The organism is Pseudomonas sp. RGM 3321 (genome assembly GCF_022836805.1).
In the GTDB taxonomy this organism is placed as follows: Bacteria; Pseudomonadota; Gammaproteobacteria; order Pseudomonadales; family Pseudomonadaceae; genus Aquipseudomonas.
The window spans coordinates 57111-114781 of the sequence record NZ_JALHBH010000116.1 but is presented as its reverse complement, the minus strand read 5'-3'; the positions used below and the strand labels follow the sequence as shown (position 1 = coordinate 114781).

The 57671-nt window shown below is 59.1% G+C and carries 50 protein-coding genes and 1 pseudogene (2 of these 51 cut by a window edge); 28 read left to right on the top strand and 23 right to left on the bottom strand.

The window, feature by feature from the left end; genetic code table 11:
- From RGM3321_RS19545 to RGM3321_RS19530, 4 genes are all read right to left on the bottom strand, one after another.
- Positions 1-434: the 5' portion of an aldose 1-epimerase family protein gene (locus RGM3321_RS19545; protein ID WP_244394468.1), read on the bottom strand. It extends 784 nt beyond the left edge of the window; 434 of the gene's 1218 nt are visible here — the first part of the coding sequence; it begins with the start codon at positions 432-434; the stop codon falls past the left edge of the window.
- 310 nt (positions 435-744) lie between these two features.
- Positions 745-1089, bottom strand: a complete 345-nt coding sequence (locus RGM3321_RS19540; protein ID WP_244394467.1) for a hypothetical protein — start codon at positions 1087-1089, stop codon at positions 745-747.
- A gap of 83 nt (positions 1090-1172) precedes the next feature.
- Positions 1173-2090 carry a hypothetical protein gene (locus RGM3321_RS19535; protein ID WP_244394466.1) on the bottom strand — a complete coding sequence of 306 codons (918 nt, stop codon included), beginning with the start codon at positions 2088-2090 and terminating at the stop codon, positions 1173-1175.
- A gap of 65 nt (positions 2091-2155) precedes the next feature.
- Positions 2156-3316: a TDT family transporter gene (locus tag RGM3321_RS19530; RefSeq protein ID WP_244394465.1), complete on the bottom strand. Its 1161-nt coding sequence runs from the start codon at positions 3314-3316 to the stop codon at positions 2156-2158.
- 129 nt (positions 3317-3445) lie between these two features.
- Here RGM3321_RS19530 and RGM3321_RS19525 point away from each other — a divergent pair, with 129 nt between their 5' ends.
- Positions 3446-4399 carry a LysR family transcriptional regulator gene (locus RGM3321_RS19525; RefSeq protein WP_244394464.1) on the top strand — a complete coding sequence of 318 codons (954 nt, stop codon included), beginning with the start codon at positions 3446-3448 and terminating at the stop codon, positions 4397-4399.
- Here the strand turns inward: RGM3321_RS19525 and RGM3321_RS19520 are convergent.
- The 11 genes from RGM3321_RS19520 to RGM3321_RS19470 all read right to left on the bottom strand — a co-directional run bounded on the left by RGM3321_RS19520 (position 4333) and on the right by RGM3321_RS19470 (position 18617).
- Positions 4333-5748 carry a lipid II flippase MurJ gene (locus tag RGM3321_RS19520; RefSeq protein ID WP_244394463.1) on the bottom strand — a complete coding sequence of 472 codons (1416 nt, stop codon included), beginning with the start codon at positions 5746-5748 and terminating at the stop codon, positions 4333-4335. The two genes, RGM3321_RS19525 and RGM3321_RS19520, sit on opposite strands and share 67 nt — an antisense overlap.
- Positions 5749-5763: 15 nt before the next feature.
- Positions 5764-6585 (bottom strand): acyltransferase, encoded by an 822-nt coding sequence (locus RGM3321_RS19515; protein WP_244394462.1) that lies wholly within the window; start codon positions 6583-6585, stop codon positions 5764-5766.
- Entirely contained in the window at positions 6582-7997 is a 1416-nt protein-coding gene (locus RGM3321_RS19510) for an O-antigen ligase family protein (protein WP_244394461.1), read from the bottom strand. The genes RGM3321_RS19515 and RGM3321_RS19510 overlap by 4 nt, the downstream gene beginning before the upstream one ends.
- Complete coding sequence (locus RGM3321_RS19505; protein WP_244394460.1) at positions 7997-9097, bottom strand: glycosyltransferase family 1 protein; 1101 nt, start codon at positions 9095-9097, stop codon at positions 7997-7999. The genes RGM3321_RS19510 and RGM3321_RS19505 overlap by 1 nt, the downstream gene beginning before the upstream one ends.
- On the bottom strand, positions 9088-10305 hold the full coding sequence (locus RGM3321_RS19500) for a glycosyltransferase family 4 protein (protein WP_244394459.1): 1218 nt from the start codon (positions 10303-10305) through the stop codon (positions 9088-9090). The genes RGM3321_RS19505 and RGM3321_RS19500 overlap by 10 nt, the downstream gene beginning before the upstream one ends.
- Before the next feature lie 2 nt (positions 10306-10307).
- Positions 10308-11624 (bottom strand): cellulase family glycosylhydrolase, encoded by a 1317-nt coding sequence (locus RGM3321_RS19495; protein ID WP_244394458.1) that lies wholly within the window; start codon positions 11622-11624, stop codon positions 10308-10310.
- Between the two features lies 1 nt (position 11625).
- The gene (locus RGM3321_RS19490; protein WP_244394457.1) at positions 11626-12804 is read right to left on the bottom strand and encodes a glycosyltransferase; all 1179 of its coding nucleotides are present in this window, start codon (positions 12802-12804) and stop codon (positions 11626-11628) included.
- Positions 12804-14795 (bottom strand): lipopolysaccharide biosynthesis protein, encoded by a 1992-nt coding sequence (locus RGM3321_RS19485; RefSeq protein WP_244394456.1) that lies wholly within the window; start codon positions 14793-14795, stop codon positions 12804-12806. The genes RGM3321_RS19490 and RGM3321_RS19485 overlap by 1 nt, the downstream gene beginning before the upstream one ends.
- Positions 14796-14812: 17 nt before the next feature.
- The gene (locus RGM3321_RS19480) at positions 14813-15592 is read right to left on the bottom strand and encodes a polysaccharide biosynthesis/export family protein (RefSeq protein WP_004656922.1); all 780 of its coding nucleotides are present in this window, start codon (positions 15590-15592) and stop codon (positions 14813-14815) included.
- Positions 15593-15723: 131 nt separating this feature from the next.
- A complete protein-coding gene (locus RGM3321_RS19475) occupies positions 15724-17181 on the bottom strand; it encodes a mannose-1-phosphate guanylyltransferase/mannose-6-phosphate isomerase (protein WP_244394455.1) in 1458 nt (485 codons plus the stop codon).
- The gene (locus tag RGM3321_RS19470; protein WP_244394454.1) at positions 17181-18617 is read right to left on the bottom strand and encodes an undecaprenyl-phosphate glucose phosphotransferase; all 1437 of its coding nucleotides are present in this window, start codon (positions 18615-18617) and stop codon (positions 17181-17183) included. The genes RGM3321_RS19475 and RGM3321_RS19470 overlap by 1 nt, the downstream gene beginning before the upstream one ends.
- A 539-nt stretch (positions 18618-19156) precedes the next feature.
- Between RGM3321_RS19470 and yegS the strand changes: the two genes are divergently transcribed.
- Complete coding sequence (gene yegS / locus RGM3321_RS19465) at positions 19157-20074, top strand: lipid kinase YegS (RefSeq protein ID WP_244394453.1); 918 nt, start codon at positions 19157-19159, stop codon at positions 20072-20074.
- Here yegS and RGM3321_RS19460 read toward each other — a convergent pair.
- Together RGM3321_RS19460 and RGM3321_RS19455 are read right to left on the bottom strand one after the other, a co-directional pair.
- Positions 20058-20720, bottom strand: coding sequence for a response regulator transcription factor (locus RGM3321_RS19460; RefSeq protein ID WP_244394452.1), 663 nt, complete (start codon positions 20718-20720; stop codon positions 20058-20060). The genes yegS and RGM3321_RS19460 overlap by 17 nt on opposite strands.
- A 155-nt stretch (positions 20721-20875) precedes the next feature.
- On the bottom strand, positions 20876-21307 hold the full coding sequence (locus RGM3321_RS19455) for a hypothetical protein (protein WP_244394451.1): 432 nt from the start codon (positions 21305-21307) through the stop codon (positions 20876-20878).
- 450 nt (positions 21308-21757) lie between these two features.
- On the opposite strand from RGM3321_RS19455, the gene RGM3321_RS19450 reads away from it, so the two are divergent.
- Together RGM3321_RS19450 and RGM3321_RS19445 are read left to right on the top strand one after the other, a co-directional pair.
- Positions 21758-22684, top strand: a complete 927-nt coding sequence (locus RGM3321_RS19450; protein WP_002554114.1) for a chemotaxis protein CheV — start codon at positions 21758-21760, stop codon at positions 22682-22684.
- 102 nt (positions 22685-22786) lie between these two features.
- Positions 22787-23596, top strand: a complete 810-nt coding sequence (locus tag RGM3321_RS19445) for an MOSC domain-containing protein (RefSeq protein WP_244394450.1) — start codon at positions 22787-22789, stop codon at positions 23594-23596.
- Positions 23597-23644: 48 nt separating this feature from the next.
- Here RGM3321_RS19445 and RGM3321_RS19440 read toward each other — a convergent pair whose 3' ends face one another.
- Positions 23645-25573 (bottom strand): transglycosylase SLT domain-containing protein, encoded by a 1929-nt coding sequence (locus RGM3321_RS19440; RefSeq protein WP_044323047.1) that lies wholly within the window; start codon positions 25571-25573, stop codon positions 23645-23647.
- Between the two features lie 204 nt (positions 25574-25777).
- Between RGM3321_RS19440 and RGM3321_RS19435 the strand changes: the two genes are divergently transcribed.
- On the top strand, positions 25778-27688 hold the full coding sequence (locus RGM3321_RS19435; RefSeq protein ID WP_244394449.1) for an ATP-binding cassette domain-containing protein: 1911 nt from the start codon (positions 25778-25780) through the stop codon (positions 27686-27688).
- A 68-nt stretch (positions 27689-27756) separates the two neighbouring features.
- Here RGM3321_RS19435 and RGM3321_RS19430 read toward each other — a convergent pair whose 3' ends face one another.
- On the bottom strand, positions 27757-28197 hold the full coding sequence (locus tag RGM3321_RS19430; RefSeq protein ID WP_002554110.1) for a universal stress protein: 441 nt from the start codon (positions 28195-28197) through the stop codon (positions 27757-27759).
- Positions 28198-28327: 130 nt separating this feature from the next.
- Here RGM3321_RS19430 and RGM3321_RS19425 point away from each other — a divergent pair, with 130 nt between their 5' ends.
- The 7 genes from RGM3321_RS19425 to RGM3321_RS19395 all read left to right on the top strand — a co-directional run bounded on the left by RGM3321_RS19425 (position 28328) and on the right by RGM3321_RS19395 (position 36769).
- Positions 28328-28765, top strand: a complete 438-nt coding sequence (locus tag RGM3321_RS19425; protein WP_244394448.1) for a hypothetical protein — start codon at positions 28328-28330, stop codon at positions 28763-28765.
- 651 nt (positions 28766-29416) lie between these two features.
- Complete coding sequence (fadB, locus tag RGM3321_RS19420) at positions 29417-31582, top strand: fatty acid oxidation complex subunit alpha FadB (protein WP_244394447.1); 2166 nt, start codon at positions 29417-29419, stop codon at positions 31580-31582.
- A gap of 4 nt (positions 31583-31586) precedes the next feature.
- A complete protein-coding gene (gene fadA / locus RGM3321_RS19415) occupies positions 31587-32762 on the top strand; it encodes an acetyl-CoA C-acyltransferase FadA (protein ID WP_004656895.1) in 1176 nt (391 codons plus the stop codon).
- Between the two features lie 104 nt (positions 32763-32866).
- Complete coding sequence (locus tag RGM3321_RS19410; RefSeq protein WP_219169453.1) at positions 32867-33103, top strand: DUF1653 domain-containing protein; 237 nt, start codon at positions 32867-32869, stop codon at positions 33101-33103.
- A gap of 114 nt (positions 33104-33217) precedes the next feature.
- The gene (topA, locus tag RGM3321_RS19405) at positions 33218-35830 is read left to right on the top strand and encodes a type I DNA topoisomerase (protein WP_244394446.1); all 2613 of its coding nucleotides are present in this window, start codon (positions 33218-33220) and stop codon (positions 35828-35830) included.
- Positions 35831-35952: 122 nt separating this feature from the next.
- Positions 35953-36474, top strand: a complete 522-nt coding sequence (locus tag RGM3321_RS19400) for a DUF6586 family protein (protein WP_244394445.1) — start codon at positions 35953-35955, stop codon at positions 36472-36474.
- 61 nt (positions 36475-36535) lie between these two features.
- Positions 36536-36769: a hypothetical protein gene (locus tag RGM3321_RS19395; RefSeq protein WP_002554102.1), complete on the top strand. Its 234-nt coding sequence runs from the start codon at positions 36536-36538 to the stop codon at positions 36767-36769.
- Between the two features lie 16 nt (positions 36770-36785).
- Here RGM3321_RS19395 and sulA read toward each other — a convergent pair whose 3' ends face one another.
- Both sulA and lexA read right to left on the bottom strand, forming a co-directional pair.
- Positions 36786-37256 carry an SOS-induced cell division inhibitor SulA gene (gene sulA / locus RGM3321_RS19390; protein ID WP_244394444.1) on the bottom strand — a complete coding sequence of 157 codons (471 nt, stop codon included), beginning with the start codon at positions 37254-37256 and terminating at the stop codon, positions 36786-36788.
- 9 nt (positions 37257-37265) lie between these two features.
- Positions 37266-37874, bottom strand: coding sequence for a transcriptional repressor LexA (gene lexA, locus RGM3321_RS19385; protein ID WP_002554100.1), 609 nt, complete (start codon positions 37872-37874; stop codon positions 37266-37268).
- A gap of 258 nt (positions 37875-38132) precedes the next feature.
- On the opposite strand from lexA, the gene psrA reads away from it, so the two are divergent.
- The 3 genes from psrA to RGM3321_RS19370 all read left to right on the top strand — a co-directional run bounded on the left by psrA (position 38133) and on the right by RGM3321_RS19370 (position 40713).
- On the top strand, positions 38133-38849 hold the full coding sequence (gene psrA / locus RGM3321_RS19380) for a transcriptional regulator PsrA (protein ID WP_044317789.1): 717 nt from the start codon (positions 38133-38135) through the stop codon (positions 38847-38849).
- 115 nt (positions 38850-38964) lie between these two features.
- Complete coding sequence (nagZ, locus tag RGM3321_RS19375; RefSeq protein ID WP_244394570.1) at positions 38965-39963, top strand: beta-N-acetylhexosaminidase; 999 nt, start codon at positions 38965-38967, stop codon at positions 39961-39963.
- 9 nt (positions 39964-39972) lie between these two features.
- Positions 39973-40713, top strand: coding sequence for an S-methyl-5'-thioinosine phosphorylase (locus tag RGM3321_RS19370; RefSeq protein ID WP_244394443.1), 741 nt, complete (start codon positions 39973-39975; stop codon positions 40711-40713).
- Position 40714: 1 nt separating this feature from the next.
- On the opposite strand, the gene RGM3321_RS19365 is transcribed toward RGM3321_RS19370, so the two are convergent.
- Positions 40715-41254 (bottom strand): cytochrome b, encoded by a 540-nt coding sequence (locus tag RGM3321_RS19365; protein WP_244394442.1) that lies wholly within the window; start codon positions 41252-41254, stop codon positions 40715-40717.
- 215 nt (positions 41255-41469) lie between these two features.
- On the opposite strand from RGM3321_RS19365, the gene RGM3321_RS19360 reads away from it, so the two are divergent.
- The 3 genes from RGM3321_RS19360 to RGM3321_RS19350 are packed head-to-tail and all read left to right on the top strand — an operon-like array spanning position 41470 to position 44497.
- Positions 41470-42255: an endonuclease/exonuclease/phosphatase family protein gene (locus RGM3321_RS19360; protein WP_244394441.1), complete on the top strand. Its 786-nt coding sequence runs from the start codon at positions 41470-41472 to the stop codon at positions 42253-42255.
- Complete coding sequence (gene clsB, locus RGM3321_RS19355; protein WP_244394440.1) at positions 42252-43502, top strand: cardiolipin synthase ClsB; 1251 nt, start codon at positions 42252-42254, stop codon at positions 43500-43502. The genes RGM3321_RS19360 and clsB overlap by 4 nt, the downstream gene beginning before the upstream one ends.
- A complete protein-coding gene (locus RGM3321_RS19350; protein WP_244394439.1) occupies positions 43499-44497 on the top strand; it encodes a lysylphosphatidylglycerol synthase domain-containing protein in 999 nt (332 codons plus the stop codon). The genes clsB and RGM3321_RS19350 overlap by 4 nt, the downstream gene beginning before the upstream one ends.
- Before the next feature lie 19 nt (positions 44498-44516).
- On the opposite strand, the gene RGM3321_RS19345 is transcribed toward RGM3321_RS19350, so the two are convergent.
- Positions 44517-45425, bottom strand: coding sequence for a MurR/RpiR family transcriptional regulator (locus tag RGM3321_RS19345; protein ID WP_244394438.1), 909 nt, complete (start codon positions 45423-45425; stop codon positions 44517-44519).
- 293 nt (positions 45426-45718) lie between these two features.
- Here RGM3321_RS19345 and iolC point away from each other — a divergent pair, with 293 nt between their 5' ends.
- The 10 genes and pseudogenes from iolC to RGM3321_RS19295 all read left to right on the top strand — a co-directional run.
- Positions 45719-47656 carry a 5-dehydro-2-deoxygluconokinase gene (gene iolC / locus RGM3321_RS19340; protein ID WP_244394437.1) on the top strand — a complete coding sequence of 646 codons (1938 nt, stop codon included), beginning with the start codon at positions 45719-45721 and terminating at the stop codon, positions 47654-47656.
- A gap of 46 nt (positions 47657-47702) precedes the next feature.
- Complete coding sequence (gene iolE, locus RGM3321_RS19335; RefSeq protein WP_244394436.1) at positions 47703-48608, top strand: myo-inosose-2 dehydratase; 906 nt, start codon at positions 47703-47705, stop codon at positions 48606-48608.
- A 13-nt stretch (positions 48609-48621) separates the two neighbouring features.
- Positions 48622-49431, top strand: coding sequence for a 5-deoxy-glucuronate isomerase (gene iolB / locus RGM3321_RS19330; RefSeq protein ID WP_244394435.1), 810 nt, complete (start codon positions 48622-48624; stop codon positions 49429-49431).
- 28 nt (positions 49432-49459) lie between these two features.
- Positions 49460-50962 carry a CoA-acylating methylmalonate-semialdehyde dehydrogenase gene (locus tag RGM3321_RS19325; protein ID WP_244394434.1) on the top strand — a complete coding sequence of 501 codons (1503 nt, stop codon included), beginning with the start codon at positions 49460-49462 and terminating at the stop codon, positions 50960-50962.
- Positions 50963-50997: 35 nt separating this feature from the next.
- A complete protein-coding gene (locus tag RGM3321_RS19320; protein ID WP_244394433.1) occupies positions 50998-51828 on the top strand; it encodes a TIM barrel protein in 831 nt (276 codons plus the stop codon).
- A gap of 58 nt (positions 51829-51886) precedes the next feature.
- Positions 51887-53824 (top strand): 3D-(3,5/4)-trihydroxycyclohexane-1,2-dione acylhydrolase (decyclizing), encoded by a 1938-nt coding sequence (gene iolD / locus RGM3321_RS19315; RefSeq protein WP_244394432.1) that lies wholly within the window; start codon positions 51887-51889, stop codon positions 53822-53824.
- Between the two features lie 67 nt (positions 53825-53891).
- The gene (locus RGM3321_RS19310) at positions 53892-54902 is read left to right on the top strand and encodes a Gfo/Idh/MocA family oxidoreductase (RefSeq protein WP_244394431.1); all 1011 of its coding nucleotides are present in this window, start codon (positions 53892-53894) and stop codon (positions 54900-54902) included.
- Positions 54903-54953: 51 nt separating this feature from the next.
- A pseudogene (locus tag RGM3321_RS19305) lies at positions 54954-55491 on the top strand (TIM barrel protein).
- Between the two features lie 66 nt (positions 55492-55557).
- Positions 55558-56577: a Gfo/Idh/MocA family oxidoreductase gene (locus tag RGM3321_RS19300; RefSeq protein ID WP_244394430.1), complete on the top strand. Its 1020-nt coding sequence runs from the start codon at positions 55558-55560 to the stop codon at positions 56575-56577.
- A gap of 490 nt (positions 56578-57067) precedes the next feature.
- Positions 57068-57671: the 5' portion of a sugar ABC transporter substrate-binding protein gene (locus RGM3321_RS19295; RefSeq protein ID WP_244394429.1), read on the top strand. 326 nt of this gene lie beyond the right edge of the window; 604 of the gene's 930 nt are visible here — the first part of the coding sequence; its start codon is at positions 57068-57070; its stop codon lies off the right edge, out of view.

Here is a 57671-nt window from a genome sequence, read left to right as displayed (position 1 = left end):
TCCATGCCCGGGTGGCCCACCCACTCGTAGCCACAGCGGGTCACCAGTTCGTTGAAGCCCTCCAGCCAGCCCAGCCCGCCACGGCCATTGAGTTCGATGAAGGCCGGATTGACCACATCCTTGACCGGCGAATCCCAACCCATGCGTACATCACCCACCGATGCCTGTAGCACGTTCATGCCGCGGGTAGGCACCACCGAAAGCTTCATTGTGCCGTTATCGATATCGATGATGCTCACGCCTTCCTGACGACCGCCGTGCAGGGTTCGCATCGTGACAGTGAACGGCTTGTCGGTCTTGACGCCCAGTTGCTGACTGGTGATCTGCTGATTCTGCGCAGCCTTGTCGGTGTCGAGCAGCACGTAATCCCAGGCAAACACACTGGAAGCGGCTGTGAGGGCACCGAGGCCGACGAGCAGGGGAAGGGATTTCATGGTGGTGGTCCTTCTGTAATTATTGGAATTATGGTGCTGCCTATCGTTTGAGCAGCTATTTAACGCCTAGTTAATCGATTCAGCAATGGGCCGATTCCAGGCAAAGCGCTTTTCAATCACCATGGCACTGAAGACGCGGAGTGCGACGTTATCGAAGTAACTCGCCGAGGGACGAAAAGGTGACCTGAGCCGAGCTCTAACCCACCTGACAAAGAAAAACCGCCGTATAACGCATAGCGTCACGAACTGCATTCCCACGCTAAACGAGAGGTGCCTCGGCCAAACATAATCCGGCACGCTAAAGCACCGGTCATTGAAAGTCTGGTAACTGACCCCGAACCTGATCGAGCCCAGGCTGCTCGGCTGCCGCCTCACCCAACAACCGCTCGATCTGCGCATGCTCCCAGCCACTGAGCAAACTGACCGGGTCGGTGCGCAGCCAGCTTTCGAACGAGCCTTCCCGACCTTGCGGGCAGCAACACGCACGACAGCGAGTCGGACTGCCTTCAGTTATTTCCAGCGTCAGCAGCCAGCCGTCGATGTCGACCTGTTGCAGCCCGGAGCCGGAGGGTGTACCGACAAGCTTCAGCGACCGTGTACCCATCGCAGCATCCCGCAGTTGCTGATACACCTCACGAGTCGTCAGAGCTTTCACAGGCGTCACCCAATTCCATTTTGCTGAGTAAAGCACGATTCCTGAATCGTGCAGGATGAGATAACTGTCAGCTCAACGGTCTTTCAAGATGTCGACGCCGCGCCGAACAGGCTTTCGATCTCGGGCCGGGTCTGATTGATGGCGCCTATCTGACGGATCAGCTCCGCCTGTCTGCTGCCACGTATGCCTGCGGTGGTCATGACTGCATCGCGCACGTAGGTATAGACACCGCTGACGCCAAATGGCGTGATGTAACGCACGTGCTCGCTGATGCCTTGAGTGATGGCCTTGAAGTGCTCGCTGGCGTAATAGGTTCGACGGGCCCAGGCCGATTCGAACACCAGTTCCACCATGATGATGTTCAGGCGTGACGCCTCGACCTTGTGATCAACATCGGGAGCAGGCGGTGCCGGCTGGGCATTGTCGTAGGGCTGCGCGAGGTGCAGGCGCAGTTTGAGTACGGCATCGGCCGCGGCCATTTCACTGACGAGCTTTTCAATGGCCTTGCGGGCGGCGGGCAGGTTATCGCTGGCGAGATGGAAATGCAGGTGCATTTTGTCCAGCGTGGCTGTTTCGTTGGGGATCGGATCGGGCAGGCGATCCACCAGTGTGCTGGAGCCGTCCGGCACGTCGTAAGCAATGGTTTGCTCAAACATGTTCTGCTCGTCGGAGAACAGCAGAGCGCTGGCGTCCTTGAATTGTTGCTGACTTTCGGCGGATAGAAAGCCGATCTCCACACCACCATCCAGCACGTAGCCCGGCAGTGGCGTGACGCCTTCGATCAGCGGCCACAAATGACCATCCTTTTCACGCGTCAGGTGATGCTGCACATACCAGCCAAGGCCCTCGAGTCTCGCGCACAAAGGGCCGTGAACATCGCGCCAGTAGGTGGCAAACAGGTCATGGGGAACGCCGTTCCTGCGCAACACCGTGGTATACGAATTGATAACGATGTTTTCATCGCGAGCGCCGTAGTTACCGGAAAATTCTGAGGTATGCATGAGTGCTCTCTGTCCTGAAGATGTTTCTCTCAGGCGCTTCGTCCGCGAGGTAAGTTCAAGGCAAATTACCGGCGGACATATTGGCTCGAAGCAATGCACGGCGAGACGAACAGATGCCCCCGGTAGGCGCCTGCCAGAGTACGTGCCGATACCACCGACCACATCAGTGCCAGCAGCGCGACGAGCCCGGCACCAAACACGTCGAAAAAACGCAGGTGCAGGGTAGCGCCGAGTTTCAGTGTCGCCAGCGCATACACGCCGAGCGGGAAGGTAAATGCCCACCAGCCCAGATTGAATTCGATACCCTGCTTGAAGTAACGCGCGGTGATCAATACCGCCAGCGCCATCCACCACAGCCCCAGCCCCCAGAACAGCGTACCGACCATCACACCGATGCCAGCCACCACCGTGCCGAGCGACGCCAGGCCGTGGGCGGCAAAGATGGCCGGGGCCTCGTTGCCCATCACCAGCATGCCCAATGCGCCTGTGCCGATAGGGCCGAGTGCCAGCCAGCTCGACGCGGCCATGCTTTCATGAGGCAGTTTGTGCAATGCCAGACGCAATAGCAGAATCACCAGAATGCTCAATGCCACCGGTACCGAGTAGGCCCACAACACATAGCTGGTGATCAGCACGGTGAACTGCGAATCAGCGGCTGCGAGGTGCGGGGTCAGCAGTCCGCCGCAGGCTGCTGCAACTTCTGCTGCCACCACGGGCAACAGCCAGACAGCGGTCATCTTCTCGATACTGTGTTCCTGACGGGTAAACATCATGAACGGAATCAGCACGCCACACGCCAGGGCCATTGCTACATCCAGCCACCACAATGCTTCGGCCAGCGGCACGATGGCAGTGCCCCAGCGCGCCGGGCCATACACCAACAGGCCGCTGATTACAGTTGCCAGTCCCATGGGAATGGTGCCGAAGAACATCGACACGGTGGAATGCCCGAACACCTGACGCGCCTCGTTGAAAAACAGCAGCCAGCGGCTGGCGTACATGACGCTGAAGAGGATGAACAGACCGATGTTCAGGAACCATAACGCTTCACCCAGCGTGCGCAATGCAGCAAGGTCTCCCGGCAGTTGCGCCAGCGCCAGTGACAAAATTCCGGTGCCCATGGTCACTGCGAACCAGTTGGGGGTGAATTGTCGAACGGCCTCCAGCGGGCTCGTCAGCGCTGCGAGAGGCGCGTTGCCCTTGTTGATAATGGTGAACCTGCTCATGGCCGTGTCCTGCTGCTGAATGGGGAACAGGTTTTCAGTCTACGCAGTCACGGAAAATCTTTTAAACGGGTAATCTATCTTCTTGTTACCTGATTTTCAGGTAGGTTTGCCCGGCTATGGAGTTCAGCCTTGAGACTCAATCTGCGTCAATTACAGATTTTTTGCGCAATCACCCGCTGTGGCAGTACCACCAGCGCGGGTCATGCATTGTCTTTGTCCCAATCGGCTACCAGTGCGGCATTGAACGAGCTGGAAAGCGCACTGGGTACCCGGCTGTTCGACCGGGTGGCCAAGCGGCTGGTCCTCAACGACAACGGTCAGGCACTGCTGCCGCGTGCCATGAAAATGCTGGAAAACGCCCAGCAGATCGAAGACAGCTTTCTATTGCCGGACGCGACCTTGAATGCTCGTCTGCGAATCGGCAGTAGCAGCACCATTGGCAATTACGTCGTGCCGCAGATAGTCGGCGCACTGCGCAGTTCGACGCCTCTGCTGCGAGTCGATGTGGACATTGGCAACAGTACACTGATTGCTCGCAAGGTAGCGCAGTTTGAAATCGACATGGGCCTCATCGAGGCACCGTGCCACCTGCCGGAGCTGATCGCTGAGCCGTGGCTGGTCGATGAAATGGTCATTGTTGCCGGCAGCGCTCATCCGTTGGCCCGGCAACAGCAGGTTTCGCTGGGGGAGCTGCAGAACGCTGAATGGCTGTTGCGTGAGCAGGGTTCGGGGACCCGGGAAGAGGTCGAGCACTTGTTGCTCAGGCATTTGCACGATCTGCAGGACATGCGCCAGGTAGGCAGTTCTGAAGCGATAATGCGCACCCTCGCTCAAGGCATTGGCATCAGTTGTCTGTCCCGTCGTATCGTCGCCGATCTGCTGCTGAGCGGGCAGTTGCGCACACTCGCCAGCCCGCTGCCGCCGCTCAATCGTCGGTTCTTCATGATCACTCACCGCGACAAGTTCGTCTCGCCGAGCCTGGAGCGGTTCAGGGAGGCCTGTCGGCAGTCGGCCGATCAGGCAGGCACGTTGCGCCACGGTTTGAGCCACAACGCCAGCCCGACCAGCAGCAAAGTGCCGTAAACGCAGCTCAGGCCCAATTGCAGCCAGGTGTCGTGAAGCGGGTGCAGGAGCAGGGCGGCGAAGATCATCAGCAGGCTCGCCAGCAGCCAGTGACTGCGCCACGGCAAAACGCCGAGCAACGCCTGACGGCGCATCAGCAGCACGCCTGTGACCAGCGCGCCGCCCAGTGCCGCGATGGCGATGCCGGTCAGGCCGAAGACGAAGGGCAGCGTCGCCAACAGCAGCGCGTTGCATAGGCTGCCGATCAACTCGCAGTTGAGCGGCAGGCGCGTGTCACCGGCGGCGTAGGCGTAGCGCGCCAGCAAGGCGTTCCAGGCACCGAACATCAACGGCACGGCAAACCAGGCCAACAGCTCTGGCAGCGGACCCTCATGGCTCTGATTAGGCAGCAACAGGGTCACCAGCGCGCCGGCTGCACCGATTAGCCCGGCCACGGCCGGCAGGGTCAGCAATGTGGCGCTGCCCAGCCCGCGTCTGAGCAGCGACAAACGCTGCTCGCCCGCGCTGCCGCTCATCAGCCCGAGCAGTACCTGGTTCAGGCTCATCAATGCAATAAGCGGCAGGTTGATCAGTTTACGCGCCAGATTGACCCAGGTGACCGCGCCTTCACCGAGCAACGACGCGACCATTCGCTCGAGCAAGGCAAGGCCCTGGCTGGCCAGGTTGCTGCTCAGCAGTGGACCGATGCGTTGCAGCAGTTCGCGCACGGCACCGGCTTCCGATTGCCACTGCCAGGGCCGCCATCCCGAACGATACAGGGCAGGCAACAACACGCCCGGCATCAGCACGCTGCCCAGTACGCAAGCGCTGGCCAACCCGGTCGACGTTGCGGCGTGGCTGAACGTGGCGAGGTAGATGACCGGCGGCAGGTTGAACAGCAGCGAGCCGAGCCCGGCCAGCACGAAGCGCGAACGCGCCTGCAAAGGTACGCAGAACAGCGCGTGGAGCATGAAGCCGGGTGCGCACCAGGCCAGCCAGCGCAGGCCGCTGGCTGCCTGTGCATAGCCGTCGGCGTCCAGCCCCGGACCGATAAGACGCACCAGAAACCCGGCACCGATCGCCAGCACTGCGCTCAATGCTGCCCCGGTCAATAACAAACGCGGTGCCATGCCGCCCAGCCAGCGTTGTTGCCGGTCAGCCGGACGTTGCTGATAAAGGGGCAGGGCGGCAGCGCTGAGCAGCCCCGCGGCCAGTGACATGCGCAGCGCTTCGGGCAAAAACATCGAGACCAGAAAGGCATCGCTCTGACTGCCAGCACCCCAGGCTGCTACCAACAGCCATTCACGGGCAAAACCGGCTGCCAGGCCGGTGAGGGTGGCCAGTGTCAGCCAAAGTGTCGAGCCCAGCATCGCGCGCCCTGCCGATCAGTGAAACAGGGTGAACAGGCCTTTGCCGCCCACCTTGTAATTAAGGCCGCGAGCGCGTTCACCCTTGACCTCGGCATTCGGTCCGCTGACGATCGCATAGGGCGCGACAGGTTTGGATACCACACTGTTGCCGCCCACTACTGCGCCTTCGCCGATCTCTGCACCGAACGAGAGCAACGCGCGGCTGCAGATCCATGCGTAGTCACCGATAAACACTGGTCCGCCGACCGCCCAGAACTCGGGCTCGGCAAGGTCGTGTCCACCCGCAATAATCAGCACATGTGAAGCGATGGTGACGTGATCGCCAATCACCAGCCCGCCACGGGCGTCAAGCTGGCAATGCCAGCCCACGGTGGTGTCGTTGCCGATGCGCAGGCTGTCGACGCCCAGCACCTCGGTATTGCGCCACACAGTCGAACCCTTGCCGATCTTCGCTCCACCGATGCGCAACCACAGCAGGCGCAGGGTGTGGCTGGGGATCTTGCAGATCAGGATGTTGTAAGCCTGTTCCCAGGTCCGCAACATGCGGTCACGCAGGGTCGGCCAGTTGATTCCGTACAGAGGAATCAGCGCGCCCAGGGTTTCGCTGGACAGCAGCTTGTAGAAGCGCCGCGCCAGCGGGTTTTCGATTCTTGGTTCGATGTTGAGGTAGCAGATGAACGACAGGGTTCGTTCCTTGATACGCGTTTCAAAGCACACTTCGTTGTCCAGCATCCACTGGTAGGCGGCTTCCAGCTCTTCGAGCGGCACCGCCATCTTGCGCGCGTAGTCGGGCAGTGCCTCTCTGAGATTATGAGAATGCATCATGCGGTGTTTCATGAGGAGGCTCCCGGCTCGGGTGAGGCGTCAGGGTGTTGAGGAGTCGTTTCGGCCCTGGCACGCAGGCGTCTGGTTTCGTGCAGGCTGATGCCGACAAATAGCCAGAACAAGGCAACCAGTACGCTGGTGAAACTGAAGTAGTGGTCAAACAGGCCGCTGAACAGTGCGGATAGAACACCCGTGGTGCAGCCCAGCGCAATGGCGTTTTCCCGGGCCAGCACTACCCGGTCGCTGCCGGGGCGAACTTCTTTCCACCAACTGATGGTCACGGCAATAAACAGCAACATGCCTGGCAGGCCGATCTTGTAGATGAAGTTCAGCCACAGGTTGGAAATGCCGAACTTTGTATAGCCCAGTACCGGCGGGTCGACCTTGAAGCCGATACCGAACGGGAAGGTGGCGACTGCGTCGGGAAAATTACTGTATTCCAGGAAGCGAACCGCGGTACTGGCGTCGTCGGAAGTGAACAACCCCATCAGTCGGTCCTGCAGCGGCGGGTAGAACGCCAGCAGGAAAATCCCGGCGACCAGCCCGCCCATCAACAGCCGTCCCAGATGCGGAATGCGTCGCCGAGCCATCAACAGCATCACGGCGATCAGGCTCAACAGCGCTCCGCGTGAGCCGGTCAGCAACAGACCGATGGCACCCAGTGCCGCCACCGTCAGGCCCAGCCTGCGCGCCGAGCCGGTGCGCGTCATACCGAAGCAGAACGCCAGCGGTAGCAACATGGCCAGGGCACCGCCTGCCACGTTGGGGTGCATCCACGGCGAGCCCATGCGGCTGGCAAGCGAAAGCAGGCTCTCGCTCAAGATGTCTGCACCGCTGTAGCCCAGGCTACCGAGGATCGGGATGATGGCAGTTGCCGAGCCTTTGGTCACATACACCGAGATCGACAGCAACAACAGCAGCAAAGTCCCGCCGAGCAGCGCCATGACCGCCTTTTCCAAGGTTTTTAGGTCAGTCAGCAAGCGCGGTACCAGGAACAGGATAGACAGGTTGAACAGCCAGCGAACCCAGTTGATCGGGCCGTTGCCGTCGGCGACGACGGTCAACTGTCCGACCAGAAACGGGAACGCACTGAACAGCATCAATGCCACCAGCAGTTTTTCGGTGCTCAGCATTTTGGGCACCGTGTTGCGTTCCTGAAAGACTGCGTGCAGCAGGTAGCTGGCCCAGGTCAGCATGATCAGCGCTTCGGACACCGTGGTACGAACGCCAATCTGAATTGTAGAGTAGGGCAGGAAGGTCCCGATCAGGCAGAACAGCAGAAGCCCGCGTGCCGGGCGGCGAATAATGGTGGCCGCCGCCGCCAGACCGATTGCTGCCGCCACCACGAATTGTGCAGGCAGCATCCAGATCATCACACCGAATATCAGGCTGAACATCAGCCCCAGGGGTAAGGCCAGTGGCATCAGCGCAATTCCTCCAGCGTCGCGTGCACGCGTTCGCAAAAGGCTTTCAACTGATAGCGCTCTGTCCATTCTCTGGCAACTGCGGGGTCGTCTTCGGGCGCATGCGACAACGTGCCCATCAGCCTGATCAGGTTGCCACTGTCGACAGGTGAAAAGCGCGGGCTGTCGGGCGGAGCGATTTCATCCAGCGAAGAGCCTGTGGCCACGGCAACCGGCGTGCCTGTGTTCAGTGCTTCGATCACCGGCAGCCCGAAGCCTTCGCTTCTGGATGGCTGCCAGAGCCGCTCGGCATTTTGGTAGACCGCATGCAGTTCGGCATCGCTGAGGCCGCTGAGCACGTGCAGGCCCGGTAACTGGCGCTGGGCTTCGGTCAGCGGATCGTCGCCACCGACCAGTACCAGTTCCGGGGTGTCGACAAATTGCATGCGTGCGGTCTGCCAGGCATCCACGAACCACTTGATGTTCTTGCGCGGTTCGCGTGTGCCCACGCACAGCCAGTAACGCAGGGGCAGTCGCAGTTGGCTGATATCAGCGGGCTCACCCTTGAAACCTTCTACCAGCAACGGCACCACGCGCAGCTTGCCTTTGACCCTGGGAAACAGGCGCGCGACTTCGTTGGCAGTGAATTGCGACGGCACCCAGATCTGGTCGGCCACTTTCAGCGACCAGGCAATCGACAGGTAGTCGGTCAGCCGGTAGATCCTGGCTTTCAGTCGCGAGCCGTGGCTGTTGTGCTCAGTGATCTGAAACAGATCGTGCAACTGTAATACGTAGCGCATGTCAGCCGGTTTGCGCCCCAGCGGCAGGCCCATGTTGATGTTGGCGAAGTAAATCTGCACCCCGGCATCACGCAGAGCACCGGGCAGGAAAATGCCTTCGAAGCGCAAGCGATCCGGCAGGCGATGCACCGAGTCCAGCGGTGCGGCCCAGCGTGGGGTGTGCATCAAGCGGCGTACCGGATGATCGTAGGGTGCCACGCCGAACAGCTGCAATTGCACGTCCGGATGTTCACGAAATGCCTGTTCCAGCGCAAAATTCTGGCGACCGATGCCGCTGATGGGGTAACCGGCTGCCGCGCGGTAGTCGAGTCCTATACGCATGAGCGCGATCCTTGCTTGGGGAGCGAAAAGCGGGTGTAGATCACTTCCAGCTGGGCGGCCGAAACGGACCAGTCGTGCCGGGCACGCACATAAACGCGGCCGGCTTCGCCGATCTGGTCGAGCCGTAACGGTTTATCGGTGTATTCAACGATCAGGGTTGCCAGCCCGGACGCGTCTTCACTGCCCAGGTAATGTTCGCCATTAGTGACCGACAACCCGGAAACGCCTTGCGCGGTGGTGACCACCGGCAGACCGGCGGCCATGGCTTCCAGTGTCTTGAGCTTGGAGCCGCCGCCCTGGCGCAGGGGCGCGAAGAACATCGAGGCACTGGCCTGCAAGACGCGCAGGTCAGGTACGAACCCCAGCCATTCGATACGCGGGTCAGGCCAGCGTTCACGCCAGGCCTCAGGCAGGCCGAAGCCGCCGATGGCAAAACGCACATCGGGTGCCTGAGCCCAGACCAGTGGCATGATTTCGTCCAATGCCCACTCGATGGCATCTATATTGGGGCCGTATTCGTAGTTGCCGATGAACAGCAGGCGATGGCTGTTACGGTCCGCATGAACGCTGGCGTAGTAAGCGCAGTCGACACTGTTGACGACATAGGACGTGGCCTTGCCGCTCAAACGCGAAAGCACCTTGGCGTCGTCTTCGGTGACCGCGATCAACTCGCCGGTCTGGCGAAATACCCGGGTTTCCCAGCGCCGGTAGCGCCAGCGGTCGTATACGGCGAAGGCATTGGCCCAGCGTGGCAGACGGTCGTAACTGGCGGCGCCAAGGTCTGATTCAACATTATGTTCGGTCAGCACGAACGGTTTGCCCGAGCGCTTGAGTACGCGTTCGAATGGCTGAAAGAAATAGGTGTGCTGCAACTGGATGATGTCCCAGTCCTCTTCAAGCAATTGCTCGAAGACTTTTTCCAGTTTCGGGGCGTAGCCGTTGACGCTGGCCAGCATCGGCGCAGGTGCAAACGCCACGGCCAGCAGTGTGCGCAGGCTCAACAACGGGCGTCGATCGACCACGATCAAGCGCTCCAGCCAGGGTTCCAGTGCCGAACGAGCGCTATCGTCCAGCGCGTTCTTGGACTGCACCAGAAGGGTGATGCGATGGCCGCGCGCTGCCAGATTACGCAGCAAATGGTATTCCCGGGTTTTGCCGCCACTGGTGGTGGGCCAGGGCAGGTAAGGGAGCGTCCATAGAATTCGCATACTCAGGGCTTCCATTCCAGAATTTGCAGAGTCGGCTTCAGCAGCAGAGTGACGCCTTGGCTTGCGGACAATGGTGTGCGGCTGCCACTCAGTGGGTCATGCACAACCGCGTCGGTGATATTCGGGAAGTTCAACGAGGTGCCGGTCGCACTCCAGAACATCAGCAGATGAGTGCCATCTTCACGGGTCCACGGCACTGCATACAGATCGTCCGGTACACGGCTCACTGCGGGCGGTTCGGCGGGTTGCAGGCGCGGACCGGTTATCTTCAGGAAATTCTGCAGTGCGGTGTAGACCGGTTTGGGGCTGGCTTGCAGGTCAAGCAGGCCGTAACCCTGATCGCGGGCCGAGGCGCGCTCATCCAGATCGCTGAGATTGAACAGGAAGATGCGCTGGAAATCCATCGCACTCATCAGTGCCAGACGCCGCAGGGTATAGTCGGCCTGACCTGAAATGCCAATCAGATGTTGCATCTCGACCGGGCCTGCATAGCTTGACCAGCCCCATTCAGTTGCCCACACCTGCTTGACGCCATTGCTGTGCAGCAACTGGTTCATGGCATTGGCGCGCACCAGAAAATCGCGGTCCGGTAGCGAATCGCCTTCCGGGTACTCGGAATAAGGGTGGTATGCCGCCACGATATTCTGCTGGCCCAGCAGGCCATTATCGAGCAGGGTCTGTAGCATGTAGCCAGAGGTGCTGTGCATCTGACTGTAATAAGCCATGCCCGCAGTGACGATGGTCTTGTCCGGCAGGGCGGCGCGAATCGCGTTGGCAGTGGTGGTCAGCAGGCGTCCATAGGCGGTCGGGTCCTCCTTGGGCAGCCAGACAATGTTCGGCTCGTTCCAGACCTGCCAGTTGTTCACCTGTGGATAGCGCTGGGCCAGGGCGGTCATGCGTGCGGCAAATACGTTGAAATCCGTGGGCGGATACTGATCGCGGCTTTTCGCACCGGCCGGTGCACTGCTGGCGAAAGGCGCCGAGCCCACCAGATAAGCCACCGTGTTGTAGTTGTGCGCCTTGATTGCAGCCATGGCGGCATCCAGCTCGGTCAGGGCGTAGCTATCCTTTTGCGGCTCGATCACCGGCCAGTGAATGGTCAGGCGCACCCAATTGAGGCCCAGTTCGTCCAGGCGGCTCATCTGTTGTTGATAGATGTCAGGCGCAAAATACTGAAACTGCACATTGACGCCCAGAAAGTCCGCCCAAACCACCTCACGGGGTGCCTTGAGGACCGTTGCCGCATGGGCCGCGCCAATCATTGCTGCGCTGAGCAGTGCGCTCGCGACGATTTGCCGGAATCTGGATTGACGCTGCATGTCACTTCTCCTCGCACGCCTGGCGGAATACATCCCGAAAACGCTCTGCGGTGTGGCTCCAGACTCTGGCCTTGCCCATGTGCGAGGCGTTGTCGGCCCATTGTTTGACCAGCTCCGGATCCGCGCAAGCTTGCGTCAGAGCCTTTGCCAGACCGTCCACATCGCCTTGCGGATAAATCATGCCGTTGCCGTGCGAGACCTCTTCGGCAAACGAGCGTGCATCAGAAGTAATCACGCCCCTGCCACACGCCACCGCCCATGACAGCGCGCCGCTGGTGCCGCGCAGCTTGCCGAGAAGCTTCAGTTTGCTCGATTCGCGATAAGGCAGAACCATCACGTGATGAGCCTGGATCACCTGAGGGATTTGCTCGGCAGGCAAGTCCAGTTGCCAGTCGATCAGATCGACAAGGCCCAGCTGGCGGATGCGCAGGCGCAGTTGCTCCAGGTAGCTGCCGGACGGGCCGAAGGCCATTTCCGGCTCGCTGCCGCCTGCCAGGGTCAGGCGTACGGTCGACCGCAACGCAGGCTGTGCGGTGAAAACGCTGGCCAGCGCATCAAGCAGGTCTTCGATTCCCTTGCCGCGATAAATGAAGCCGAAATACAGCAGACGCAAGGGCTTCAAGGGCGGCAACGGGGCGGGAGCGATGGCGACGTTGCCGTGACTGATCACCGCCATCTGTGCGGTTTGCAACCCCATGCGCTGACGCAGGCTCTGGCTGCCCGCCTGGGTCAGTGTCACCAGACGTGTCATGTGCTGTGCCAATTGCCGCTCTTCACGCAGGCACAGTGGGTCGGCCAGCACTGTTGCCATTTCCGGCAGCGGTGAGCGCATGCCGCTGACGATCGATAAGGGCCACGGCAGTTTCTCGCGCCGCCACACCAGTCGCTCGGGGTCGTGCACTGTCGCGGTCAACGGCAGCTTCGGAAAGCGTCGACGCAAGGCTCGCAGGGCCTGGAACTCCGCCAGCCGTCCGCCGCCCAGTTCGGCATGGACCAGATCGATCTCGCTCCAGTCGGCTTCGGCCACACGCTGCTCTGCGGCTCGTGGATCGTTGCCGACACCCAGCAGCGGTGTGCTGACCTGCAAGCCGATGCCTTCAAGCGCATGCCGCAGGTGCCCGGCATAATCGGCGATGCCGTTCTGCTCGGGTGGCAGCGGCGCAAGCAGGGCGATGCGCATCAGCCTCGGCTCCCGATCCGCTTGAGGAAGTTCAGTACCTGCTCCGGCACCTCAAAACGACGGCGGTTGATAATGATGCCGTCGACTTTCTTGAATGCGGTATTGAGGTTATTCAAGGTGTCCTCAAGCATCGGCACTGTGGTGTCTTCGGCACGCACCACCAGCACGATCAGGTCAGCCTTGCGCAGCAGCACAAAGGCATCCTGGTTGGCGGAAAGTGCCGAGGCGTTGATCAGCACGATTTCGCCAGGACTGGCCGGGCCGCGGCCTTCGGTGCGGACTCGATGACCCTGTTCGATCAACAAGGTGCTCAGCCGCTCGATGACGAACGACACGCCTGCGCCGGACTTGACCGAGGTGAAGCCGATGGTCAGGCCGCGCTCGTCTACCTGATCGAGCGGCAGAATGCCGTATACCCGGTGCAAATTGGAGATGAAGGCTGCACTGCGCTCCTGAGCGCGTTCAAGGTCGGGCAGACTGGTCCAAACCGGGACGCCAAAGTTGCTCTCGATCTTGTCGCCGTCGTGGATGCGCTGGTCAAGCAGGTAGAAAAAGTACAGCGCCACGGCACCTACAACAAGGCTCAGCGGGAAAGCCAGCAGCAGCATCAGCAGGCTTTTCGGAAACACCCGGCTGGGGTTGAAGGTGGCGTCTTCAATGGTCGCGATATTGCTGATCTGGCTGTTGTCCAGCTCACGGTCAATACGCGATTTTTCCAGGCTGTCCTTGTAAAGTGCATAGCTCTTCTCGGCCGCATCCAGCTCGTTCTGCAGGCGCGAAAGCTCCGGCTCCAGATTCAGTGCCTGCTGGCGGTCGCTTTCCAGCTGCGCGATCTGCGCATTTTGCTGAACGAGCTGGGTTTGCAGGCGCGCGTAGCTGGTCTGCTGATCGGCGTACACGTTCTGCATACGGTTGTATATAGGGTTGGGTGTGATGCTCTCGGAGCGCTGGACGGTGGCTTCCTGTTCCTTGAGCAGCTTCTTGAGGTTGCTGACTTCCTCATTGATCGCACGAATCGGCGGTGCCTCTTCCTTGAACGAGCGGAGCATTTCCTGACGCTCTACTTCCTTGCCGTTGATGCGGTTCTGCAGGTCCTGGCGATTGGGGTTCAACGCCAGTTCGCGACCTGCCGAGACTGTCTTGGGTTGCTCTGCCAACTGCTTTTTCAGCAGGTCCAGGCCGGCTTTGGTAGACGCAATGGAACGGGTTGTGTTGTTGCGCTCGGTACGCAGGTCGTTGAGCCCCTGCGAGGTATCCGCCAGGCGCTGGGAAATGCTCACTGCGCTCAGTTGGTTCAGGTAGTTCTGGATTTGCTTCTTGTACTCGATGATGTTCGCGCCAGTCGTTTTCACTTCCGATTCATAGAACGCGTACAGGCTGACCCGGCCCAGTGTCTTGGTGCGTTGCAACTGGTACTCGGTGATCCAGGTCCTGAGCACGGTCTGCGCGATGTCCGGATCGTTCCAGGTAAATCTCAGCTCCATCACCGACGAGCCCGGTTCGTGGCTGACCTTGAAGTTTTTCTCCAGATCCTCGGCCAGACGTTCGGCCTGCGAGCGATGCTCCACCAGACCGATAAATTGCAGAACGTTGCGCACGCCGTTGACGACTGCCCCGACGACTGCCTTGAGGCCGTTCTTCACCGAGGCCAGAACGCCGGTTTCGGGCGGCACCATAGACAGTTCGGCGAGGTATTTCTCTGACACTGCACGCATGATCGGCCGCCCGCTGAGCATGCGCTCTTCGTCGAGCAGCGGATCACGCAGGCCGCTCGGTATCACGATAGCCTGACGGTCGGACAGCTCGATAGGCACAGTGCTGCTGTCACGGCCGGGCTTGACCAGCAGCAAGGCAGTGGACTCGTAGCGGTTTGGGAGCAGAAACGCGCCCAAAAGGATGATGACGAAGGTCGCCAGCACGGTGATCCTGACTTCGCGCTTGAAAATGAACAGCAGGCGCAGCAGGTCGCGGAATGAGCGGATGTTGATCATGTCTGTTTCCCTGACAATTAATTGTTGTTGCGCAGCTCGTAGTTCATGCCCAGGCCGATCGACTTCGCGAAGGGAATCAGCTGGTTGAAATACAGGGATACGCCGTCAACCTTGTTGCCGACCGATGATTTGGGAACGAACACGATATCGCCACGTTTTAGCAGTACCGGCGCTGTAGGGCCACCCGCACCGCCCGCCCAGAGAAACTTGCTGTAATCAAAGAAATAGGTCTTGTAGAGCCCGTTTTCTTCCTGACGCAGCAGCGCGACCTGACCGGCATCGGCATCCAGCGCCACACCGCCCGCGCCGACAATCGCCTGATCAAGATTGGTGGCGACGTTGACCGGCAACGTCACCGAGTTGCGTACGGCGCCGCCGACAAACACGGTATTACCCGGTGACTGGGAAATGTTGATGGTCAGTGCAGTCTCGCGGTAGACATTCTGCAGCTTGCTTTCCAGCAGGTCATTCAACTGCTGGAGTGTCAGGCCCGCAGCCTTGACAGTGCCGATGTAAGGGTAGGAAAAGGTGCCGTCGTTGAGCACCTGAAACAGCGTCAGCTCGTAGATGGAGTTGGCGGTAAACGCCGAAATCGACGGTGCCTCGCCACTATTGCGCACAATTCGCAGGGTATCGCCAGGACGGATTCTTTCCGGCGGCAGCGGTTTGCCCGCCAGTGCGCGACCTGCGGCCTGACCGGCTTCAATTTGCGCACGGTCATCCGGCAAGCCCACCCTGGAGGGGGTGTTGCATGCACTCAACAGCAATAAGCTTGCGATCAGCATCATGCTTTTCATTGGTCCTGAACTCCTGTCGAGCACAAATACGGCTCCCTTGCGGGTAATAAATTCATGTTGGCGGGCACTGCCTGTTCCGGTTGCTATCAATTGAAAACCGAGTGAATCAAGCGGCGTTTGGCGCTCGTGAATCAGCTCTTCACAGTCTTGTCGGGCACGCGTCCGTAAATGTCGGTAAAGCGCACGATGTCGTCTTCGCCCAGGTATTCACCGCTCTGCACCTCGATCATCACCAGGTCGATGACGCCCGGGTTGACCAGCCGGTGTGTGAACCCCGGTTTGATGAACGTCGACTCGTTGGTATCGAGCATGAATTCACGCTCGCCATTGGTGACGGTGGCCATGCCGCTGACCACGATCCAGTGTTCGCTGCGGTGATGGTGCATCTGCAACGAGAGTGACGCCTGCGGGCGAACGACAATGCGCTTGATCTTGAAACGCTTGCCTTCTTCGAGCACCGTGTAGGTGCCCCACGGGCGGGTGACGGTACGGTGCAGACGGTAGGCGTCATGGCCCTGACGCTTGAGTTCTTGAGCGATGACCTTGACGTCCTGACTGCGGCGTCCGTCCGCGATCAGCAAGGCGTCGGGGGTGTCGATGATGATCAGGTTGTCGAGGCCGATAGCGCCCACCAGGCGTTTGGGCGAGTCGATGTAGCAATTGCTGACGTCATGCAGCACGGCTTCGCCATTGCAGTAATTGCCTTGAGCGTCGACCGGAGAAAGTTCACGTACCGCCTGCCAGGAACCGATATCACTCCAGCCGAGCTGGCAGGGCACCACGGCAACTTTTTCGGAACGCTCCATCAGTGCGTAGTCGATGGAAATGTCCGGGGTCAGAGCAAACGATTCGCTGTCCAGTTCGACCTGCAGTTCACGATTGCCTTCCTTGCGCGGGCTTGATGCCAGGCAACTGCTGACCGCATTCAGCACGTCAGGTGCGTGAGTGCGCAGCTCGCGCAGCACGGCATCGGCACGCATGCAGAACATCCCCGCATTCCAGAAATGCAGACCACCGTCCACATAGCCCTGGGCAGTGACTGCGTCGGGTTTTTCGACAAAACGGGCGACCTGACAGGCGTCGGCACTGAGTGCCGGGCCTTTTTCGATGTAGCCAAAACCGGTTTCCGCTGCGGTCGGCACGATGCCGAAGGTCACCAGCCAGCCCTCGGTGGCCAGCTTCTGCGCGGCCGTCACTGCTCTGGAGAATTCCTCGATATTGGTAATCAGGTGATCGGCAGGCAATACCAGTAACTGCGCATCATCGCCATACAGCTGGCTGACATGCAGCGCAGCGGCGGCGACTGCCGCTGCGGTATTGCGCCCGAAGGGCTCAAGGATGAAATCCAGGCGCGCATTGCCTTTGTTCAACTGGCGATAGTCGTCCACCGTGCGAAAGTACACCTCCCGGTTGGTAACCGTCAGCAGGCGGTCGACTCCGGGCAGGCCGACCGCCCGCAGGAAGGTCTTCTGCAGCAGGCTCTGGCCGTCGGGAAGGCGCATAAACGGCTTGGGCATGGCTTCTCGCGAGACTGGCCAAAGGCGGGTGCCGGAGCCACCGGCGATGATGCAGGGAATGAGCGTACTCATCAGTAAGCCTCGCGGGTGAATAGCACTGCAGGCACAGTGCGCATAAGGATGTACAGGTCGAACCAGACAGACCAGTTTTCTATGTACTCGAGATCGAATTCGACGCGTTTTTCGATTTTTTCCACGGTGTCGGTTTCACCACGATAGCCGTTAATCTGCGCCAGCCCGGTGATCCCCGGTTTGACGCGGTGGCGCGACGTGTATTCTTTCACCGCTTGCTCGAACAAAATCCCTGCAGCCTTGGTCGCCGTCGCATGCGGGCGTGGCCCGACCATTGACATGCTGCCTGCCGCTACGTTGAACAGCTGTGGCAATTCATCCAGGCTGGTCTTGCGAATGAAGCGCCCGACCCGCGTGATTCTGGCATCGCCACGGGTGGTCTGGCGCTCGGCTGTTGCATCGGCCTGGTGCTGATGCATGGAGCGGAACTTGAATACTTCGATCAGGCGATTGTTGTAGCCGTAGCGCTTCTGGCGGAAAAACACCGGCCCTGGGGAGTCGAGCTTGATCGCCAGCGCGACCAGCAGCATTACCGGTGACAACACCAGCAACGCGAGCGACGACAGAACGATATCTTCGGCGCGCTTGATGAACGGAGACCAGCCACTGAGCGGCAGATCCGATGCATTGAACATCGGCAGCCGGGCCACTTCGGTAATGCGGTTGTGGGTATGCCGGAAGGCAATCATGTCCGGCACCAGCAACACGTTGACCGGTAGCCTGCGCAGTTCGCGAATGATGTAATCCATGCGGTTTTCCGCCGTCCAGGGCAGGGCGACCAGCACCTGGGTCACTTTCTCTTCGCGAATCAGCCGTTCCAGGTCACTGGTATTGCCCAGCAGGGGCAGGCTGGCCACGGTCTTGGGCATGCGACCGATCCGGTCGTCGATAAAACCGGTGACACCCGAACGGATGTCCTGATGTTCCAGCAGGTACTCGGCCAGGCGCAGGCCATTTTCCGTCGCGCCCAGAATCACGGCATGTTGCAGGAACACACCCTTGCGCATCTGACGCTTGAACAGCATCAACAGCAGCAGACGAATGATGCCGAACAGCGCCAGGCTGGTCAGGTACCAGATCAGCGATTCTTCAGGGGAGAGATAGCCGAACAGTCCCATTGCCTGTTGCATGAACAGCAATAGCCCGAAGGCCGCGGTCCAGGCAACCGCCAGCGCGCCCATGCGCAGATCGTTACTGAACAACGCTTCGGAATAGACGCCCATGGCCTGAAACACCAACACGCCGACAAAGCCGAAAAACAGCAGCATGGTCAGATAACTCTGCTGCGCTTCCGGACCGCCATCCTTGATAAGCAGCATGATCGCAAGGCCGGGCAGAATGCAGGCAATGCCATGGGCCAGCCGGATGGCGAAAAGAAAGTATTCGACCAGACTGGTGCGGGTCAGCGAAAGACTGTCGACGGGCTGCAACCTCATAGAACTCCCTTACTCCCTGTATGCGTCTGGATCCTGCTGATCCTGGGCGTTTTGCGATGACGCGTTTGCAGCTTCAGATAGGCATATGTTCACAGATAGTGTCTGTTCACAGATAGTGTCCAAGCGTAGCCAGTTACGTGTCGGGGTCATGACGAATCCGGACTGTCTTTTGTGAATATCACTTTATATATGTCGTCCTGTTCCGAATTTTATTTAAGACTTTTCAATCATTTGTAGATGAAACTTCCCTCAAGTGAGGGTCCTGCTGTCAGTAAAGCTCATGAAACAAATCGCGTCAGTACAAAAGTGTGCCAAGCCTGATGCAATCGCTGGTCCAGAGCTTCTTCTCCCGGGTTTTGCCCAGTATTGGCGGGGTTTGATCTGTTCTTGATGACGTTAAAAAAAATCCGTGACGGGTGGGCTTTTTTTGACATGTGCGGGGTCACAGTCATGCGTCGTGCGAAATGTATGCGGGCGCTGATTACAGAAAGAGCGTCGCTCGCAGGCTTCAATTCGTAGGGTTCGGCAGAGGAGGTGTCATGACACAACGCAGGGCAATGCTCATTCTTCACGGTAAACAGGCGCTCAACGAAGACGTACGTGATGCCGTTGCAGACAAGCGCAAGCAGGGCTGGGAGCTGGACGTGAGGCTCACCTGGGAAGCTGGCGATGCCCAGCGCCTGGTTGGCGAAGCGCTGGCCACCGGGCATCGGCACATCGTGGCGGGCGGCGGTGACGGTACCTTGCGAGATATCGCCGAGGCCCTGGCGCTGGCCGAAACAAAAGCCAGCCTGACTATTTTGCCGCTGGGCACTGCCAACGATTTTGCCCGCGCAGCCGGGGTGCCTCTTGAGGTCTCCAAGGCTCTGCAACTGATGGACATAGCGCCGCGCGCCGTCGATCTGGGTGAAGTCGGCGGCAAGCTGTTCCTCAACATGGCTACCGGCGGCTTTGGCAGTCAGGTAACGGCCAACACATCCGAAGACCTGAAAAAAGTATTGGGCGGCGCGGCCTATCTGTTTACCGGCCTGACAAGGTTCAGCGAACTGCATGCTGCCCACGGCGAACTCACCGGGCCGGATTTTCACTGGCGCGGCGATCTTCTTGCCCTGGGTATCGGTAACGGCCGGCAGGCTGGTGGTGGGCACGAACTGTGCCCGACTGCGCTGGCTGATGATGGCCTGCTCGACATCAGTATCCTGCCAGCGCCTCAGGAAGTGGTCGGCACGCTGAGGAGTCTGCTGGAAGGCGGGCTGGGCATCGACAACATGTTCATTCGTGCGCGTTTGCCCTGGGTAGAACTCAAGTCGGCTCAGGGTCTGGACATCAACCTCGATGGTGAGCCGTTGTCTGGCGAGGACCTGCGCTTCGAAGCGCGACCGGGCGCGCTACAGGTGCACTTGCCGGCGGATTCACCGGTGCTGAGCCGTGCACCGATGCTCAATCGTCCAGACTGATAATCCGCTCGCGAACGCAAAACAGTACCAGCCCGGCGACGTCGAATATCTGTAGCCGCTTCATGACCTGGGAGCGGTGGGTCTCGATGGTCTTGATGCTCAGTCCCAGGCCGACGGCAATCTCACGCGTGGACTTGCCGCGCACGATCAGACGCAGGATTTCCAGCTGGCGAGCGGTCAAGTGATACCGCTCCTTGGCCGCCTGGGCCCTGTCCAAGCGTGTTCCGCGCAGGGCGCGCTCGATAACGGTATGAGCGATGGCCGGGCTCAGATAGCGTTCGTTGTTGCGCAGCGCTTCCAGTGCCTGTTCCAGTTCGGTCGCTGTGGTGTCCTTGAGCAGATAGCCGCGAGCCCCGATGTCGAGCGCACGCATGATCATGTCCGGATCGGTGTGCATCGACAGGATCAAAACCTTGCAATGTGGCTGTACTTTAAATAGTTGTTCGAGCGCCTCAAGGCCGTCGACGCTCTTCATCCAGATATCGAGCAGGATGATGTCTGGCTTGAGTCGCTGCGCCAGGCTCGACAACTGCGCGCCGTCCGCCGCTTCACCGAGAATGGCATAGCCCGGCATGTCTGCAACCAGCGCTCGCACGCCGGCTCTGATCAGGAAGTGGTCGTCGACCAGTAACAGATTGCAGGTCATTGTGGCTTCTTGTGTAAATGGGACCGTCGAGGCGTGCGTTCAGTCCCTGGTCAACCTTTAAGACGATTTGAAAGCAGTGAAGACAATGGACGGAAAACGCTGACGTGACAACATCACTTCAATGACATTGCGGTGTGATGCCCGACAGTCGAGCGTTATCGTTGGGTTGCATCCTTCGTCAGTACCGATTGCGAGGAAGCGTTGGCAAGTTTTTCCAACAGCTCCAGCTGTTCGTTGTTGTCCATAGTCAACTCGCCCGTTTGCGGATCGAGAAGCTCGACCTGCCAGGACATGAGCATCAGGCAGTTTTTAACGGTCAGCAGGGTTTCCTGTGAGAGATCGTTGGCCTGGCCACCGCTTTTCAATAATTGACACAGCTGACGTGAAAACTCGGCAATGCACGGCACAGGCGCGGCTTCCGCCTCCTGGGCCAGCGTGCGCAGGGTGGTCAGAAGGCAGCCGGTGGCGTCCTCGTCGTTGGGAATCAACTCCAGGTGCGAAAGACATTCTTCCGACTTGTAAAGAAGTGCCTGAGAGGTGCTCAGGAACTGGTCGTGCTTATGCTGCCAATCGTTGTTGCTCAGCATCCTTTGTCTCCACTGATCATGGATAGCGAACTTCCGCCCGCGGCGAATGGCTGACAGTTAATGTCGATTTCAAACAAAAGTATGTAGGGCGTTTCTGAATGTTGCCAGCGCCGCTTGATTGCAAGGTTTGAAAAGCGGACACGAACATGACGCCATTCTTGTATTGAGAATAGCGTCACAATAGTGGCAATTAGATGTCGATCATATCAGGTTATCCCTGATTGACTTTTTTTGGGTTATTGATTTCTTCCTTTAGCGGCCAGGCCTTTTCAGACTTTTCCATGACGCGCTCATCGTCGTATTTGCCTGGCTGAAAAGCGACACCAGTAAATCATGATGGTAAAGTGACATCAATGCTGAGAATGGCCTTTCATCGCCATTAAGGTCCGGCTGGTTTCAGCCGATACAGGCTCAACAGACTCATCGTGACCATTGCTTCAGGAGCTAATAATGGCAGGCATTCTCGACACAGTAGATCAGCGCACACAACTGGTGGGCGAGAATCGCCTGGAAATCCTCATGTTTCGCCTTGCCGGTCGGCAATTATTTGCGATCAATGTGTTCAAGGTTCAGGAAGTATTGCAGCTACCCAAGTTGACTCTCATGCCGCAACGCCACTCGTTCGTCTGTGGCGTGGTCAACCTGCGTGGCCAGACCCTGCCGGTGATCGACCTTTCCCAGGCCATCGGTATGCGGCCGCTGGTGCCCGGGCCTGGCAGCACGATCATCGTCACCGAGTACAATCGCTCGGTTCAGGCTTTCCTGGTCGGTGGTGTGGACCGCATCGTCAACATGAACTGGGACGCGATCATGCCGCCGCCGGCCAGCGCCGGTCGTCAGCATTACCTGACGGCCATCAGCAAGGTCGATGACCAGTTGGTAGAAATTATCGACGTCGAAAAAGTACTTGCCGAGATCGTTCCGTACAACGCCAAGGTTTCCCGCGAGAAGCTCGAGGACCCGGTGCTGGAAAATGCCCGTGGTCGTGAGGTGTTGCTGGTCGACGACTCCAAGGTGGCGCTGGCGCAGTTGCGCGACACGCTGTCTCAATTGGGCCTCAAGCTGCACGTGGCCAGTGACGGTCTCAAGGCGCTGAACATGCTCAAGGGTTGGGCGGACGCGGGCGAAAACGTCCATGAAAAGCTGTTGATGGTATTCACCGATGCCGAAATGCCGGAAATGGACGGTTACCGCCTGACCACCGAGATTCGCAACGACCCGCGTTTGCGCAGTCTGTACATCGTTCTGCACACCTCGTTGTCCGGCAGCTTCAACGAATCGATGGTCAAGAAGGTCGGTTGCGACAACTTCCTCTCCAAATTCCAGCCCGACAAGCTGGTCGAGGTGGTGCGCGAACGTCTTTTGATGATTGGCTGATACCTTGCGCGATTGTTGATCGCGGATGCCTGCCGCTCCGGCTTCGGATAAGCTTTGATGTGTTCGTCAAAGCTTATCCCGCCATCAAAGGAACCGGCTCTCATGTTGCGTCTCAGCTCTCTCTATCGTTTCCCTCTCAAATCCTGCAAGGCGGAGACGCTGCAACGCGCGTCGTTCGATCAGCTGGGGTTGGCGGGGGACCGACGCTGGATGCTGGTCGACGAAAGCAACGGTCGGTTCTTCACCCAGCGCGCCCTGTCGCACATGTCCCAACTGACGGTGTTGTGGAATGTCAGCGGCGGCGTAACCCTTTCGGCACCCGGTTTCGAGCCTCTGGACGTCGCGGTTCCGCTGGATATCGAGTCAAACCTGCGCGGTGTGACAGTCTGGCGTGATTCGTTGCAGGTGCCGGACGCTGGCGATGTGGCAGCCGAATGGGTCAGCCGGTTTATTGGCAAGCCCACCCGCATGGTTTATCTGCCGGCAGAGCGTGCGCGCTGGCTCCCCGGGGGCTACCAGACGATTAACGACCGGGTGAGTTTTGCCGATGGCTTCCCGTTGCTGCTGATTGGTCAGGGCTCGCTCGATGACCTGTCGGCCCGCTTGGGCAGGCCATTGGAAATGCTGCGCTTCAGGCCCAATCTGGTGGTTGAGGGGGCTGAGGCCTTTGCCGAGGATGGGTGGAAGCGCATCCGTATCGGCGACATCGAATTCCAGCTGCTCAAGCCTTGCGCGCGCTGCATTCTCACCACTATCGACCCGGCTACCGGCGAGCGCAGCGCGGATCGTGAACCCTTCGCCACGCTCAAGACCTACCGGGAAGTGGAGGGTAATGTGCTGTTTGGCCAGAACGTGGTCAACGAGGGGCTGGGCGAGCTTGAAGTGGGCATGCCGGTCGAAGTACTGGAATAGGTGTTGCGTAGCGGCAGGAGTGCTCTGAGAAGCACTCCTGCCGACCGGTCACTGATCGTCGAAAAACCGCTCGTGCCAGTCAACCAGCGGCTGGGGCGAGTTGAGCTTCTGGCCGTAGATCACCGAATAGGACAGCACGTTCTGTACGTACTGGCGGGTTTCATCGAACGGTATGCTCTCTACCCAGACATCGAAGGCCAGGTGATTGGCACCTTTCAGCCATTGGCGTACGCGGCCTGGTCCGGCGTTGTAGGCGGCTGAAGCAAGCACGCGATTGCCGTTGAACTGGGCATGCACCGAACTCAGGTAGGCAGCACCCAGCTGAATGTTGGTGTCCGGGTCCAGCACCTGCTGCGGCGAGGCTAGCGGAATGCTGAACTTGCGGGCAGTTTCCTTGGCGGTGGCGGGCATCAACTGCATCAGGCCGCTGGCGCCGACGCCCGAGCGAGCGTCATCCATGAAAGCGCTCTCCTGGCGCGTAATGGCGAATACCCAGCTTGAGTGCAAGCCACGCACCTTGGCTTCGCGTACCAACGTGTCGCGATGGGCCATCGGGAAGCGGATGTCCAGATCATCCCAATATTGCGCCTGGCTGATCGTGCGAATGGCCGGGAAATACCATTTCAGGTCGTAGGCCAGTTTGGCTTGGGCAACCATTTCGTCGCGGTTGAACAGGCGGCTGACGTGATACCACTCACGTCGTCCGTCGACGATCTCGCCGCGGTCATGAAACTCCAGTGCGCGACGCACCCCGGGTGTGTTGCGTACTTTGTTGATCAGCGCCTGGCTGAGCACCAGGGGCTTGTTGTTGAGCTGATAGGGGCTTTGTGTGCGGTCGGCCGCCAGAAAACCGTAGAAGTCGCGCTCTTTGGCCACGTCCTTGTACAGAGCGGCAATCAGCGGGCTGTTGGGCTGGGCCAGTTCCAGGGAGCGGGCTTCCCAGTAACGCCAGCGATTGGTCGCAGCGAGGTCCTTGGGCAGTCGGCGCGCCAGTTCGTAGGCATCTTCCCAGCGACCCAGCCGCAGCAGCAGACGCATACGCCACTCGGTAACCGTGTTGTCGCGCAGCTCCGGGTCGTATCGGGTCATGACCTCCAGGGCGCGGTCGTCATAGCGACGTGCCAGAGTCAGGCCGATTTCCTTGGCAATTTCCACCTGCTCTTCACGGGAGAAGTGCATGGTTGCCGCGTAGCCATCGAGCATCGACAGGGCTTTCTGCGGGTCCTCCTTGGCCAGTCTGCGCAGGCCAAGGCCGACCACATCGGACATGGCTTCATCCACCGGTGCGAACTGTGCGGGGTTGTTGACCATTTCCGGCTTCTGGGCGACGGCCAGCAGCAGGCGACCTTGCGGGGCCAGCGAGTTGAGGCTGTTGACCAGAGTGTTGGCCAGACTGTAATTGCGTGCCTGAGCGGCCAGTTTGGCCCGTTGCCAGCGTTTCTGCTCCGTCAACTGGCCTGCGGCTGCCCATTGTGCGAAAAAGCCGTCACAGGCGGCTGGCAGTGTCTTGCCGGTCATCCACAGTTTTTCCGCGCTGGCGTAGCCTTCGGCGCGCTTGTTGTTGCTCAACTGGTATTGCCCGTACAGGCAATCCAGTTCGACGAAATTCATTTTCGGGTCGTAGTACTTGACGAACGGTTGCCAGTCACCGCGTTCCGCCAGCCAGCGCAACCAGCGCAGCTTCATCCAGTTGGCCTGCGGCAGGTCGCCATGCTCGGCAAGAAACTTCTCGATTTCCGCATTGCTGGCAGTCTTCAGGCGCGCCGTCAGCTCGTCGTATTCGAGGTAAGGCTCCAGCGGATAATCGGCCAGCGCCGTGCTGTACATTTGATACGGGCCTGAATCGCCCTTGGCCAGCGCACGCTTGGCTTCGTCGTAATACTTGCGTTGTTGGTTGAGGTCTACCGCATGAGCAGTCTGGATGGCGGTGGTGGAGAGGAGCAGGCACGATAAAAAGCTGAACAAACGACTGCGCATGAGACTTCCGAGCAGATGAGTCGTGAAAAGTATTGCTAGCTTAGCCTTTTGCCAGCTCATGGTGAAAGCATTGCCGACGAGCTTGTCTCATATGGAAATAATTGTCGGTTACAAAGGCGGTGGGGAAGTTGTCACGGGTGCCACGATTACCGACATCCGCCGGTTATCTCAGGTAGAATGCGCGCCCGGTTTTTGGAGAAGCTCATGACCCTGCTCAAATTCAGCGATGTGTCCCTTGCTTTCGGCGCTATGCCGTTATTGGACAAGGTGTCCTGGCAGATCGCCCGTGGTGAGCGGGTGTGCATCATCGGCCGTAACGGCACAGGCAAATCCAGCATGTTGAAGCTGGTAAAAGGCGTTCAGAAGCCTGATGACGGGGCTGTCTGGCGTGCGCCCGGCCTCAAGATTGGCGAATTGCCCCAGGAATTGCCGGTAGCCGACGGACGGACTGTCTTCGACGTAGTGGCCGAAGGTCTGGATGGCGTCGGTGCCTTGCTCGCCGAATACCATCATCTGGCGCAGAACTGCGTCACCGAAGAAGACCTGAACAAGCTGATGCATGTCCAGCAGGACCTCGAAGCCCGTGATGGCTGGCGCTTGCAGCAACTGGTCGACAGCACGCTCAGCCGTTTGCAACTGCCAGCCGACAAGACCCTGGCCGAGTTGTCCGGTGGCTGGCGTCGCCGTGTTCTGCTGGCTCAGGCGCTGGTTTCCGAGCCGGACCTGTTGCTGCTCGACGAGCCGACCAACCACCTGGATATCGGCGCTATCGCCTGGCTTGAAGAAGCCCTCAAGGATTTCCAGGGGGCGGTGCTGTTCATCACGCACGACCGGGCATTCCTGCAAAACCTTGCGACCCGTATTCTTGAGCTGGACCGTGGGGGCTTGATCGACTGGGACGGCGACTACGCCAGTTTCCTGGTCCACAAGGAAGCCGCACTGGCAGCCGAAGAGACTGCCAACGCACTGTTCGACAAGCGTCTGGCCCAGGAAGAGGTCTGGATCCGGCAGGGCATCAAGGCTCGTCGTACCCGTAACGAAGGCCGCGTGCGTGCCCTCAAGGAGCTGCGTGTAGAGCGTAGCGAGCGCCGTGAACGTACCGGCAAGGCCAATATCCAGCTCGATACTGCCGAGAAATCCGGCAAGCAGGTCATGGTTCTCGACAACGTCAGCTTTGCCCATCCGGGTGGCCCGATGTTGATCAAGGATTTCTCCATGGTCCTGCAGCGCGAAGACCGTATCGGTCTGCTCGGCGCGAACGGCACCGGCAAGACCACATTGCTCAAGCTGATGCTCGACAACCTGCAGCCGACCGGTGGCAAGGTTGAAGTCGGTACACGTCTGGACGTAGCCTATTTCGACCAGTTGCGTCACCAGCTCGACCTGGAAAAGACCGTGATCGACAACGTTGCCGAGGGGCGTGACTTCATCGACATCGATGGCCAGAGCCGTCATGTCCTGAGTTACCTGGGTGACTTCCTGTTCAGTCCGCAACGTGCCCGCACGCCAGTCAAGGCGCTGTCCGGTGGCGAGCGTGCCCGGCTGCTGCTGGCCAAGCTATTCAGCAAGCCTGCCAACCTGCTGGTGCTCGACGAACCGACCAACGACCTGGACGTCGAAACTCTAGAGCTGCTCGAAGAGGTTCTGCTGACCTTCAAGGGCACCGTATTGATGGTCAGCCACGACCGGGCATTCCTCGACAACGTCGTCACCAGCACGCTGGTGTTCGAAGGTGAAGGCAAGGTTCGCGAATACGTCGGTGGTTATCAAGACTGGCTGCGTCAGGGCGGTTCGCCGCGTCTTCTGGGTGTTGCCGACACCAAATCCGGCAAGGCCGAACTGGCCAGCGCTGTGGTGCAAGCAGCACCGGTTGCCGCGCAGGACATGCCGGTCGCCAAGAAAAAGCTTAGCTACAAACTTCAGCGCGAGCTGGAGGCTCTGCCTGCGCAGATCGATGAGGTTGAAGGCAAGATGGCCGTCCTGAATGCGGAAATGGCCGAGCCGGGCTTTTACCAGCGTTCGGCGGAACAGACTGCTGCCGTGCTGGCGCAGCTGGAAAACCTGCAGGCCGAGCTGGACAAGCTGCTGGAGCGCTGGGCCGAACTGGACGAGTGATCGCTGACGCGTTCGTGTGATGCAAAAAAAAGCCCGGGTAACCGGGCTTTTCGCTGTAGCCGGTCAGGTTACTCGGGCTTTTTAAGGCTCACTGCCAGCACATCACATGGGGCACCGTGCAGGACGTCGTTGGCGGTGGAGCCAAGCAACAAGGCCAGGCCGTGGCGGCCATGGCTGCCGACAACGATCAGGTCGCAAGCTTCGCTCTTGGCCAGCTTGTGGATTTCCTGTCGTGGCTGACCAAACACCATATGGCTTTCACTGTTTTCCAGCTGCGGATACTTGAGTTTGAGCTTTCCGAGCTTTTCCCTGGCCTGATCGATCTGTTGTTGTTGCAATTGCGAAAGGTCCATTGGGACATCACCGCCAAACGCCATGGCGATTGGCTCGACGATGTGCACCACCGACAGTTTTGCTTCGCTGGCCTTGGCCAGCAAGCTGGCGCGACGGATGACCGGGTCACACTCATCGGTGAGGTCAATGGCAACCAGAATGTGTTCGTATGGCATGAGGGTGTCCTCCGGGAGAATTGCGATGATGGGAGTATGGCTCTTTCGTTCGCATCTGGGCAGACCCTTGTGCAAGCCATTGTTTTCAAAAATGTTGTGAGAAGTCCGAGATCGGGTGGGAGCAAGAAATATGACGGTCTGGATAGTCCTGTCAATCATTGGTGTGATGCTGAGCCCGCTTGTGTGGTTGCGCCCGTCGCGTCATCAGAGCGGCAGGATGGCATTGCGCATGGAGGCGCGCCGTCTGGGCATGGGTATGCAGCTTGCCCCGCAAGAGTGGCCGCACTGGCTGACGAAAGAACCGCCAAGCCCGTGCGCACAGTACCACCGCCCGCGCCTGGGCTCGCATGCAGATGCCTGGGTTTACTGGCAGAGCGAGCCAGGCATCTGGCGCAACCGCTGGCGCGAGGTCTGCGAAGATCCAAAAGTGCTGTCTTATTTGCAGACGTTGCCCACAGATGCCTACAAGGTCGAGGCTGACGGGCAGATGGTTGCCGTGTACTGGGCGGAGCGGGGCGAGGCAGAGGTGTTGCAGCGTATTGACAAGCTGCTCAAGGAATTGGCCTGAGCCCGACTCACAGGCATTAAATCGCAGGCATTAAAAAGCCCGATAACAACATCGGGCCGGGGTTGGCCAGGCAGGCCGATAATTCGTCGCGTGCCGACAGGCTTTTGCCGCCATGTCGGCCTTCGCTGTTGCGCACCCGCAAATCAGCTGCATTGCGAGCCTCTTGTGGCGCAGTGTTGCGACTCTAGCCCTTTTGCTCCATTTTGTCGCGATTCCTGCAAATATTTTTTGTATGTGCCCTCAGGCGGTGCGTCCGCACCTGACTTTCATGGCCTATAGCTGCCCCGTGTCAAGTTCTCAAGGTCAGGCTATAGCACCTGAGTGCGGCTACTATCACGCTGGCGAATGATGGCGGATCGCATACAGGCGTGGGCATTATGGAGTGCCTGCATATTCCTGCGAAAACGAATATTTTCGAGTGTTTTGTCGAATTGACAATCTCTCGGTTATGCCTGATGGTGTGCGTACCCAAATCAAACGGGCGTATGAAATGATCGTTTGGTCGTCAGAAGGCTCTGACAGAATCCTGGCTACCACGTCGCGGCGGGTAAACGTGTGATTTGGCGAGTTCATCGACGGCGACGTCGTAGCCCCGCCGGACATTAATGTCCGGCGGGTATTGTTCAGCTTCCATATTGTGGAGATCAGTTGATGATTTACGAAGGTAAAGCCATCACGGTTAAGGCTCTTGAAAGTGGCATCGTCGAATTGAATTTCGATCTCAAGGGTGAGTCCGTCAACAAGTTCAACCGCCTCACCCTCAACGAGTTGCGTCAGGCAGTCGATGCGATCAAGGCTGATGCCTCGGTCAAGGGCGTGATCGTCAGCAGTGGCAAGGACGTGTTCATTGTCGGTGCCGACATCACCGAGTTCGTCGACAACTTCAAGTTGCCGGAAGCCGAACTGGTTGCGGGCAATCTGCAGGCCAACAGGATTTTCAGCGATTTCGAAGATCTGGGCGTGCCCACCGTTGTCGCTATCAACGGCATTGCGTTGGGCGGCGGTCTGGAAATGTGCCTGGCCGCAGACTATCGGGTTATCTCCAGCAGTGCGCGCATCGGTCTGCCTGAAGTCAAGCTGGGTCTATACCCGGGTTTCGGCGGCACTGTGCGTTTGCCGCGCATCATCGGTGCTGACAACGCAATCGAATGGATCGCGTCAGGCAAGGAAAACTCCGCAGAGGATGCTCTGAAAGTCGGTGCCGTTGATGCGGTAGTTGCCCCCGAGAAGCTTCAGACCGCAGCGCTTGACCTGATTCAGCGCGCTATTTCCGGCGAGTTCGACTACAAGGCCAAGCGCCAGCCCAAGCTGGACAAGCTCAAGCTCAATGCCATTGAGCAGATGATGGCATTCGAAACCGCCAAAGGTTTTGTCGCAGGTCAGGCCGGACCGAACTATCCGGCACCGGTCGAGGCCATCAAGACCATCCAGAAAGCCGCCAATTTCGGTCGTGACAAGGCGCTGGAAGTCGAAGCCGCCGGTTTCGTGAAAATGGCCAAGACATCTGCTGCGCAGAGCCTTATCGGCCTGTTTCTGAACGATCAGGAACTGAAAAAGAAAGCCAAGGGCTACGACGCAGTCGCCAAAGACGTGAAACAGGCCGCCGTACTGGGCGCCGGGATCATGGGTGGCGGCATTGCCTATCAGTCGGCAGTCAAGGGCACGCCGATCCTGATGAAGGATATCCGCGAAGAAGCCATTCAGCTGGGCCTGAACGAAGCCTCCAAACTGCTGGGCGGCCGTCTGGAAAAAGGCCGTCTGACTGCGGCGAAGATGGCCGAAGCGCTTAACGCGATTCGTCCTACGCTTTCCTACGGCGATTTCGGCAACGTCGACCTAGTGGTCGAAGCGGTTGTCGAAAACCCGAAGGTCAAGCAGGCGGTACTGGCGGAAGTCGAAGCCAATGTGGGTGAGCACACCATTCTGGCGTCCAACACTTCGACCATCTCGATCAGCCTGTTGGCCAAGGCCCTCAAGCGTCCGGAAAACTTCGTCGGCATGCACTTCTTCAACCCGGTGCACATGATGCCGCTGGTGGAAGTGATCCGTGGCGAGAAGTCCAGCGAAGAAGCGGTCGCTACGACCGTTGCCTACGCCAGGAAAATGGGCAAAAACCCGATTGTGGTCAACGACTGCCCGGGCTTTCTGGTCAACCGCGTACTGTTTCCGTACTTCGGCGGTTTCGCCAGGCTGGTCAGCGCAGGCGTGGATTTCGTGCGCATCGACAAGGTCATGGAGAAATTCGGCTGGCCGATGGGGCCTGCCTACCTGATGGACGTTGTCGGTATCGACACCGGCCACCATGGCCGTGATGTCATGGCCGAAGGTTTCCCTGACCGGATGAAGGATGATCGCCGCTCTGCAGTTGATGCGCTGTATGAAGCCAATCGTCTGGGGCAGAAGAACGGCAAGGGTTTCTACGCCTACGAGACCGACAAGAAGGGCAAGCCCAAGAAGGTCAATGACCCGGCTGTGCTGGATGTGCTCAAGCCGATCGTCTACGAACAGCGTGAAGTGAGCGATGAAGACATCATCAACTGGATGATGATCCCGTTGTGCCTGGAAACGGTTCGCTGCCTGGAAGACAGCATCGTCGAAACCGCTGCCGAAGCCGACATGGGTCTGATCTACGGTATTGGTTTCCCTCCGTTCCGTGGCGGTGCGCTGCGCTACATCGACTCCATCGGTGTTGCCGAATTCGTTGCCCTGGCTGACCAATACGCCGAGCTGGGTGCCCTGTATCAACCGACCGCGAAGCTGCGTGAAATGGCCACTAAAGGCCAGAGCTTCTTCGGTCAAGCGTCTTCCGAGGAATGAACGAATGAGCCTTAATCCAAGAGACGTCGTGATTGTCGACTTCGGTCGCACCCCGATGGGTCGCTCCAAGGGCGGCATGCACCGCAACACCCGTGCTGAAGACATGTCCGCGCACTTGATCAGCAAATTGCTCGAGCGCAACAACAAGGTTGACCCGGCGGAAGTCGAGGACGTGATCTGGGGCTGTGTCAACCAGACCCTGGAGCAGGGCTGGAACATTGCGCGCATGGCGTCGTTGCTGACCCAGATCCCGCACACTTCGGCTGCGCAGACGGTAAGCCGTCTGTGTGGTTCGTCCATGAGCGCGCTGCACACCGCTGCACAGGCGATCATGACCAACAACGGTGACGTGTTTGTCATTGGTGGTGTGGAGCACATGGGCCACGTCAGCATGATGCATGGCGTGGACCCGAACCCGCACATGTCCCTGCACGCCGCCAAAGCGTCCGGAATGATGGGCCTTACCGCCGAAATGCTCGGGAAAATGCATGGCATCACCCGCGAGCAGCAGGATGCCTTCGGCCTGCGTTCCCACCAGTTGGCCCATAAGGCGACGCTGGAAGGCAAGTTCAAGGATGAGATCATCCCGATGCAGGGTTATGACGAGAACGGCTTCCTCAAGGTCTTTGATTACGATGAGACCATTCGTCCGGACACCACCCTGGAAAGTCTCGCTGCGCTCAAGCCGGCGTTCAATCCAAAAGGCGGCACCGTCACTGCCGGTACGTCGTCGCAGATCACTGACGGCGCATCGTGCATGATCGTCATGTCTGCGCAGCGCGCCCAGGACCTCGGTATCCAGCCTCTGGCGGTGATTCGTTCGATGGCCGTGGCCGGGGTCGACCCCGCGATCATGGGCTATGGTCCGGTTCCGGCAACCCAGAAAGCGCTCAAGCGTGCAGGCCTGACGATCGCCGATATCGACTTCATCGAGCTCAACGAAGCTTTCGCTGCACAGGCCTTGCCAGTGTTGAAAGATTTGAAAGTGCTCGACAAGATGAACGAGAAGGTTAACCTGCACGGCGGCGCCATCGCTCTGGGGCATCCGTTTGGGTGTTCCGGCGCGCGCATCTCCGGCACCTTGCTCAATGTCATGAAGCAAAATGGCGGCACCTTCGGCGTGTCTACCATGTGTATTGGTCTGGGGCAGGGCATCGCGACCGTTTTCGAACGCGTCTGATTCCTGTGTGTGATGCGAGCCGGGGCTTGGTGCCCCGGCTTTTGTTTTTTGAAAAAAAGGTTTTTCAGCCAATTCTTTTGAACGTGTTACAAGAGGACCGCAGCATGCAACTGCAACCAGGGCTCTATCGCCATTACAAAGGCCCGCATTACCGGGTTTTCAGTGTTGCCAGGCATTCCGAAACCGAAGAGGAAGTCGTGTTCTATCAGGCTCTGTACGGCGATTTCGGGATGTGGGTGCGTCCCTTGAGCATGTTTCTGGAGTCGGTCGAGGTTGACGGCGAGCACGTCCCGCGCTTTGCTCTGGTTGAGGCTGAACCCAGCCTGTTTTCACGAACGTGAGAGGGAATTGCACAACAGGCTGTGCTTGACCTCACCTTGTAGCCACTATATATAGCGTGGCCTTTACAAGCTCCTCACTGTCTTTCATCTAGTTATTCAGGAATTTTCTGATCCATGGGCAAATCGCTGGTCATCGTGGAATCCCCGGCTAAGGCCAAGACCATCAACAAGTATTTGGGCAACCAGTACGTGGTGAAGTCGAGTATCGGCCATATCCGAGACCTGCCCACCAGCGGTTCGGCTAGTGCCGCCAAAGACCCTGCCGCCAAGCGTGGCAAGGCTGCGGCAGGCGAGGGCCCGGTACTGACGCCTAAAGAAAAGGCGCAGCGCCAGCTGGTCTCGCGCATGGGAGTCGATCCGGAACATGGCTGGAAGGCCAAGTACGAGATCCTTCCTGGCAAGGAAAAGGTCATTGAAGAGCTGCGCAAGCTCGCCAAGGATGCCGACACCATCTATCTCGCGACGGACTTGGACCGCGAAGGGGAAGCCATTGCCTGGCACCTGCGCGAAGCCATCGGCGGGGATGACAGCCGCTACAAGCGCGTGGTGTTCAACGAGATCACCAAGAAAGCCATTCAGGAAGCGTTTTCCAAGCCAGGCGAACTGGACATTGCACGCGTCAACGCTCAGCAGGCGCGTCGTTTCCTTGACCGCGTCGTAGGCTACATGGTCTCGCCGTTGCTCTGGCAGAAAGTGGCCCGTGGTCTGTCTGCCGGTCGCGTACAGTCGGTTGCGGTGAAGCTGGTGGTGGAGCGTGAGCGCGAAATTCGCGCGTTCAACCCTGAAGAATACTGGGAAATACACGCCGATCTGGGCACCGCCAAAGGTGCCAATGTACGGTTCGAAGTGGCGCGCGAAAACGGCGAAGCGTTCAAGCCGCTGAACGAAACCCAGGCCATGGCGGCCCTTGAAAAGCTCAAGGCGTCCAGCTACAGCATCGTCAAGCGTGAAGACAAGCCGACCAGCAGCAAGCCATCGGCGCCCTTCATCACCTCGACCCTGCAGCAGGCAGCGAGCAACCGTCTGGGCTTCGGTGTCAAGAAAACCATGATGATGGCCCAGCGCTTGTATGAAGCGGGTTACATCACCTACATGCGTACCGACTCGACCAATCTGTCGGCCGACGCGGTAAGCATGGCGCGTGACTACATTGAAACCGAGTTCGGCAAGAAGTACCTGCCGGAGTCGCCCAACGTCTACAGCAGCAAGGAAGGCGCGCAAGAGGCTCACGAAGCGATTCGACCTTCCGACGTCAACACTCACCCGACCAAGCTTGCCGGGATGGAGCGTGACGCCGAGCGCCTTTACGAGTTGATCTGGCGCCAGTTTGTGGCTTGCCAGATGCTGCCTGCACAATATCTGTCGACCACCGTCACGGTCGCCGCAAGCGACTTCGAGCTGCGTGCCAAGGGTCGCATTCTCAAATTCGACGGTTATACCCGTGCGTTGCCACAGATGCCCAAGCCGGGCGATGACGACGTTCTGCCGGACATGGCGCAGGGCGAAGCGCTGAAGCTGAACAAGCTCGACCCCAGCCAACACTTCACCAAGCCGCCAGCGCGTTATTCCGAAGCCAGTCTGGTCAAGGAAATGGAAAAGCGCGGTATCGGTCGCCCGTCGACCTACGCCGCGATCATTTCGACCATTCAGGACCGTGGCTACGTCGCGCTGCATAATCGCCGCTTCTACTCGGAAAAAATGGGCGATATCGTCACCGGACGGTTGTCCGAAAGCTTTTCCAATCTGATGGACTACGGCTTTACTGCGGGTATGGAAGAAAACCTCGACGACGTGGCCAAGGGTCAGCGCGACTGGAAAAACGTTCTGGACGAGTTTTACGGCGATTTCCGCAAAAAGCTGGACGTGGCAGAAGCCCCGGACAGTGGCATGCGTGCCAACCAGCCGGTAATGACCGATATCCCGTGCAAGGTGTGCGGCCGCCCGATGCAGATCCGTACCGCCTCGACGGGCGTGTTTCTGGGTTGCTCCGGCTACAGCCTGCCACCCAAGGAGCGCTGCAAGGCGACTGTCAATCTGACTCCCGGCGACGAGATTGCCGACGATGACGAGGGCGAGTCCGAGTCGCGGGTTCTGCGTGGCAAGCATCGCTGCCCGATCTGCAGCACGGCGATGGACGCGTATCTGCTCGACGAAAAGCACAAATTGCACATTTGCGGCAATAACCCCGATTGCACGGGTTACGAAATCGAGGAAGGCACTTACCGGATCAAAGGCTACGAAGGCCCGAGTCTGGAATGCGACAAGTGTGGCAGCGAGATGCAGCTCAAGACCGGTCGTTTCGGCAAGTTCTTCGGCTGTACCAATCCCGAGTGCAAGAACACCCGCAAATTGCTGAAAAGCGGCGACGCCGCACCGCCGAAAATGGACCCGGTGAAGATGCCGGAGCTCAAGTGCGACAAGGTCGACGATACCTACATTCTGCGTGACGGCGCTTCGGGCCTGTTCCTGGCTGCCAGCCAGTTCCCGAAAAACCGTGAAACCCGTGCCCCGCTGGTTATCGAAATCGCGCCGCACAAGGACGAAATCGATCCCAAGTACCACTTCCTTTGCGAAGCGCCGAAGAAGGATCCGGACGGTCGTCCGACAGTGATCCGTTACAGTCGCAAGACCAAAGAGCAGTATGTCCAGACCGAAGTAGAGGGCAAGCCTACTGGCTGGCGTGCATTCTACGACGGCAGCGCCTGGAAGGTTGAAGACAAGCGTTGATCGCAGGCGCCCGACGCAAAAGGGTCGGGCGCTGTTTTCGATAGGTACGGCCTGCGGTGCCAGACTGTTCCGGCGCCACAGGCTATGCTGTTCTCTATCCCATTGTTATGGAGAGTCTCGCCATGGCTCATGAGCTCTATACCCGTACCAACCAGAAGATCTATTTCGCAGGGCTTGCGCTCGAAGCGTTGGGGAAGGCGGAGAAGGGGCAGGCGGTCAACGCCCCTGCGTTGTTGCAGGCCGAGCGTGAGTCGGCACTGTTTCATCTGTATGGCGCGCTGCTGGGCTTGTGCCACGAGATTGCAGGTTTCTACCGCCTGCCGCAGGCTGGCGCGCGTCGTGCGGAGGACTTGTTGACCCAGGAAGTGCTGAACACCATCGCAATTCCCGAAATGGCCGAGCTGGTAGAGCTTGCCCAGAACCGCCAGACATGGCTGGCGCAGTTGCTGGCGGCCTATAACGCATTGTACGAGCCGCCACGGGCACCGAAAAAGCTCAAGGGTGATGTTACGCAGCCGATGATACAGGCAGTGAACCTGGACGCCGAGCCGGAGTCTGAACTGACGCGTGAAGAGCTTGAAAATTGGCGTCAACAACTCAAAGGGTTGGCCATCCGTTTTCGTGAAGGCCTGAGCGAGTGCTGAAAACCAATGAAGTGCAGGCTGGCAGGCTGTTACAATGCCCGCCTCTTGCGGAGTAACTGTAATGCCTACCTCTTTCCTGGAAATTGTCGAACTGCCTGACGGACGCATTGAACTGCGTCGTGCCGATGACGAGGGTTCTCTGGTTACGCTTGATTTCTCTGCGGATGCCAAAGCGTTCATGCAAGGTCAGCATGTTGAAGTCGCCAAGGCCATGTTGAGTGTGGGTGTACAGATGGCTGGCCGTCTGGCAGAGGGCGAAGTCGAGAAGGATGACGTACCCCACGTTCTGCACTGATCGACGACCGGGCTTTTTAGCCCAGCCGGATGTTCAGGCTCTGTGCTTCCCCGATTTTTGCAGCACTGATCAATTGCTGGCGCGCCGCAGCGCCAAGTGGATTGATCCAGCTCACAACCGTATGGCTACGGCCGAGTCTGAGTGCTTCGCGAGTCAGCTCCAGCACACTTTGTGTGCCGCGCGGCTGCAGTAGCAGAATCCGTTCCCTGTTGAGTCCTGCATCGCGCAACCAGGCCTGGGTCAGGCTTGAGGGTGGCGCAATCAGCGTCAGCCAGCGTGCGTCGATTTCTTCGCTCAGTTCCCGAAGGATAGGTGCCAGAAGGCTCAGGCAGTTCCCGGCGGCACCGCGCAAAGACAGTTCACTGAACAGTTCTGGCTCGTTGCCCCAGGGTGTTTCGACTGCATCGGCAAGTAGCGGGGCGATGGGCTGAGCCAGAAACGCCTCAAACAGTGGCAATTGTGAATGCGGTGCTTGATGGAACTGCATAACGCCTCCTTAGCGGCGAATGACGCCGACGCTCAAACCTTCGATCACCAGTTCCTGATCCTTGAGATCGACCTCGATGGGGGCAAAATCAGGGTTTTCGGCCAGCAGCCAGACTTTGCTGCCTTCGCGCTTGAAGCGCTTGACGGTGACTTCGTCGCCTATCCGGGCAACTACGATCTGGCCGTTACGTGCTTCGCGAGTGGTGTGCACCGCCAACAGGTCGCCATCCAGAATCCCGACGTCCTTCATGCTCATGCCGTGAACGCGCAGCAGGTAGTTGGCGCTGGGATGGAAAAAGGAAGGGTTGATGTTGCAGGACTCTTCGATATGTTGCTGAGCCAGAATCGGCGCGCCAGCTGCTACGCGACCAATGACCGGCAGGCTGCTTTCATCCGGCCGTGCTTCAAAGCCTGGAATGCGGATGCCGCGTGAGGCACCAGGGGTCATTTCGATGGCGCCTTTGCGAGCCAATGCCTTGAGGTGTTCTTCCGCTGCGTTGGGCGATTTGAAACCCAGCTCCTGGGCGATTTCCGCACGTGTAGGTGGAAAGCCGTTGTCTTCCAGGCAGCGTTTGATGAAACCCAGGATTTCAGCCTGGCGTGGCGTCAGTTTGATCATGATGGGCGCTCTGGCTTTTTATACAGTGACTGGGATTATATACAGTGAACGCGCGTTGGCAATCATCCTTTTTACTTTCGCCGCCAGGCGGTGCAGCGAGTGGTTGCGGAGTCTTGCGTCAAAAAGCGCTGCATAAGCGGTCTGTTGTCATTTAACATCCATTTTCGTGACTGTTCGGCCACAAAATGAACGGGTCCGCTTGACAAGCAGGGCGCCTGATACGTATGTTTCAAACGTTCGTTTGTTAGGCAGAGAGCCATGGCCCAGTCGGAAACCGTTGAACGCATTCTTGATGCTGCCGAGCAGTTGTTCGCAGAAAAGGGATTCGCTGAAACCTCCTTGCGTCTCATCACCAGCAAGGCGTCGGTCAATCTGGCTGCGGTGAACTATCACTTCGGTTCGAAGAAGGCGCTGATTCAGGCGGTGTTCTCACGCTTTCTCGGCCCGTTCTGTATCAGTCTCGATCGCGAGCTGGAGCGTCGTCAGGCAAAACCCGAACACAAGCCAAGCCTGGAAGAGCTGCTGGAGATCCTCGTCGAGCAGGCGCTTGTCGTGCAACCGCGAAGCGGTAATGACCTGTCGATCTTCATGCGCCTTCTAGGGCTTGCCTTCAGTCAGAGCCAGGGCCACCTGCGCCGTTATCTTGAAGACATGTACGGCAAGGTGTTCCGTCGTTACATGACACTGGTCAACGAAGCCGCCCCCCGTATTCCGCCTATCGAGCTGTTCTGGCGCGTGCACTTCATGCTTGGTGCCGCAGCATTCAGCATGTCCGGCATCAAGGCCTTGCGCGCAATTGCCGAGACCGATTTTGGCGTCAATACCTCCATTGAGCAGGTCATGCGCCTGATGGTGCCGTTTCTCGCCGCAGGCATGCGTGCCGACACTGGCGTCAGTGACCCGACAATGATCGCCGCTCAACTCAGACCGCGCAGCAAGAGCAGCGCCGGTACGCCTGCGGTCGCCAAGGCCTGACCCTCAAAGTCTTAATGTACCGGCGCATCGCATTGCGTCAGGCTTCAGGATCAAGCACCATGCCCGGATTGCAAATGGGCACTGGTGTGTAAGGGTTTTTTCTATGAGTTCTGGCCTGCAAGGCTCCCTGATGGTCGATGTCGCCGGCACCTGGCTGACCAGCGAAGACCGTCAGTTTCTGCGTCAGCCCGAAGTGGGCGGTTTGATTATCTTTGCCCGAAACATCGAGCATCCCCGTCAGGTTCGTGAACTGAGTGCGGCAATTCGCGCCGTTCGCCCGGACTTGCTGCTGGCAGTTGATCAGGAGGGCGGCAGGGTCCAGCGCCTGCGGCAGGGGTTCGTGCGTCTACCGCCGATGCGCGCCATTGCCGACAAGCCAGGTGCAGTGCTGCTGGCCGAGCATTGCGGCTGGCTGATGGCTACCGAAGTGCTGGCTGTCGGCCTGGACCTGAGTTTTGCTCCGGTGCTGGACCTGGACTACCAGCGCAGCGCGGTCGTCGGGACGCGTTCGTTCGAGGGCGACCCGGAGCGTGCGGCGTTGCTGGCAGGGGCGTTTATTCGTGGCATGAACGCGGCCGGCATGGCTGCGACCGGCAAGCACTTCCCCGGCCACGGCTGGGCTGAAGCCGACTCTCACGTGGCTATCCCGAATGACGAGCGCAGCCTGGAGCAGATTCGCGCCAGCGATCTGGTGCCGTTCGCACGCCTGAGCCGACAGCTTGCTGCAGTGATGCCAGCTCATGTCATCTACCCGAAAGTCGATTCGCAGCCTGCCGGTTTCTCAAAGCGCTGGCTGCAGGACATCCTGCGCGACGAACTGAAATTTGACGGTGTTATTTTCAGTGATGATCTGTCGATGGCCGGTGCCCACGTGGTCGGTGACGCCGCCAGCCGTATCGAGGCTGCGTTGACGGCGGGTTGCGACATGGGGCTGGTATGCAATGACCGCGCTGCGGCAGAGCTGGCCCTCGGTGCGGCCCAGCGCTTGAAAGTCAGGCCTTCGCCGCGCATCGCGCGTATGCGCGGTCAGGCATCAGCCAGTACCGATTATCGGCAACACCCGCGCTGGCAGGCCGCGCTTCAGGCCCTGCGCGCTGCTCAACTGATCGATTAAGGATTTGCGATGACTGTTTACGCGATTATTGGCGGTACTGGCCTGACCCAGCTGGAAGGCCTGAACATTCGGCAGTCCTTGCCGATGAACACGCCTTATGGCGCACCTTCCGGCGAAATCCAGATCGGCGATTATGCCGGTCGCGAAGTGATGTTTCTGGCGCGGCATGGCCATCCGCATCGTTTGCCACCGCATCAGGTCAACTACCGGGCCAACATCTGGGCCTTGAAACAGGCCGGTGCCGAAGCAATTCTGGCGGTCAATGCGGTGGGCGGTATACATCCAGCGATGGGCACCGGGCACTTTTGCGTGCCGAATGATCTGGTCGACTACACCAGTGGTCGCCAGCACACGTTCTTTGCTGATGATCTGGAAGAGGTCACGCACATTGACTTCAGCTATCCCTACAGCGAAGCGTTGCGGGCGCGGCTGGTGGCAGCATTGGCCGCTGAAGGGTGCGCGTTCTCTGATCGCGGTGTCTATGCCTGTACCCAGGGTCCGCGCCTGGAGACGGTCGCTGAAATCATCCGCCTTGAGCGCGATGGCTGCGACATCGTCGGCATGACCGGTATGCCCGAGGCCGCTCTGGCCCGTGAGCTTGAGCTTGAATATGCCTGCCTGGCGTTGGTGGTCAATCCGGCAGCGGGCAAGTCGACCACAGTCATAACCATGGCAGAAATCGAACAGGCCCTGCGCGATGGCATGGGCAAGGTAAAAGCCACACTCGCCCGGGTTCTGTCAGCCTCCTGACTTACAGCATGCGCTTGAGGGTATTGTCCTTGCGCACAAGGTGATGCCAGAGCGCGGCGACTACGTGCAGGGCGATGACGTAGTAGAAGATCGAGCCCAGCAGCTTGTGCACATCTTCGAACGTTTCGGCCCTGCGATCCGAGGTCGGCAGGGGCCAGGGTATCTGCAGGTCGGTGAGCGGAATGGGCAGCGCGCCTTTTTCCACCATCACCGTCAGCAGGCCCAATAATGGTTGAGCGAACAGGAACGCATACAGCGCGTAATGCGAGAGTGTCGCGGCTAAGCGCAACGCGCCTTCAAGCGGCGGCGTTATGCCGGGCGGACGATGCCGTCGACGCTCGGCGACGCGGAAAAACGCCATGGCCAGAATCACAATCCCCACCCAGAAATGGCTCTGCACGACCAGTGTGCGGTATTCAGAAGCCTTGCCAAACTGACTACGGCTTAGAATCAGCGTATACGCCAGCACAATCAGTATGGCCATGACCCAATGCAGCCATCTGGCTCGTGTGGTATAGCGTTGAGAAGTCGGTGCATCCACGGTTGGATTCCTTGTCGCTTTTTTACAGGTCCCGTAAGCAGTTTAGGCAGTTGCCTGGATCCTGCGTTTCATTTGTACGCGTTTTTTTAGCGCCGGATCAGTGCCATTGAATATGCCCGACTGAATATGGCAAATACGCAGCACAGGCGACACGGCACGGAACCTGTGCTCATGGGTGGCTTCATATGACGTGAATATTCACCCGGGAGCGAGTTTTGACCAGTGCCAATCCGCCTGTCGGCCCAGCAACGCCAGTGTCCGCCAGTGTTTCATTGAATGTACTGACCATGAACATGCACATGGGCTTCGGCATTTTCAATCGCCGCTTCATTTTGCCGGAGTTGCGTGAGGCTGTGCGTACTGTATCGGCCGATATCGTGTTTCTTCAGGAAGTGCACGGCGAGCACCAGAGCCATGCGCGCAGCGTCAAGGACTGGCCGACGATTTCCCAGTACGAGTTCCTCGCCGATAGCATGTGGAACGACTTTGCCTATGGTCGTAATGCGGTGTACCCGGACGGCGATCACGGTAACGCGCTGCTGTCCAAGTACCCGATCATCCAGCACGAAAACCTCGACATCTCCATTCATGGCACCGAGCAGCGCGGTTTGCTGCACTGCATCCTGGAGGTGCCATACGCCGGTCGGGTGCATGCGGTGTGTGTACACCTGGGCTTGCGTGAAAGCCATCGGAGTCAGCAGCTCAACCTGCTTGCCGAGCTGATGGAGCGTCTTCCAGAGGGTGAGCCGGTGATCGTCGCCGGTGATTTCAATGACTGGCGTCAGCGCGCCGATGCTTTGCTGGAGGGCACCGGGTTGCACGAGGTTTTTGTCGAGCGCTTCGGCGCGCCGGCCAAAAGTTTTCCGGCCCGCTGGCCTTTGCTCCGGCTCGACCGGATCTATGTCCGCAACGCGACTTCCCACAGGCCGAAAGTATTGTCCAGCCGCCCGTGGTCTCATCTTTCCGATCATGCGCCGCTGGCAGTGGAGTTGACCTTATGAGCAATACGACGGGGCAGTGGTGTGATGGCAACTCGGTAGAGCTGTTGATCAACGGCGAAGACTTCTACGCCAGGGTGTTCGAGTGCATACGGGCCGCGCGCAAAGAGGTGCTGATCGAGACTTTCATCATCTTTGAAGACCGGATTGGCGAGGGCTTGCAACAGGCGTTGCTCGAAGCTGCGGCCAACGGTGCGAAAGTGGTTGTCACGGTAGATGACTACGGGACATCGGACCTGAGTTCGGCGTTTGTCAAAACCATGATCGATGCCGGTATCCAGATTCAGCTGTTCGACCCGCGCCCGCGGTTCATGGGTATGCGCACCAACCTGTTCCGCCGTCTGCACCGCAAGGTGGTCGTCATTGACGGCGAACTGGGCTTTATCGGCGGCATCAACTACAGCGTCGATCATATGACCGACACTGGCCTGACTGCCAAACAGGACTACGCCGTTCTGGTACGCGGCCCGATTGTGGGCGATATCCACCAGAGCGCGCTGAATATGCTGAGCACTGCAGTCCGGGCGAAACTGCCACCCATACCGCTCAAGCTGGACCGCGCCGGTGACGCCAGCATGCTGCTTGCCGAGCGTGACAATGGCGAACACGGCACCGACATCGAAGAGCAGTACCTCAAGGCGATTCGCGCTGCGACTCAACGCATCACGCTGGCCAATGCCTATTTCTTCCCCAGCTATCGCTTTCTGCGTGAGCTGCGTAATGCATCGCGACGTGGCGTCAAGGTCACGCTGATTCTGCAGGGCCAGCCAGACATGCCGTTTGTGCGGGTCTGCTCGCGGCTGACGTATACCTATCTGCTGCGCGACGGCGTCGTCATTCACGAATACAAGCAACGCGCACTGCACGGCAAGGTCGCGCTGATCGATCAGGACTGGTCCACGGTGGGCTCCAGCAACCTCGACCCGCTGAGTCTGGCGCTGAACCTGGAAGCCAACCTGTTTATTCGTGATCGGGCGCTTAACAATCATTTACAGAGCCATCTGATGGGGCTTGCTGCTGCGCACAGCACTCAGATGAGTCTGAAAGGCGCGGCGCGTGGCCAGTGGTGGCGTGCGCCGATGATCGTCTTGAGCTTTTTTTTCCTGCGGCGTTTTCCGGCCATTGCCGGTCTGTTCCCGGTTCACGGTGTGCGCCTCAAGCCGTTACGGGCCGGTAACGTGGTGCCGGAAGCGAAAGTCATCGAACAGCAGCAGAACAACCACGAGATGGACCAGGAGAAAACTTCATGAGTCAGGCCGCAAGTGCAGCGCCGCGAAGTGCGCAGGGAGCCAAATGGAAATGGGCAAAGCGGATATTCAATCTGTTTTTCTTCATCGCCGTCCCGGTCCTGTTGTTTCTGCTGGTCAAGAACCTTGACTGGCAAGAGGTCAAGCAGGCGCTTTCGTCCTACAAGGCCAGCACTCTGGCGATTGCCGCCGTTGTGGCCTTTGCCAGTTACGCAACCTATTGTGGCTTTGATGTACTGGCGCGGTATTACACCCGTCACACATTGTCGATCAAGCAGATCGTGCCTGTGACCTTTGTCTGCTACGCATTCAATCTCAATCTCAGTTCATGGGTTGGCGGCATCGCCTTGCGTTACCGGTTGTATTCCCGGCTGGGTCTGGACGTGTCGACCATCACCCGGATTCTGAGTCTCAGCCTGATTACCAACTGGCTGGGCTACATGCTGCTGGCCGGTTTCGTGTTTTCGATGCGTTTTCTGGAGTTGCCAGAGGAATGGTCGATTGGCACCACGACCCTGCAATTGATCGGTTTCGGACTGTTGGCAGTGTGTTTTGCCTACCTGTTGGCCTGCCGGTTTTCCAAGAAGCGCTCATGGACCGTTCGTGATCAGGAATTCAATCTACCGTCGATGAAGCAGGCCTTGATGCAGGCCAGCCTGGGGGCCCTTAACTGGTCACTGATGGCTGCGGTGATTTACACGCTGCTGCCTGAGAAGGCGTTTTACCCGGCGATTCTCGGTGTGTTGCTGATCAGCAGCATCGCAGGTGTCATTACTCACATTCCAGCCGGGCTGGGCGTGCTTGAGACCGTATTCATTACTTTGCTGGCTCACCAGTTCTCCAAGGGCAGTCTGCTGGCCGCTCTGATCGGCTACCGCGCCATTTACTTCCTGCTGCCGCTGTTGATTGCATTGGTGGTGTATCTGGTGCTGGAAAAACGCGCGAAGAAAATGGGCGAGAAGAACCAGCAGCGAATGGGGCAGGAAGCGAAGACCTGAGGGCCGGGAATCTCAGCCCTCAATCATCAAACCCGACCTGCTCGTGGATCTCGTCGACTTTCAGCTCCAGCCGATACGCCACTGCAATGAACAGCGCCTGGCACAGGCACAGGGTGGCGCTCAGCGAGCGGAAGGCGAACGAGCTGCCTTCATTGACCAGCAACACTGAGTTGGCACGCTTGGCCAGAGGCGACAGATTGCTGTCGGTGATGATCAGCGTCTTGGCCTGATGATGCTGGGCGATGCGCAGGCAATGCTGGGTTTCCTTGCCGTAGGGCGTGAAGCTGATGGCGATCACCAGATCGTTGGCACGCACGCTGCGCATCTGCTCGCGATAGCTGCCCCCCAGGCCCGATATCAGGTGAATGCGCTTGTTGGTGTGTTGCAGGTTGTAGACCAGATAATCCGCCACAGCAAACGAGCGGCGCACGCCCACCACATAGATATTGTCGGCGTTGACCACCAGGTCTACGGCCTTCTCGAACTCATCGTCGTCCAGCTCTGCACTCAGGCGTTCAAGCCCCGAGAGCGTTGCGCTGACGCATTCGCGTGCCAGATCGCCCGAGTGGGCCTTCTGCGACTTGTTGGCGATCATACTGCGGATGCGTTGCTGGTAATTCTGCACCGGCGTGGTCTTGTGCGTGTACGCCTCGCGAAACAACGCCTGCATCTCACTGAAGCCGCTGAACCCGAAACGCTGGGAAAACCGCACGATGGCCGACGGGTGGACTTCGCACTCGCGGGCAATGTCACTGATCCGGTCAACCATGATCCGGTCGCTCTGCTGGCTCATATAGCTGGCGATGCGCTTGAGCTGACGCGGTAAACCGTCGTACTCATCAGTGATCAGCCGCAGCAAGCCTTCGGCATTGGTCGGCGGCATGTCGACGCTCGTCTCGGGCAGAGTGTGCTGATCGGCGCTGGTCATATTCAAATCCTTTCTACTCGTTCTTTCAGGGCAATTTCTTACAGAGCAACTGCTTTCAGGGTAACGCAGTTGTGCGCCCGACGATGGGGGGCTGCCTTGGGCGGGGACGACTATAGCTTACCCGCCTGTGCATTGTGCCAGCACTTGAATAGCGGTATGGAAAAAATATTCCACTAAAAATAATTATAGAATAAATATTGATTGATGAGGCTCGACGTTTTACGCTGCATTCACAAAGCAGCGTGTACACATGATGCAGGCGCTGCAGGCTGATAAAAATAACAGGAGCCACCATGGGCCAGACACGCTTTGCCACTGGGCGTCAGTTGGATCTGATCTGCCTCGGACGCCTGGGCGTCGATCTTTATGCGCAACAAGTAGGTGCGCGGCTGGAAGACGTTTCCAGTTTCGCCAAATACCTGGGTGGCTCATCGGCCAACATCGCATTCGGCACTGCCAGGCTGGGGCTCAGGTCAGCCATGCTGAGCAGGGTAGGTGATGACCATATGGGCCGCTTTCTGGTCGAGTCGCTGGCCCGCGAAGGCTGTGATGTCAGCGCTATCAAGCGCGATCCCGAGCGCCTGACCGCCATGGTGCTGCTGGGGCTGAAGGATCGTGAAACGTTTCCCCTGGTGTTCTACCGCGAAAATTGCGCCGACATGGCCTTGCGCGCCGAGGACATCGACGAACAGCAGATCGCGTCGAGCAAGGCGCTGCTGATCACCGGCACGCATTTCTCTACCGATCAAGTGTTCAAGGCCAGCAGCCAGGCACTCGACTACGCCGAAAAACATGACGTCAAACGCGTGCTGGATATCGATTATCGTCCGGTGCTCTGGGGCCTGGCGGGCAAGGCTGATGGCGAGACACGTTTTGTTGCTGATCAGAAGGTCAGCCAGCATGTGCAGCGCATCCTGCCGCGTTTTGACCTGATTGTCGGTACTGAAGAAGAATTTCAGATTGCCGGCGGCTCTACCGATTTGCTCACTGCCCTGCGTACCGTGCGCGAACTGACTGCCGCGACGCTTGTGGTCAAGCTCGGCCCGCAAGGTTGCACAGTGATTCACGGTGCCATCCCTGAGCGGCTTGAAGACGGAGCAATCTACCCCGGCGTACGGGTTGAAGTGCTCAACGTGCTGGGCGCTGGCGATGCGTTCATGTCCGGTTTTCTCAGCGGCTGGCTCAAGGATGCCAGCGACGAGCGCTGCTGCCAGCTGGCCAATGCCTGTGGCGGGTTGGTGGTGTCGCGCCATGCCTGCGCGCCTGCGATGCCGACGCCTGCCGAGCTCGATTACCTGTTCAATAGCCCACACCCCATTACCCGGCCTGATCAGGATGTTGTCCTGCAACGGCTGCATCAGGTCAGCGTGCCACGCAAGCAGTGGCGGCAGTTGTTCATCTTCGCCTTCGATCATCGCGGTCAACTGGTCGAGCTGGCCCAGCAGGCCGGGCGCGACCTGAGCAGCATCAGCCAGCTCAAGCAACTGTTCGTGCAGGCGGTTGAGCGGGTCGAAGCCGGCCTGCGCCAGCGCGGTATCGAAGCCGATGTCGGGCTGCTTGCCGACCAGCGCTTCGGTCAGGATTCGCTCAACGCTGCGACCGGTCGCGGCTGGTGGGTAGCGCGTCCGGTGGAAGTGCAGGGTTCAAGACCCCTGGCGTTCGAGCATGGCCGCTCCATCGGCAGTAATCTGCTCGCCTGGCCGCAAGAGCAGATCATCAAGTGCCTGGTGCAATATCACCCCGATGACGAGCCCATGCTGCGTCTGGAACAGGAAGCGCAGATCAAGGCGCTCTACGACGCGTCGAAAGTCAGTGGTCACGAACTGCTGCTGGAAATCATTCCGCCCAAGGATCACCCCTCGTCTCATCCCGACGTGATGGTCCGGTCGTTGAAGCGTTTGTACAACCTGGGCATCTACCCGGCGTGGTGGAAGATCGAGGCGCAGAGCGCGCAGGTCTGGCAACAGCTGGACGAATTGATCCAGCAGCGCGATCCGTATTGTCGTGGCGTGGTACTGCTCGGGCTCAATGCGCCTGTCGAAGACCTCGCTGCCGGTTTTGCCGAAGCACGACACAGCCACGTTTGCCAGGGTTTTGCCGTGGGCCGGACCATATTCCGCGAGCCAAGCCGGGCCTGGATGGCCGGGGAAATAGACGATGCGGCGCTGGTCAGTCGGGTGCAGAGCACCTTCAACTGGTTGATCGAGTCCTGGCGCGAAAGCCGCGCCTGACTCTTTCTTGATCTGACGTCGCGATAACAACAAAAAAGGTGCAGCCATGCCCGTTTCCATTTCCACACCCAGGATCCGCATCGGCATCAACCCGATCTCCTGGAGCAACGATGACTTGCCGGCCCTCGGCGGAGAGACGCCTCTGAGCACAGCCTTGAGCGAAGGCAAAGCCATTGGTTACGAAGGCTTTGAGCTCAACGGCAAGTTTCCGAAAGATGCCAAGGGGGTCGGCGATGTGCTGCGGCCCTATGATCTGGCGCTGGTGTCCGGCTGGTATTCAAGCCGTCTGGCACGGCGCTCGGTGGCCGAAGAAATCGAAGCCATTACCCCGCATGTGCAATTGCTCGCCGAGAATGGTGCGTCGGTGCTGGTGTACGGTGAAGTGGCTGACTCGATTCAGGGGCAGCGCATTCCGTTGGTTGAACGACCGCGTTTTCACAGCGATGCAGCCTGGCATGAATATGCCGAAAAACTCACCGAACTCGCGCGTTTCACTCTTTCCCGAGGCGTTCGCCTGGCGTATCACCACCACATGGGCGCTTACGTCGAGTCGCCACAGGATATTGATCGGCTGATGACACTGACCGGCAAGGAAGTCGGACTGCTGTTCGATTCGGGGCATTGTTACATGGGCGGCGGCGCGCCTTTGCAGGTGCTGAGCAAGCACATCGAGCGTGTCTGTCATGTGCATTTCAAGGATGTGCGCAAACCTGTGGTGCAACTGGCACGCAACAATCTCTGGAGCTTTCCGGACTGCATCATCAATGGCACGTTCACGGTGCCAGGTGATGGTGATATCGACTTTTCAGCGCTGCTCAAGGTGTTGTTGCAAGCCAACTACAGCGGCTGGCTGGTGGTCGAGGCCGAACAGGACCCAGCGGTAGCGCCGAGTTATGTGTATGCCAAAAAGGGCTATGACACCTTGCGCCAACTGCTGGCCGATGCGCGATAAGGAGGATTTATCCATGAATCTGCTGACCAAAAGCAAACCCCAGGGCCGTGACATCGTGGCGCTGGCGCCCGGTTCGCTCGAGTACGTGAGCTTTGCCGCCTACCGCCTGGAAGCCGGAGAGCGCTTGCCTCTCGGTGCAGAAGACAACGAACTGTGCGTGGTCTTGCTGGCCGGGCACGCCAGCGTGAATGGCGAAGCACCGGGGCAGGGCGCTTTCAGTTGGGAAAACATCGGCGACCGGCAATCAGTGTTCGAGGAAAAATCGCCGTTTGCGGTCTACCTGCCACCGCATAGTCAGGCAGAGTTCGTTGCGCGTGGGCCGCTGCACCTGGCGGTATGCACGGCGCCGGGCGATGCCGGCCAACAGCTTGCGGCGCGGCTGATCATGCCGGGCAGCATGAAACGCAGCGTACGCGGCAAAGGGGCCAACACCCGTTACGTGTGCGACATCCTGCCGGACAGCGAACCGGCGCATTCGCTGCTGGTGGTCGAGGTGCGGACTCCTTCAGGGCATTCGTCCAGCTACCCGCCACACAAGCACGACCGGGACAATCTGCCCCACGAAAGCTTTCTCGAAGAGACCTATTACCACCAGGTCAACCCGCCTCAGGGTTTCGTTTTCCAGCGGGTTTACACCGACGACCGCAGTATCGATCAGGCCATGGCCGTAGAAAACAATGATCTGGTGACAGTGCCCAAGGGCTATCACCCGGTGTCCGTGCCCTACGGTTACGAATCGTATTACCTGAACGTGATGGCCGGTCCGACACGCGCCTGGCAGTTCCACAACGACCCGCAGCACAGTTGGCTGCTGGATCTTTGATTTCCCCTTTTTACTCTGGAGGCATGAGATGAACGAGTCACCGGTGATCGGCCATTACATCAACGGACACCTGAATGACGGCGATGGTGAGCGTTACAGCGATGTCTTCAACCCGGCAATCGGCACTGTTCAGGCGCGCGTTGCGCTGGCCAGCGTGAAAACCGTGGATGAAGCGGTCGCGTCGGCCAAGGCGGCTTTTCCCGGCTGGGCCGATCAGTCCTCGCTGCGCCGGGCGCGGGTCATGTTCAAGTTCAAGGAGTTGCTGGACCGACACCACGACGAGCTGGCGCAGATCATCTGCCGCGAGCACGGCAAGGTGCTGTCCGATGCGCGTGGTGAAGTGGTACGCGGTATCGAGATTGTCGAATTTGCCTGCGGTGCGCCCAGCCTGCTGAAAAGTGATTTCAGCGACAACATTGGCGGTGGTATCGATAACTGGAACCTGCGTCAGCCTCTGGGCGTCTGCGCCGGGGTCACGCCGTTCAACTTTCCGGTCATGGTGCCGCTGTGGATGATCCCCATGGCATTGGTGACCGGCAACTGTTTCATCCTCAAACCTTCCGAACGCGACCCGTCTGCCAGTCTGCTGATGGCGCGCCTGCTCAAGGAGGCCGGTCTGCCTGATGGCGTATTCAACGTGGTGCAGGGTGACAAGGTGGCGGTCGATGCGTTGCTGCAGCACCCTGATATCGAGGCCATTTCCTTCGTCGGCTCGACCCCGATCGCCGAATACATCCACCAGCAGGGCACTGCCCACGGCAAGCGCGTGCAGGCGCTGGGTGGGGCCAAGAATCACATGATCGTGATGCCCGATGCAGACCTGGATCAAGCCGCTGATGCCTTGATCGGGGCGGCGTATGGTTCGGCGGGTGAGCGCTGCATGGCCATCTCCATTGCAGTGGTGGTGGGCGATGTCGGCCAGCAACTGATCGACAAGCTGCTGCCGCGCATCGATCAGCTCAAGGTCGGCAATGGCATGCAGGCTGATTCGGACATGGGGCCTCTGGTCACCGCCGTACACAAGGCCAAGGTAGAGGGTTTCATCGATCAGGGCGTCAAAGAGGGCGCGAAGCTGATCGTCGATGGCCGCAACTTCAAGGTGCCGGGCGCCGAGCAGGGCTTTTTCGTCGGGGCGACGCTGTTCGACCACGTCACGCCGCAGATGCAGATCTACAAGGAGGAAATCTTCGGCCCGGTGCTGGGCATTGTGCACGTTGCGGATTTTGCCAGCGCCGTGGCGCTGATCAACGCCCACGAGTTCGGCAATGGCGTGTCGTGTTTCACCAGCGATGGCGGCGTGGCGCGCGCATTCGCTCGCAGCATCAAGGTCGGCATGGTCGGTATCAACGTACCGATCCCGGTGCCCATGGCCTGGCATTCGTTTGGCGGCTGGAAGCGTTCGCTGTTCGGCGATCACCACGCGTACGGCGAAGAAGGCCTGCGCTTTTACAGTCGCTACAAGAGTGTCATGCAGCGCTGGCCGGACAGCATCGCCAAAGGCCCCGAGTTCAGTATGCCGACTGCCAAATAGCCTTCATCAATGGAATGTTGCGGAGAACAAGAACAATGAACCAGCCTCTGCGTTTCGCCCTTAATCGAATGGTCGCGCCGCGCCTGTCTCTGGAAGATTTCGTCGATCTGGCGGTGAAGCTGGGTGCCGATGCCATCGAGATTCGCAACGACCTCAAGGGCATCGAGATCGAAGACGGCACCGCACCCGAGGTAGTTCGTGATCTTTGCGCCGCCCGGGGGGTAAAGGTGCTGTCCATCAACGCCCTGTACCCGTTCGATGTCTGGAATGAAGAGCGCGCAGTCCAGGCGACCAGGCTGGCGCAGTACGCTCGCGACTGCGGTGCGCGCGGTCTGGTGCTATGCCCGCTCAATGACCGTGCCGATCCGCGTAACGGCGCGCAGCGTGCTTCGGGGTTGCGCAGCGCCTTGACTGCGCTGGCACCCATTCTACGTGAGCACGGAATTCTCGGCTTCGTCGAACCGCTGGGCTTCGAAGAGTGCTCGTTGCGCCTCAAACGTCAGGCTGTCGAGGCAATCAGGGCGGTGGGCGGGCTGGACGTTTATCGGCTGGTTCATGACACTTTTCATCACCACCTGGCCGGTGAGATCGAGCTATTCCCGGAGCTGACCGGGCTGGTGCATATCTCCGGTGTCGAGGATGCGCAGGTATCGCTCAGCAGCATTCGAGATGGCCATCGCGTGCTGGTCGGCGAAGCGGACATTCTGGGTAATGCATCGCAGATCGAGCGTTTGCTGGACAGCGGCTATCAGGGCCATCTGTCGTTCGAACCGTTCGCCGAAAGCGTCCATGCGCTGACTGACATTCCTCAGGCGATAGCGGCGAGCATGACGCACTTGTCACGAGCCGTTTCGCAGCGTCACTGACTTCCGCCGTCAGGCCATTTCAAACCCTGGCGACCTCAAACAACAACAAGGTGCGAACATGAGTACAACCCGACTGACCATGGCCCAGGCCCTGGTGAAGTTTCTCGATAACCAGTACGTCGAAGTCGACGGCGTGCAGAGCAAATTCGTCGCTGGCATCTTCACCGTTTTCGGGCATGGCAACGTGCTGGGTCTTGGGCAGGCGCTGGAACAGGACAGCGGCGACCTGGTGATTCATCAAGGCCGTAACGAGCAGGGCATGTGCCACGCCGCCATCGGTTTTGCCAAGCAGCACCTGCGGCGCAAGATCTACGCGTGCAGCTCTTCGGTCGGGCCGGGCGCGGCGAACATGATCACCGCCGCGGCAACCGCCTCGGCCAACCGCATTCCGTTGCTGCTGTTGCCGGGGGACGTCTACGCCAGCCGCCAGCCTGACCCGGTGCTGCAACAGATCGAGCAGTTTCACGACCTGAGCATCAGCACCAACGATGCATTCAAGGCGGTGAGCAAATACTGGGACCGTATCAACCGTCCCGAGCAGTTGATGAGCGCAGCGCTCAATGCCATGCGCGTATTGACCGACCCGGCTGATACCGGTGCCGTCACGCTGGCGCTGCCTCAGGATGTGCAGGCCGAGGCCTACGATTACCCGGACAGCTTCCTGCGAAAACGTGTGCACCGTATCGACCGTCGCCCGCCCAGCAAGGCGATGCTTGACGACGCGTTGAAGCTGCTGGCCGGCAAGCGCAAACCGTTGCTGATCTGCGGTGGTGGCGTGCGTTACTCCGGCGCAGCCGATGCCTTGCAAGCCTTTGCCGAGCGCTTCGATATCCCGTTCGCCGAAACCCAGGCAGGTAAGAGTGCCATCGTTTCGGCGCACCCGCTGAACATGGGCGGCATCGGCGAAACCGGCACGGTGGCGGCCAATCAGCTGGCGAAAGAGGCGGACCTGATCATCGGCGTCGGCACCCGCTACAGCGATTTCACCACCGCGTCGAAATGGCTGTTCCAGAACCCGGATGTGCAGTTTCTCAACCTCAATGTCGGCGCCTTCGATGTGCAGAAGCTGGATGGCGTGCAGGTCCTGGCCGATGCGCAGGTGGCATTGCAGGCACTGACCGAAAGCCTGCAAGCCAGCGGTTACCGTGCTGTCTGGGGCGATGCGCCGCAGACAGCACGTGCGCAGCTGGATGCCGAGGTTGATCGCCTGTATGCGGTCGAGTACCAGCGCGAGGATTTCGTCCCGGAAATCAACGATCACCTGGACCCGGCCGTGCTACGCGAGTTCATCGAGCTGACCGGCTCGTGTCTGACCCAGAGCGGTGTACTGGGCATTCTTAACCAGAACCTGCCTGCCGATGCAGTGATCGTTGCGGCGGCGGGCAGTTTGCCGGGTGACCTGCAGCGTGCCTGGCGCAGCACCGGGGTCGACACCTATCACGTCGAATATGGCTATTCATGCATGGGCTATGAGGTCAATGCGGCATTGGGCGTCAAGCTCGCTGCGCCGCACCGCCAGGTCTTCGCGCTGGTCGGCGATGGCTCTTACATGATGCTCCATTCAGAGCTGGCGACCTCGATTCAGGAGCGGCGCAAGATCAACGTGGTGTTGCTCGACAACATGACTTTCGGCTGCATCAACAACCTGCAGATGGAACACGGCATGGACAGTTTCGGCACCGAGTTCCGTTTTCGCAATCCCGACACAGGCAAGCTCGACGGCGACTTTGTACCGGTGGATTTCGCCATGAGCGCTGCCGCCTATGGCTGCAAGACCTACAAGGTCAGCACCGCCGAACAACTGCGCCAGGCGCTTGTCGATGCGCAACGTCAAACGGTATCGACGCTGATCGACATAAAGGTCCTGCCCAAGACCATGATTCACAAATACCTGTCGTGGTGGCGTGTCGGCGTTGCCGAAGTATCAACGACCGGCACCACGGCCCAGGTTTACGAAAAACTCAACCGCGAACTGGCCAAGGCTCGTCAGTACTGATCACTTTTTATCGTTCAGCGCCCGTGACCCGTTCACGGCAACATCCAATAAAAAAAGGAACATGAAAATGGCATTGAAACTCGGTGTGATCGGTACAGGCGCAATCGGTCAGGATCATATCCGGCGTTGCAGCAAAACGCTGGTTGGCAGTCAGGTGGTAGCCGTCACCGACATCAACCTGGAGCAGGCAGCCAAGGTTGTGCGCGAGCTGGATATCAGTGCCGAAGTGTATGCCGACGGCCACGCGCTGATTGCCGCGCCCGACGTCGAAGCGGTGCTGGTCTGTTCCTGGGGCCCCAGCCATGAAGAGTACGTGCTGGCGGCCATTGCCGCAGGCAAGCCGGTATTCTGCGAAAAGCCTTTGGCCGTAACCGCCGAAGGCTGCCGACACATCGTCGAGGCCGAGATCGCCAGCGGCAGGCGTCTGGTACAAGTGGGCTTCATGCGCCCCTATGATCAGGGCTATCGCGCCCTGAAATCGGTGATCGACAGCGGCCGGATCGGCGAACCGCTGATGCTCCACTGTGCGCACCGCAACCCTCGGGTCGGCGAGAACTACAAGACCGACATGGCCATCACCGACACGCTGATTCATGAACTCAATGTGCTGCGCTGGCTGCTCAACGATGACTATGTGTCGGTGCAGGTAGTGTTCCCGCGCAAGACCAGCAAGGCCCTCGCGCACATGAAAGACCCGCAGATCGTGATGCTGGAAACGGCCAGAGGCACGCGCATCGACGTCGAAGTGTTCGTCAACTGCCAGTACGGCTACGACATCCAGTGCGAAGTGGTCGGCGAGAGCGGCATTGCCAAACTGCCCGAGCCTTCTCAGGTGCAGTTGCGCAGTGAAGCGAAATTGTCCAACGCGATCCTGATGGACTGGAAAGACCGGTTCATTGGTGCCTATGACGTCGAGTTGCAGGACTTCATCGATGGCGTCAACGCGGGCACGATTTACGGGCCTTCTGCCTGGGACGGTTATGCCGCTGCGGTGGCCGCCGATGCCTGTGTTCAGGCGCAGAACAGTGGAGCGGTCGTACCGATTGCCCTGGAGATGCGTCCCGCGTTTTATGACTGACAGAGGTGTCTGGAGTCGGGTTGTTTTTCAAACAATAAAAAGGAGGGCATCATGCACATCGCACTGGCTCCTTACATGTATCGCCACCTGTCGCTGGGTGCGATGGTCGATAAGGCGGCGGAGCTGGGCTACGACTACATAGAGCTTTCACCGCGCGAAGATTTCATGCCGTTCTACAAGTACCCGCGCGTGGATCGTGCGCGAATCAGGGAGTTTCGCAAAGCCCTGAGCGATGCCGGTGTGAAACTCTGCTCGCTGCTGCCGCTGTACCTCTGGGCCGCGCCGGATGAAGACTTGCGTATTGCAGCGGTGCGCAACTGGAAACGCGCCATTCAGGTGGCCGTGGAAATGGACTGCGACCTGATGAACACCGAGTTCAGTGGGCAATCCGATCATGCACTGGTGTGCGAAAACCAGTCAGCATCTGGACATCGGGCAGGGCGAGGTGGACTGGGACGCGTTCTTCTCGACATTGTGGGAGATCAATTTCGACGGTATTGCCACAGTGGCCGTATTTGCCTGGGAGGAGCGCGCAGATGAATCGAGCCGATTCATGCTGGAGCGGGTCAAAAGCGAGCTGCTTCGTTGAAGCGGCGGCATCCAATACACGACCGATGGCTGCGGCCATGAGGTTCATGGACTAAAGGAGATATCCATGCGAGCAGGGCTGGTGGGCTACGGCAAAGGCGGGCGTTACTTTCATGCAACGCTGATTTCGAGTTTGCCCGGTGCCACATTTGCAGGCGTTGTCACCCGTTCACCCGAGCGAAAACAGGAAGTGGTCAACGATCATCCCGGCGTGGCAACTTTCGACACGCTGGCTGAGCTGGTCGCTGCCGGGGTAGATGTGGTGGTAATTTCCACGCCCCTGGCTTCGCGCCGAGCGTTGATCCTTGAAGCGATAGAGCTGGGCGTCGGGGTGGTCAGCGACAAACCCTTTGCCAGCGACGCCGCCCAGGCGCGCGAGCTGGTGGAAGCGGCCGAACGGCGGGGCGTGCTGCTTAGCGTTTACCAGAATCGGCGCTGGGATTCCGACTTCCTCACCGTGCGCAAATTGATCGACAACAAGGCGCTGGGGCAGATCAGCCGGTTCGAGTCCAGCATCGAGCGCTATTCGCCACGCTCTGTCGGCAAGGCCAGCGGTGGTGGCATGCTGCGTGACCTGGGCAGTCATCTGGTGGATCAGGCACTGGTACTGTTCGGGCCGGTCGAGCGGGTGTACGCAGAATTGCAGTTCGCTACGCCGCAAGACGAAATGGACCACACGTTCTTCGTGTCCTTGAGTCATGCCAGCGGTGTGACTTCGCACCTGTCAGGCAGTTGTCTGCAAAATACCCCCAAGCCGCGTTTCAGGGTTAGTGGAACCAAGGGTTGTTACAGCGTCGAAGGGCTGGACGGTCAGGAGGAGGCTGCGTTTGCCGGCCTCACGCCACGGTCCGAGGGCGAGCGCTGGGGTGTCGAAGAGCATCGGCGCTGGGGCTGGTTCGAGCAGGGTGAGCACCGCGAGCGTGTGCCTTCGGAGCGCGGTTGCTGGCTTGAGTTCTACCGCCTGTTGCAGAGCGCCGTTGACGAGCAGGGTAGTAATCCGGTTGATCCTCATGATGCCATTGCATCGGCACAGGTCATGGATGCAGCCCGCTTGAGCGCCAGTGACGGGCGGGTTGTGGTGCTGTAATCATCGTGTGTCACGCTGCACATTAAAGCCTGCCATCGGACAAGGCCCGACGCCTGACAAACGTCGGGCTTTGTCGTATCCGCAGTCGAATAAAAATGAAATGGAATAAAATTCTAAAATCAGTTGAATTGGAAAATATTTTCCAATAGAGTCTTTTTCAGGTTACCGACTATCGAATCACTCGGGCTTTGAAGGTCTTTCAAGTCACGAGATGCACACCAACAAAAACAAAACAAAAGATAGGTACTGTCGATGAAAACCCCTACCTCTGGCCTCACCGCCAAGCGTTCTGCCACCTCTTCATTCTGGATTCGGACCATGGAGCGATTTCTCACAATCGTTGCCCGTGGCATGTGCGTGCAACACAAGGACGCGCAACTGTTCTGCATCCCCGGAGCAACAGGAGTGCGCCTGCCCCGATGATGGTTACACCGGGTTCCATATCTTTATTCAGGTCGCGACAACAACAATAATTCGGAGACAGACCCTCATGAACACCAAGGTTCGTTTCACCTCCCTGACACTTGCCCTGATGCTTGGCAGCAGTGCCGCACTGGCTGATATCAAGGTCGGGGTTGCAATGTCGCAGTTCGACGATACCTGGCTGACCTACCTGCGCGAGGACATGGGCGCCAAGGCCAAAGCCATGCCTGAGGGCGTGGCGCTGCAGTTTGTCGATGCCCGTGCGGACGTCAACAAACAGCTCGATCAGGTCAAGGAGCTCATCAGCAAAAAGGTCGATGCGCTGATCGTCAATCCGGTGGACACGGCGGCGACCGCCAGTATCACCGGGGCCGCAGTCGCTGCGGGTATCCCGCTGGTCTACGTCAACCGCCGTCCGGATCAGGTGAAACTGCCCGAAGGCGTCGCCACCGTCACCTCGGACGATACAGAGGCCGGCCGGATGCAGGCGCAGTACATCGCTGAAAAAATGGGCGGCAAGGGCAGCGTCGTTATCCTGTTGGGTGATCTGGCCAACAACTCCACGCAGAACCGTACCAAGGGCGTCAAGGAAGTGCTGGCAAAGTACCCGGACATCAAGATAGATCAGGAGCAGACCGGAGCCTGGCAGCGTCAGAAGGGTATGGACCTGA

Bases quoted from the DNA above. Each gene is read 5' to 3' on its own strand.
- RGM3321_RS19535 (WP_244394466.1), bottom strand. From the start codon at position 2,090: ATGCATACCTCAGAATTTTCCGGTAACTACGGCGCTCGCGATGAAAAC.
- RGM3321_RS19530 (WP_244394465.1), bottom strand. From the start codon at position 3,316: ATGAGCAGGTTCACCATTATCAACAAGGGCAACGCGCCTCTCGCAGCG.
- RGM3321_RS19520 (WP_244394463.1), bottom strand. From the start codon at position 5,748: ATGCTGGGCTCGACACTTTGGCTGACACTGGCCACCCTCACCGGCCTG.
- RGM3321_RS19515 (WP_244394462.1), bottom strand. From the start codon at position 6,585: ATGAAACACCGCATGATGCATTCTCATAATCTCAGAGAGGCACTGCCC.
- RGM3321_RS19510 (WP_244394461.1), bottom strand. From the start codon at position 7,997: ATGCCACTGGCCTTACCCCTGGGGCTGATGTTCAGCCTGATATTCGGT.
- RGM3321_RS19505 (WP_244394460.1), bottom strand. From the start codon at position 9,097: ATGCGTATAGGACTCGACTACCGCGCGGCAGCCGGTTACCCCATCAGC.
- RGM3321_RS19500 (WP_244394459.1), bottom strand. From the start codon at position 10,305: ATGCGAATTCTATGGACGCTCCCTTACCTGCCCTGGCCCACCACCAGT.
- RGM3321_RS19495 (WP_244394458.1), bottom strand. From the start codon at position 11,624: ATGCAGCGTCAATCCAGATTCCGGCAAATCGTCGCGAGCGCACTGCTC.
- RGM3321_RS19490 (WP_244394457.1), bottom strand. From the start codon at position 12,804: ATGCGCATCGCCCTGCTTGCGCCGCTGCCACCCGAGCAGAACGGCATC.
- RGM3321_RS19485 (WP_244394456.1), bottom strand. From the start codon at position 14,795: ATGATCAACATCCGCTCATTCCGCGACCTGCTGCGCCTGCTGTTCATT.
- RGM3321_RS19480 (WP_004656922.1), bottom strand. From the start codon at position 15,592: ATGAAAAGCATGATGCTGATCGCAAGCTTATTGCTGTTGAGTGCATGC.
- RGM3321_RS19475 (WP_244394455.1), bottom strand. From the start codon at position 17,181: ATGAGTACGCTCATTCCCTGCATCATCGCCGGTGGCTCCGGCACCCGC.
- RGM3321_RS19470 (WP_244394454.1), bottom strand. From the start codon at position 18,617: ATGAGGTTGCAGCCCGTCGACAGTCTTTCGCTGACCCGCACCAGTCTG.
- yegS (WP_244394453.1), top strand. From the start codon at position 19,157: ATGACACAACGCAGGGCAATGCTCATTCTTCACGGTAAACAGGCGCTC.
- RGM3321_RS19460 (WP_244394452.1), bottom strand. From the start codon at position 20,720: ATGACCTGCAATCTGTTACTGGTCGACGACCACTTCCTGATCAGAGCC.
- RGM3321_RS19455 (WP_244394451.1), bottom strand. From the start codon at position 21,307: ATGCTGAGCAACAACGATTGGCAGCATAAGCACGACCAGTTCCTGAGC.
- RGM3321_RS19450 (WP_002554114.1), top strand. From the start codon at position 21,758: ATGGCAGGCATTCTCGACACAGTAGATCAGCGCACACAACTGGTGGGC.
- RGM3321_RS19445 (WP_244394450.1), top strand. From the start codon at position 22,787: ATGTTGCGTCTCAGCTCTCTCTATCGTTTCCCTCTCAAATCCTGCAAG.
- RGM3321_RS19440 (WP_044323047.1), bottom strand. From the start codon at position 25,573: ATGCGCAGTCGTTTGTTCAGCTTTTTATCGTGCCTGCTCCTCTCCACC.
- RGM3321_RS19435 (WP_244394449.1), top strand. From the start codon at position 25,778: ATGACCCTGCTCAAATTCAGCGATGTGTCCCTTGCTTTCGGCGCTATG.
- RGM3321_RS19430 (WP_002554110.1), bottom strand. From the start codon at position 28,197: ATGCCATACGAACACATTCTGGTTGCCATTGACCTCACCGATGAGTGT.
- RGM3321_RS19425 (WP_244394448.1), top strand. From the start codon at position 28,328: ATGACGGTCTGGATAGTCCTGTCAATCATTGGTGTGATGCTGAGCCCG.
- fadB (WP_244394447.1), top strand. From the start codon at position 29,417: ATGATTTACGAAGGTAAAGCCATCACGGTTAAGGCTCTTGAAAGTGGC.
- fadA (WP_004656895.1), top strand. From the start codon at position 31,587: ATGAGCCTTAATCCAAGAGACGTCGTGATTGTCGACTTCGGTCGCACC.
- RGM3321_RS19410 (WP_219169453.1), top strand. From the start codon at position 32,867: ATGCAACTGCAACCAGGGCTCTATCGCCATTACAAAGGCCCGCATTAC.
- topA (WP_244394446.1), top strand. From the start codon at position 33,218: ATGGGCAAATCGCTGGTCATCGTGGAATCCCCGGCTAAGGCCAAGACC.
- RGM3321_RS19400 (WP_244394445.1), top strand. From the start codon at position 35,953: ATGGCTCATGAGCTCTATACCCGTACCAACCAGAAGATCTATTTCGCA.
- RGM3321_RS19395 (WP_002554102.1), top strand. From the start codon at position 36,536: ATGCCTACCTCTTTCCTGGAAATTGTCGAACTGCCTGACGGACGCATT.
- sulA (WP_244394444.1), bottom strand. From the start codon at position 37,256: ATGCAGTTCCATCAAGCACCGCATTCACAATTGCCACTGTTTGAGGCG.
- lexA (WP_002554100.1), bottom strand. From the start codon at position 37,874: ATGATCAAACTGACGCCACGCCAGGCTGAAATCCTGGGTTTCATCAAA.
- psrA (WP_044317789.1), top strand. From the start codon at position 38,133: ATGGCCCAGTCGGAAACCGTTGAACGCATTCTTGATGCTGCCGAGCAG.
- RGM3321_RS19370 (WP_244394443.1), top strand. From the start codon at position 39,973: ATGACTGTTTACGCGATTATTGGCGGTACTGGCCTGACCCAGCTGGAA.
- clsB (WP_244394440.1), top strand. From the start codon at position 42,252: ATGAGCAATACGACGGGGCAGTGGTGTGATGGCAACTCGGTAGAGCTG.
- RGM3321_RS19350 (WP_244394439.1), top strand. From the start codon at position 43,499: ATGAGTCAGGCCGCAAGTGCAGCGCCGCGAAGTGCGCAGGGAGCCAAA.
- RGM3321_RS19345 (WP_244394438.1), bottom strand. From the start codon at position 45,425: ATGACCAGCGCCGATCAGCACACTCTGCCCGAGACGAGCGTCGACATG.
- iolC (WP_244394437.1), top strand. From the start codon at position 45,719: ATGGGCCAGACACGCTTTGCCACTGGGCGTCAGTTGGATCTGATCTGC.
- iolE (WP_244394436.1), top strand. From the start codon at position 47,703: ATGCCCGTTTCCATTTCCACACCCAGGATCCGCATCGGCATCAACCCG.
- iolB (WP_244394435.1), top strand. From the start codon at position 48,622: ATGAATCTGCTGACCAAAAGCAAACCCCAGGGCCGTGACATCGTGGCG.
- RGM3321_RS19325 (WP_244394434.1), top strand. From the start codon at position 49,460: ATGAACGAGTCACCGGTGATCGGCCATTACATCAACGGACACCTGAAT.
- RGM3321_RS19320 (WP_244394433.1), top strand. From the start codon at position 50,998: ATGAACCAGCCTCTGCGTTTCGCCCTTAATCGAATGGTCGCGCCGCGC.
- iolD (WP_244394432.1), top strand. From the start codon at position 51,887: ATGAGTACAACCCGACTGACCATGGCCCAGGCCCTGGTGAAGTTTCTC.
- RGM3321_RS19310 (WP_244394431.1), top strand. From the start codon at position 53,892: ATGGCATTGAAACTCGGTGTGATCGGTACAGGCGCAATCGGTCAGGAT.
- RGM3321_RS19300 (WP_244394430.1), top strand. From the start codon at position 55,558: ATGCGAGCAGGGCTGGTGGGCTACGGCAAAGGCGGGCGTTACTTTCAT.